Here is a 55,400-nt window from a genome sequence, read left to right on the forward strand (position 1 = left end):
GGCTCGGCAGCGGGGAGCTCCGACAGCTGGTACCCGTCGATCTCCGCCGACGGCAGCCTGGTCGCCTACCAGACCTTCGCCAGCGACATCGTCCCGCGCGGCGACTTCCCGAACGGCAACATCGTCGTCTGGGATCGCGCCGCCGACGTCACCAGGCTGGTCTCACGCGCCGGCTCCGGGCTGGCGGGCGAGTACGCCGACGGCTACAGCAACAGCCCGGCCCTGGCTGGGGACGGGTCCGCGGTCGTCTACCAGTCGTCGTCGACCAACCTGCTCGCCACGACCGCCGGCACCGCGGGGCGCTACGACATCTACCGCCAGCCCCTGTCGGGCGGTGCCCCGAGCGGCCTGCCCAGCCTGGTCAGCCACGTGCCGGGCAGCACGACCGTCGGCGGCAACGCCGGCAGCGTCGAGCCGACCATTTCGGGGGACGGCCGGTTCGTCGCCTACGAGTCGCGCGCCACCGACCTGGTCGCCGACGGCGACACCGACAGCTCCGAGGACATCTTCCTCTGGGACGCCACGGCCCCCGCAGCCACCGCGCGGCTCACCGACGGGTCCGCGGGTCTCGACAGCGGCAACCCGCAGCTCTCCTCGGACGGCAGCACGCTGGTCTTCGAGTCCAACGTGGCCGGCCTTGTCCCCGGAGACTCGACGATCGACTACGACGTCTTCCGGTGGCGGCGTGCGAGCGGCGTGCTGGACCGCGTCTCCCGGCCGAATGCCGGCGGCGAGCCCGACGGCAACAGCCTCGACCCGTGGGTCTCCGCGGACGGCAGCACGGTCGTCTTCGACTCGGCCGCCACGGACCTGGTCGGCACCGACGTCCAGCCCTACCGGGACGTGTTCCTCTTCACGGGCTGAGGACCGGCGACGGTTTCGGCCCGCGGGCGGACATGTGACAGCGTGGACCGCGTGGACCAGAGCCGGCGGGAGCGCTTCGAGACGGTCGCGCCGGAGCTGATCGAGCCGCTGCGGCGGTTCCTCGCCCGGCGTACGGATCCGGCCACGGCCGAGGACGTGCTCGCCGAGACCCTCCTCATCTGCTGGCGCCGCGTGGCCGACCTGCCGCAGGAGCCGCTGCCGTGGGCGTACGGCGTCGCGCGCAACTGCCTGCTCAACGCCGAGCGCTCCGCCCGCCGCCAGCAGCGGGTGGCGGCGAGGATCGCCACCGTCGACCCGCCCGCCGAGGCCGTGCCGACGGCGGTCGAGCCGGACGACGACCTCGCCGCCGCCCTCCTCGCGCTGCGGCCGGCGGAGGCCGAGCTGCTCCGGCTGTGGGCGTGGGAGCAGCTGACGCCGACCGAGATCGCGGCGGTCCTCGGGATCACCCCCAACGCGGCGAGCATCCGGCTGCACCGGGCGCGCGAGAAGCTCAAGGACCAGCTGCGAAAGATCGCGGTGAGGTCCGGACATGAAGGGTCGAGAGAGGGGAGGAAGCCATGACCGACGACGACCAGCTGCAGGCCCGCCTGCAGGCGTCCGACCCGGCTGCCTCCCTCCCGCCGGCCGACCCCGCACGGGTGGCCCGACTGCTGGAGGACGTCATGGCCACCGAGCTCACCACCGAGAACCGTGAGACGGGCACCCGCAACCGCGGTCCCCTGACCTGGCTGCTCGCCGCCGCGGCCGTGCTGGTCATCGCCGGGGTCGGGTTCGCCGGCTTCCGCGCGATCAGCGACGACCCGGCCGTCAGCCCTCCGGCGGCCACGCCGACCGTCACCAGGCTCGAGGTCCCGCCCAGCGCCGGCGCGGCGAAGTGCATGGTGCCCAACGCGGAGGTCCTCGCCACCGCCGACACCGCCTTCGACGGCACCGTCACGAGCATCGTGGGTGACGACGTGACGCTGACGCCGTCGCACTGGTACGCCGGCGACGAGACCGACACGGTCGTCGTCACCGCTCCCAGCGAGCAGATGCAGCAGCTGGTCTCCGGGGTCCGGTTCCAGGCGGGCGAGCGCTACCTGGTCTCGGCGAGCAACGGCCAGGTCAGCCTCTGCGGCTTCTCGGCGGCGTACGGCGACGACCTGGCGAAGGTCTACGCCGAGGCCTTCGAGAGCTGATGCACGGCCTGCTGCTGGCCGCCGGCGCGGGCTCCCGGATGGGGATGCCCAAGGCGCTGGTGCGGGCCGAGGACGGCGAGCCGTGGCTGGTGCGCGGTGTCCGCACGCTGACCGACGGCGGCTGCGACCCGGTGACGGTCGTGCTCGGCGCCTCCGCCGACCAGGCGCTGCCGCTGCTCGACGGCGCCGGGGTGGACGTCGTGGTCGCCGCCGACTGGGCCGAGGGCATGTCGGCCTCCTTGCGCGCCGGGCTGGCCGCCCTCGCCGCCACCGACGCGGTCGCGGCGGTCGTGTCGCTGGTCGACCTGCCGGACGTCGGGCCCGAGGTCGTACGCCGCCTCGTCGCCGAGACCGACGCCGGCACGCTGAGACGGGCGTCGTACGACGGCCGGGTCGGCCATCCCGTGGTGCTCGGTCGTCAGCACTGGGCCGGCGTGCTCGCCGAGACGACCGGGGACCGCGGGGCTCGCGGCTACCTCGGCACCCACGAGGTCCAGCTCGTCGAGTGCGGCGACCTCGCCACCGGCCAGGACGTGGACGCCCGCTAGACCCGCCTGATCCGGACGGGTCCGCGCGCCGAGGCCAGGTCGACGACCTCCCCGCCCTGGGTGATCACGACGTCACCGGTGTCGACGAGCCGCTGGGCGGCGTCCCGGGCCCGGTCCATGAGGGGGCGCCACTCCGCGCCGCCCACGGCACGCGCCGCATCCGACGGGCAGATGGTCGCGCCCGGTCGGCGGGCCCCGAGGAGGTCCAGGATCGACTGCTGCAGTCGCTCGTCGACGTCACTCACCTGTCCAGTGTGACCGGTGTCGGCAACCCGTCGGCCAGTGTTGCGCCGCCGTTCAGCCGGAGGCTCCGCAACCGGGCGGCGGATGCGCTTGCGTGCCCGACGTGGACTTCCTGGCGAGCCTCCTGACGACGCTCCTGCTGGTCGTGCCGACCGGGGCGGCACCGGCCTCGCACGCGGAGCCGGAGCGGGCGGTGCCGGCCGTCATCCGCGTCGGCACCTTCAACGTCGACCGCGGCACTGGGTACGCCGCGTGGCGCCGCTCGGTCCGCTCCTTCCGGCGCCACGTCGACGTGGCGGGGCTGCAGGAGGTGAACACCGCGCGCAAGCGGCACTTCCTGGCCGACGGCGACCGGTGGGGCTACTACGCGAGGACCCCGGGACCTGACGTCAACCCCGTCATCTGGGACCGCCGCGACTTCCGCCGCACCGGTGCCGGGGCGGTGCGCCTGGCCGGGCGGCACGGGTCGTTCGCGCCGGCGTACGCCACCCTCGTGCGGCTGGTCCACCGCCGCACCGGGCAGCGCTACGCCGTCCTCGACGTCCACCTCGCCTGGGGTCACGACGCGGTCCCGCGCCGGGCCCGCCGCGCGCAGCTGGTCGGCCTCGCCCGTGCCGCCCGCCGGGAGGAGGCCGCCGGCCGGCACGTCCTGGTCGTGGGCGACTTCAACGTCAACCACCGGGCCGACCGCCGCGACGGCCGAGCGGGGTCGCCGACGCGACGGCTGCGGGCCGCCGGCCTGGTGTCGGCGTGGGACTCCGGGCGGCTGCGCGCCGGCGGCGGGTCGAGCACCCTCGGTGCCGGCTACATCGACCAGGTGTGGGCGCAGGCTCGCGCTCGAGAGGTGCGCACGGTCCGCAGGCTCTCCGGTGGGCAGCACCACCCCGTGATCGCGAGGTACGCCGTACCGGCCGGTGATCGACCCGCTCCCGGCTAGCCGGAGGCGGCACGTGTCCACCGGCACTGCTCGCATGGGTGCCCGGACCGTGGGTACCTGCGGCCATGGCTGCTGCCCTCGCCACCCTCGTCCGCGTCGTCCTCCTGGCCTCCCTGACCCTGGGTGCCCCGGTCGCGGTGCACACGCCCGCGTCGGCGGCGAGCGGCGGCTCGCGCGACCAGCTGCGGGTCGGCAGCTTCAACATCGACCGCGGCCGGAGCCTCGCGACCTGGCGTCGCACCGTGCGGGAGTTCCGTAGCCACGTCGACGTGGCCGGGCTGCAGGAGGTGACCAGCGCCGACAAGCGCCGCTTCCTGGCCGACAGCGCCGGCTGGGGCGTCTACGCCAGGAGCCCGGGCCGGGACGAGAACCCGGTGATCTGGGATCGCAGCGAGCTCCGCCTGGTCGGTGCCCGGTCGGCCCGGATCGCGCACCGGCACGGGGGGCTGCCGGCGTCGTACGCCACCGTCGTCCGGCTCGTCCACCGCGCCAGCGGCCGGCAGTACGCCGTCCTCAACGTGCACCTGGCCTGGGGCGGCGTGGCCCACGGCCGGAGGGTCCCCGGCCGCCCCGGCCGCTACCACTACTACGTGGCCCAGGTGCGCGGCCTCGCCCGGGCCGTGGAGCGAGAGCAGCGACGGCAGGGCGTGACGGTCCTGGTCGTGGGTGACTTCAACGTCGACCACCGCGACGACCGGCGGATCCGCGCGCGCAACCTGCCGATGGCCCGCCTGCACGACGTCGGCCTGAGATCGGCGTGGGACATCCGGCGGCGGTTGCCGCGCGGAGGGACCAGCACCGTGGGTGCCGGCTACATCGACAACATCTGGTCGGACGAGCGCGCACGCCGGGTCCGGACCGTCGGTCGTCTCTCGGGTGGGCAGCACCACCCGGTGATCGCGCGGTACGTCGTACCAACCGGCGGCCAACACGCCGCTGGGTAGCCTGGGTGGCATGGAGCCGTCGTCCCCCGCCGAGATCGCCGAGCGCCTCGGCGCGACCGGCTACCTGTGCGACGACGCGCTCGCGACCGTCACCTACCTGGCGCTGCGGATGGAGCGCCCGCTGCTGCTCGAGGGCGAGCCCGGGACCGGCAAGACGGCGCTGGCCGAGGCGATCGCCGAGACCCTCGGGCTGCCGCTCGTCCGGCTGCAGTGCTACGAGGGCATCGATGCCACGCAGGCCCTCTACGACTGGGACTTCCCGCGCCAGATCCTGCACCTGCGCGCGCTCGAGGCGGCCAGCAGCGGCGGCGACCAGAGCGTCGAGGAGGCCGAGAAGAGCCTGTACGACGCCCGCTTCCTGCTCGCCCGCCCGGTGCTGCAGGCGCTGCAGCAGAGCCCCGCGGTGCTGCTCGTCGACGAGGTCGACCGCGCCGACGACGAGTTCGAGGCGTTCCTGCTCGAGGTGCTCTCGACCTACCAGGTCTCCATCCCCGAGCTCGGCACCGTGCGCGCCGCGACGCCGCCGATCGTCGTGCTCACCTCCAACCGCACCCGCGAGCTGCACGACGCGCTCAAGCGGCGGTGCCTCTACCACTGGATCGACCACCCGGGCCTGGAGCGCGAGGTCGAGATCGTGCGCTCGCGCGCACCCGAGGTGTCCGCGGAGCTGCGGCGCCAGGTCGTGTCGATCGTGCAGGACCTGCGTGGCCGCGCCGACCTGCAGAAGCCGCCGGGCGTCGCCGAGACGATCGACTGGGCGCGCGCCCTGAGCTACCTCGGCACCGCCGAGATCGACCTGGAGTCGGCGTCCGCGACGCTGGGCGCGCTGGTGAAGTACCGCGAGGACGCCGACCGCGTGCGGCACGCCCTGGACCAGATGCTGCGGGCGTGATGGACCGCGGCGGCGACGAGATCCTGCTCGGGTTCACCCGCGCCCTGCGGGCGGCCGGGGTGCCGGTCACCCACGACCGCGCGCACGGGTTCCTCACGGCCGCGGCCGCCCTGGGCCTCGAGGAGCAGCGGGCGACGTACCTCGCCGGCAGAGCCACCCTCTGCGGCGGTCCCGACGACCTCGAGCGCTACGACCAGGTCTTCACGGCGTACTTCGACGGGCGCGACGGCCTGCCCCGCGCCCGGCCGGCGCAGGCCGGCGTCCCCGGGTTCTCCGGGCTGCCCGACGCCGAGGGCTCCGGCGCCGGCGAGGCCGAGGAGGACGAGGAGGTCGTCCGCGCTCGGGCCAGCGACGCGGAGGTCCTGCGCCAGCGCGACGTCGCGACGCTGTCGGCTGCCGAGCGGCACCGGCTGTCCGGCATGTTCGCCACGTTGCGCCCACACCCGCCGGTGCGCCGTACCGCGCGGCACCAGCGGTGGCACCGCGGCCAGGTCGACGCCGCCCGGACCCTGCGCTCCTCGCTGCGGCGGATGGGCGAGCCCGGCGAGATCGCCTGGCGGCGGCGCAGCCTCCGGCCGCGCCGGGTGGTGCTGCTGGTCGACGTGTCCGGCTCGATGAGCGGGTACGCCGACGCGCTGCTGCGCCTCGCGCACCGCTTCACCCAGGTCGGCCGGTCGGGCGGCGGCGTCGTGGAGACGTTCACCGTCGGCACCCGGCTCACCCACCTCACCCGCGCGATGCGGATCGGCGACCCGGAGCGGGCGCTGGTCGCGGCCGGTGAGACCGTGCCCGACTGGTCGGGAGGCACCCGGCTCGGCGAGACCCTGCGCTTCTTCCTGGACCGCTGGGGCCAGCGCGGTCTGGCCCGTGGCGCCGTCGTGGTCGTGTTCAGCGACGGCTGGGAGCGCGGCGACCCGACCCTGCTCGGTGAGCAGATGGCCCGGCTGCAGCGCGTCGCCCACCGCGTCGTGTGGGTGAACCCGCACCGGGGCAAGGCCGGCTACGAACCCGTCCAGCAGGGCGTGCTCGCGGCCCTGCCGCACTGCGACGACTTCGTCGCCGGCCACTCCCTGGCGACCTTCGCCGAGCTCTCGGAGGTGATCTCACGTGCGTGAGGTGCTGCCCGAGCTGCTGACCTGGTGGCGCGCGGGCGAGACCGTCGGCGTCGGCACGGTGGTCGCCACCTTCCAGTCCGCGCCCCGTCCTCCCGGTGCCTCGATGCTGGTCGGCCCCGACGGCACGGCCGTCGGCTCGGTCTCCGGCGGCTGCGTCGAGGGCGCCGTCTACGACCTCGCCGAGTCGGTCGTCGCGTCGGGCGATCCGGTGCTGGAGCGCTACGGCGTCTCCGACGACGACGCCTTCGCCGTCGGCCTGACCTGCGGCGGCATCCTCGACGTGTACGTCGAGCAGGTCAGCCGCGCCAGCTTCCCCCAGCTCGAGGAGATCGCCGCCGACATCGAGGCCGGTCGCCCGGTCGCCCTCGCCACGGTCATCGAGCACCCGGACCCGGCGTGGCTGGGCCGCCGGCTCGTCGTACGCCCGGACGGCGGTGGGACACCCACGGATCAGGTGCCAACGGCAGCCCCCGGCTCGACCACCGGCACGTCGGTGGGTGCCCCGACGCTCGGCTCGCCCCGCGCCGACGACGCCGTCCACGACGACGCACTCGGCCTGCTGGCCGCCGGCTCGAACGCGACGCTCACCTACGGACCCGACGGCGAGCGCCGGGGCGAGGGGATGCGGGTCTTCGTGTGGGCGTTCGCGCCCAAGCCGCGGATGCTGGTCTTCGGCGCGATCGACTTCGCCGCGGCCGTCGCGAAGGTCGGCAGCTTCCTGGGCTACCACGTGACGGTGTGCGACGCGCGGCCGGTCTTCGCCACGACCAGCCGCTTCCCCGAGGCCGACGAGGTCGTCGTCGACTGGCCGCACCGCTACCTCGCGGCGGAGGCCGAGGCGGGTCGGATCGACAGCCGCACGGTGGTCGCGGTGCTGACCCACGACCCGAAGTTCGACGTCCCGCTGCTCGAGGTCGCCCTGCGCCTGCCCGAGGTGGCGTACGTCGGGGCGATGGGCTCCCGTCGCACCCATGAGGACCGGCTCGACCGGCTGCGCGACGCCGGCGTCGACGACAAGGAGATCGACCGCCTCTCCAGCCCGATCGGGCTCGACCTCGGTGCCCGGACGCCCGAGGAGACCGCGATCAGCATCGCCGCCGAGATCGTGGCCCGGCGCTGGGGCGGCAGCGGGGAGCGGCTCGGCGGTCTCGACGGCCGGATCCACCGCGACCTGACCTGACCCCGGTCACCGGCCGGGCACGTCGGCAGGCCCCCGCAGTGTGACGCAGGTCGCCCCGGCTGTTGACCGCGCTTGGACCGCGCGTGGATCGCTCGTGGCTGGGCGGTGCCTACCGTGAGGTGACGGCCGAACGGATGCGGCTGGCACGTCGGATCCGGGGGGATCAGCAAGATGGGTTCGCACGTTCGAGGGGCGCGGATGACCGCGCTCCGCGCAGTACTGAGTGTCCTGCTCCTGTCGGTCGCGACCGTCGCCGGGGTGGCCGCCGTCCAGGGCGCCGCCGGCGCCGAGGTCGACGACGGCGTCGTGTCGCTCGCCTGGAGCGACGGTGCCTGGACCATCCACCTGGCGGGTCCGGAGGCGTGGGAGGTCAAGCTCATCACGCCCGCGCCGCAGGAGATCGCGTGCGGGCAGAACGCCCGGCCCTGCACCGGCACGAGCTACACGTTCGTCTCGCAGGCCGACTGCATCACGGTGCAGGTGGACTGGCGCGACGGGGCGCACAACTCCTCGGATCCCAGCGCCTGCAAGCCGGACGCCACCGAGTCACCGAGCGAGTCGCCGTCGGAGTCGCCGAGCGAGACGCCCTCGGAGTCGCCGAGCGAGACGCCCTCGGAGTCGCCGTCGGAGTCACCGCCGGTGACGCCCTCGGGCTCGCCGCCGGCGTCGCCGTCCGAGACGCCGTCCGAGACCCCGTCGGAGACCCCGAGCGAGACCCCGTCGGAGACGCCGAGCGAGACCCCGTCGGAGTCGCCGAGCGAGACCCCGTCGGAGTCGCCGAGCGAGACGCCGTCGGAGACGCCGAGCGAGACACCGTCGGAGACGCCGAGCGAGACACCGTCGGAGACGCCGAGCGAGACCCCGTCCGAGACCCCGTCGGAGACCCCGAGCGAGACCCCGTCCGAGACCCCGTCCGAGACCCCGTCCGAGACGCCGACTCAGACGCCGACCTCGGACCCGACCCAGTCGCCGGTGTCGCCGGCGAAGGTGCCGACCTCGGCGCCGCCTGCCTCGGCGGCGGCTCCCGCGGAGCCGCCGACATCCGCTGGTCCGGCGGCCCCGGTCGAGGCGGCTCGGCCGCCCGCCCTCCTGCCCGACACCGGCGGGGTCCGGGTCGGGCTGCTGGCCCTCGCCGGCCTGGCGCTCGCGGTCGGTGCGGCCCTCGTCGTGATCGGGCGTCGACGCAGCTCCTGACCCCCGTGATCGCTGTGTGACCTACGTCACCGGCGCGGTGCTACCTTGGGCCGCGACCGAGCATCGGAGGTGTCCATGGCACGCACTGAGCTGCAGGCGCGGCGGCTGGAAGCAGTCCGCGCCTGGACCTCCTTCGTGGAGCGCGGCGACGAGGCGGTCGACCAGGTCCGCCCCGAGATCCTCACCAGCTGGACCCGCTCCGAGGCCTCCATCCCCGCCGACGTGGCCGAGGCCCCGCTGGCCGACGAGGCCGAGACCGCGGCGTACTGGCAGAGCTCGCCGCTCCAGACCGCCGTCGAGCGGGTCGAGGCGGAGCTGCGTCGTACGGCCGAGGACGGCGACCTCGTCGTCGCGGTCACCGACCCCGACACCCGCATCCTGTGGACGTACGGCGGCCGGGTGATGCGCCGCAAGGCCGAGACGGTCAACTTCGTGGCCGGCGGGAGGTGGGACGACCTGAGCGTCGGCACCAACGCCCTCGACCTGGCCAACCGCAGCGGGGCCGCCGAGATGGTCTTCAGCGCCGAGCACTACGCCTCGATCGTCCACAACTGGGTCTGCTGGGCGGCGCCCGTGCACGACCCGGTGACCGGCACCCAGCTCGGCGTGATCGACCTGTCGACGTCGTGGGACCGCAGCCACCCGATCGGTCTCGCGACCGCGCGCGTGATGGCCCGGCTGATCGAGACCGCGATGCCGCTCTCGCACCAGTACGCCGTCCTCGACCAGCTCGACGAGAGCTCCGAGCCGGGCCTGGTGCTGCGCCTGCTCGGCACCGCGGAGACCTGGCTCGACGGCCAGCGGCTGCTGCTCAACCGGCGCCAGACCGAGGTCCTGGCGCTGCTCGCGATGCACCCGGAGGGGCTGTCGCTCGAGCACCTCCACGCCCTCGTGTACGGCGACCAGGCGGTCACCACCTCGACCCTCAAGGCGGAGGTCTCGCACCTGCGCTCCTCGCTCGGCGGTCAGCTCGCCTCCCGGCCCTACCGGCTCACGATGCCGGTCTCCACCGACGTCGACCTCGTCCTCACCCTCCTGCGCCGCGGTCGCGTCGCGGCCGCCGTCGACGCGTACGGCGGCGACCTGCTGCCCGGCACCAACTCGCCGGCCCTCACCGAGCTCGCCGAGCTCGTCGCCGTCGCCGTCCGTGAGGCGCTGCTCGCCGATCCCGACCCCGACGCGGTGATCCGCTACGGCGAGCGAGCGCCGTACGACACGGAGGTCGTCGAGGTCTGTCTCGCCCGGCTGCCCGACGGGCATCCCGCCATCCCGCTGCTCAAGGGCCGGCTCGCTGCGGCGTCACGCTGACCGATTCCGCCCCGGTCGCCGGGCGTCCGTGGAAGTCTCGACCTCGACGGAGCCGGGGGAGACGATGGACGACGCAGAGCTCGAGCGGGTGCGAGCGCACCTGGGCACGGTCCTCGCGACCCTGGCGGCCCGGATCGGCGCGGTCGCCGATGCCGGACCCGGCTGGTGGATCGGCCTCACCGGCGGCGTCGCGCCGGAGCTCAACCTGGCGCTGCTGACGACCCCCGACGTCGAGACGCTCGACGGCACCCTGGCGATCGTCGAGGACGCCGGCCTGGCAGCGCTGGTGCTGCTGGCCGGTCCGGGGCGTGGGCTGGCCGACCGGCTCGGGTCGCCGTGGGCCACCCTTCCGGCGGTCGCGGTGATGACCCGCGACCTCACGACCGGCCCCCGCGACGCCCCCGACCGCCGCGTCCGGCAGGCCGGACCGGCGGACGCCGAGGTCGTCGCCGACCTGGTCGCCGCGGCGCACTCGCTGACCGCCGACGACACGGCCATCACGGTGGCCGCGGCGCTGCCCGGTGGTGTGGTGCGGGCATGGCTGCTGGAGGAGGACGGGCTGGCCGTCTCGGCGGTCGTCTCCGGACACCTGGACGACGCGGTGTCCCTCTGGGCCCTGTCGACCCCGCCCGCGTTCGCGGGGCGCGGCTACGGCCGGGCACTGCTCGCGGGCGTGCTGGCCCAGTCCCGTGCCGACGGGGCTCGGCTCGGGATGCTTGCTGCCACTCCGGCGGGAGTCCCTCTCTACGAGGCCAGCGGCTGGCGCATCGTGGAGGAGTGGGACCTCGTCACCAACGCCGGCTCAGCTCCGCCCCTGGGCTGACGCCCGCCGGCCTTCGCCGCGCTCGACCCGTCGGTCGCGGCGGCTACCGTCGCTCCGGTGGAGATCCGCTACACCCTCGCGCTGGTGACTGGTGCCGGCGGCGGGCTGGGTCGCGAGCTCGCCGTCGCACTGGCGCGGCTGGGCGCGGCCATCCTGGTCGCCGACCGGGACCTCCCGGCGGCCGAGCAGACCGTCGAGCTGGTGCGGGCGGCTCGGGTGCGGGGCTGGGCGGTGCAGGCCGACCTGGCCGACGAGGCCGACGTACGGATGCTGGCGGCCCGGGCCGCTGACCTCGGTGGCGCCGACATCCTCCTCAACAACGCCGGCGGCTGGACCGAGGGGCCCGCGCAGTACCCCTACGCCCCCGACCTGGCGTGGTCGCGGACCCTCGACCTCAACCTGCGCTCGCCGATGCTCCTCACCCGCCTCTTCCTCGACGCTCTCGGCGAGCGGCGCGGACGGCTGGGAGTGGGTGCTGTCGTCAACGTCGGCTCCAGTGCCGGTCTCGAGCCTGGCGGCTACGGCTCGCCGGAGTACGCCGTGGCGAAGGCCGGCCTGGTCCGGCTGACCACCGCGCTGGGGGACCCGGAGACCGCGGCCCGCGCCCGGGTGATGGCCGTGGTGCCGGGCTGGGTGGGCCTGCCGCGGGCGCAGGAGCAGTGGGCCGAGCTGACGGAGGCCGAGCGGGCCGCCCTCCCGCCGCTCATCGACCCCGGCGAGGTGGTCCGCAGCGTCGTCCACCTGCTCCGTCGCGGTGCGGCGGGGGAGGTGGTCGAGCTCGCCGGCGACCGGGCGGCCCGCGGGCGCTGAACGGGCCTACCTTCCGCCAACCGCAGGATCCCTAGCGTGACCGGCACCACAGCAGGTCTACCCAGCATCGTGTCTGGCAAGGGAGCCTCCATGACCCGGATCAGCCTCACCGTCGACGGCGCCTCGGTGTCCGACGACGTCGAACCCCGCTTGCTGCTCGTGCAGTACCTGCGCGAGCGTCTCGGCAAGACCGGCACCGTCATCGGGTGCGACACCAGCAACTGCGGTGCCTGCACGGTGCACCTCGACGGCACCAGCGTGAAGTCGTGCAACGTGCTCGCCGTCCAGGCCGACGGCGCCGAGGTCACGACGATCGAGGGGCTCGCGCGGACCGTGGGGGGCGACGACGGCCTGCACCCGGTGCAGGAGGCCTTCCGCGAGTGCCACGGTCTGCAGTGCGGCTTCTGCACCCCGGGGATGATCATGCAGAGCGTCGACCTGCTGAAGAACAACCCCAAGCCCACCGAGGAGGAGATCCGGCTCGGGCTCGAGGGCAACCTCTGTCGCTGCACCGGCTACCACAACATCGTCAAGGCCGTGCAGCACGCGTCCGGTCAGGCGGAGGTGACGGCATGACCGCCACGCAGGAGCGCCCGTCCGACGCGATCGAGAAGGAGATCGGCCGCGACCGTCGCCGCAAGGAGGACCAGCGGCTGATCACCGGTCGCACCCGGTGGACCGACAACATCGTGCTGCCCGGGATGCTGCACCTGGCGATGGTGCGCAGCCCCTTCGCGCACGCCACGATCACCAGCATCGAGACCGCGGACGCCAAGGCGTCGACCAACGTCGTCGACGTGCTCACCGGCGCCGACTTCGGCGCCGAGCTGGGCGCGATCATCAACGCCTGGCCGATCACCCCCGACCAGGTCACCCCCGCGCACTCCCCGATGCCCGCCGACCGGGTCGCCTTCGCGGGCGAGATCGTCGCCGTCGTGATCGCCCGTACGGCGGCCGAGGCCCGCGACGCGGCCGAGCTCGTGGAGGTCGAGTACGACGAGCTGCCCGCCGCCCTGGACCTCAAGAGGTCGGCCGCCGACGAGGTGCTCGCGCACCCTGACCTGGGCACCAACAAGTCGGCGCTGTGGGTCTTCGACTCCGCCGAGGCCGGCACCGGCGGCAACGTCGACGAGGCGATCGCCAAGGCGCGCACCGACGGCATCGTGATCGAGCGCGAGTACCGCCAGCAGCGGCTGATCCCGGCCTTCATGGAGCCGCGCAGCGTCGTGGTCGACCCCACCGGTGAGCAGTACACGATGTGGTCGGCCACCCAGATCCCGCACATCGTCCGGTTCGCGCTGGCCGCGACGACCGGTGTGCCCGAGTCCAAGATCCGCGTCATCGCCCCCGACGTCGGTGGTGGCTTCGGCGGCAAGCTGCAGGTGACGCCGGAGGAGTGGATCGCGTGGGCGGTCGGGCGTCGGCTCGGCAAGCCGGTCAAGTACACCGAGACCCGGTCCGAGTCGCTGATGAGCGCCCACCACGGTCGCGACCAGTGGCAGAAGCTCACCCTGGCGGCCGAGAAGGACGGCACCGTCACCGGGCTCAAGGTCGAGCTGCTCGCCGACCTCGGCGCGTACGTCGCCATCGTCGGCGGCGGCGTGCCCGTGCTGGGTGCGTTCATGTTCAACTCGATCTACAAGTTCCCGGCGTACCACTTCGCCGTCCAGACCGTGCTCACCAACAAGGCCTGGACCGACGCCTACCGCGGCGCCGGGCGACCGGAGGCGACGTACGCCATCGAGCGGCTGATGTCGGAGCTCGCCGCGGAGCTGGGCGTCGACCCGCTCGAGGTCCGCGAGAAGAACTGGATCAAGCACGAGGAGTTCCCGTTCACCACGGTCGCGGGGCTGGAGTACGACTCCGGCAACTACGAGGCGGCGACCGCCAAGGCCAAGGAGATGTTCGGGTACGACGAGTTGCGCGCGGAGCAGATGGCGCGCCGCGCCTCCGGTGACACGGTGCAGCTCGGCATCGGCATCTCCACCTTCACCGAGATGTGCGGCCTGGCCCCGAGCCGGGTGCTCGGCCAGCTCGACTACGGCGCCGGCGGCTGGGAGCACGCGGAGGTGCGGATGCTGGCCACCGGCACGGTCGAGGTCATCACCGGAGCGTCGGCGCACGGCCAGGGCCACGAGACGGCGTTCAGCCAGATCGTGGCCGACCGGCTCGGCGTCCCGTTCGAGAGCGTCGAGGTGCTGCACGGCGACACGCAGGTCTCCCACAAGGGGCTGGACACCTACGGATCGAGGTCGCTGGTCGTCGGCGGCGAGGCCCTGGTCAAGGCGGCCGACAAGGTCGTCGAGAAGGCCAAGCCGATCGCCGCGCACCTGCTCGAGGCGTCGGTCGATGACATCGAGTTCTCGCAGGGCCGCTTCTCGGTGCGCGGCACCGACCAGGGTCTGGCGATCACCGACATCGCCGGCGCCGTCTTCGCCGCCCACAACCTCCCGGACGGGGTGGAGCCGAGCATCGACTCCGAGGCGACGTACGACCCGGTGAACTTCAACTACCCGCACGGCACCCACCTCTGCGCGATGGAGGTGGACACCGAGACGGGTGCGGTCAAGATGCGCAAGTACGTCTGCGTCGACGACATCGGCAACATCGTCAACCCGCTCATCGTCTCGGGCCAGGTGCACGGCGGGCTGGTGCAGGGCATCGCGCAGGCGCTGTGGGAGGAGGCCGTGTACGACGACTCCGGCACCCTGGTGTCCGGCTCGTTCGTCGACTACCTGCTGCCGACCGCGGCCGACACGATCAGCTTCGACATCGGGCACACGACGACGCCGTCGCTGACGAACACGCTCGGCACGAAGGGCGTCGGCGAGGCCGGCACCATCGCCTCGACGCCGGCCGTCGTCAACGCGGTCGTCGACGCCGTACGCCACCTCGGGGTCGACGACATCCAGATGCCGTGCACCCCCGAGCGGGTGTGGAAGGCGATCAACGGGCCCGGGTCCGGCGGCTCGACCGAGGGCGCGGCCATGCCGCACTTCGAGTCCGGCGGCGCGGCGGGCAACCAGGAGCAACCCGGCACGGCGAGCACGGATGGAGCTGGATCATGATCCCCGCAGCGTTCGACTACGTCGCGCCGACCACGGTCGAGGACGCCCTCGCGGCGCTCGCGCAGTACGGCGACGAGGCCAAGATCATCGCCGGTGGGCAGAGCCTGCTGCCGGTGCTGCGGATGCGGCTCAACGCGCCCGAGTGGATCATCGACCTGGGTCGGATCGAGTCGCTGCGCGGTGTCCGCGACGACGGCGACGCGATCGTGATCGGTGCGATGACCCCGCACGTCGTGGTCGGCTCCGACCCGCTCGTGGCCGAGCACGCCTCGCTGGTCGCGAAGGCGGTGGAGCATCTCGCCGACGCGCAGGTGCGGCACCGTGGCACCTTCGGCGGCGCGCTCGCGCACGCCGACCCCGCGGGTGACCTCGGGGCGCCTGCGTTGGCGCTGGGTGCGGAGTTCGTCATCGCCGGGTCCGGTGGCACCCGGACCGTGGCGGCCGACGACTTCTTCGTCGACCTCTTCGAGACCGCGATCGGGGAGGACGAGATCCTCACCGAGGTCCGGATCCCGAAGCGCACCGGGTGGGGAGCGACGTACGAGAAGTTCGTGCGGGTGGCCCACCAGTGGCCGATCGTCGCGGTCGCCGCGACCGTGCGGGTCGAGGGCCAGGCCGGCGACCGGGTCTTCGCGGAGGCCCGCATCGGGCTCACCAACATGGGCAGCACGCCGCTGCGCGCCCGGGCCGTCGAGGACGCGCTCGTCGGGCAGCCGGTGACCGACGACGCCGTACGCACGGCCGCCGCGCTGGCCGCCGACGGCACCAATCCGCCCTCCGACCTCAACGGCGACGCGGACTACCGGCGACACCTGGCGACCGTGCTGACTCGGCGCGCGGTGCTCGACGCGGCCGGGGCCTGATCGCCTGTGGACCTGACTCACCGCTTCACCGTCCCCACCTCGGTCGAGGAGACCTGGGCGCACTTCCAGGACATCGCGTCCGTGGCGGAGTGCTTCCCGGGTGCGACCGTGAGCTCGGCCGACGGTGACACCTTCGCCGGCTCGGTGAAGGTCAAGCTCGGGCCGATCGCCCTGGTCTACAACGGATCCGGCACCTTCGTGGAGAAGGACGAGGCGGCGCACCGCTTCCTCGTCGATGCCAAGGGTCGCGACAAGCGCGGCAACGGCACGGCGGGGGCGAAGGTCACGCTGACCATGACCGACGCCGCGGCCGGAGGCACCGACGTCGAGGTCGTCACCGACCTGGCGATCACCGGGAAGCCCGCTCAGTTCGGCCGCGGGGTCATGCAGGACGTCTCGGACAAGCTGCTCGGGCAGTTCGTGGAGTGCCTCGAGCAGCGTCTGAGTGCGGAGCCCACGGGGGCCCCGCAAGCGACGACGCCGACGACCTCGACGCCCCCGACGACCCCCGGGTCCGAGCAGGCGGCGGGGTCGGCACCCGGCGCCGACCCGGTCGCCAGCCTGGTGGAGCCGACCATCGGGGTAGTCCCTGACGATCGCGGGGTCGCACCGGCCGCGGAGGCCCCGAAGCGTCAGGGACTACCCCGCCAACCACCCCACGACGACGCCATCGACCTGGGAGCAGCGGTGATCCCGGTGCTCGCCAAGAGCTACTGGAAGCAGGTCGTCGGCGTGGTGGTCGTCGTCGGCGTCGTCGCCTGGTGGGTCCGCAGACGCTGACGGGCCGGACGCGGGTCAGTCCAGGGCGCTGTCGCGGGTCTTCGGCGTCGGCTCCGGCACGACGTCGGGCTCGCGTACGCCGTTGACGCCCGCAGGCAGCTGGGGCTCGAGGCGCAGGACCGACAGCACACCGAGCAGCACGCAGCCCGCGACCAGGGTGCCGATGTAGACGCTGTCGAGGTGGTGACCGATCAGGAAGCCGGCCACCGGCGGCGCGATGATCTGCGCCAGCTGGAAGGCCGCCGAGCTGGCGGCGTTGTAGCGACCGCGCAGGTGGTCGGGGGCCAGGTCGTTGACCAGCGCCGGGACGGTCGGCTGCAGGAGCGTCTCGCCGAAGGCGAAGACCGAGGCGCACGCCGCGACCAGCATGGTGGCGCCCCAGGTGCCGGACACCAGCCCCGTCGCGCCGAGCAGCAGCCAGGACACCGCCCACACCGCCGCCATCACCGCGATGACCCGGGTGCGTCGACGGCCCTCGATGCGCTGGAGCACCACGAGCTGCAGCAGCACGATCACCAACGTGTTGGCGGCGAAGGCGAAGCCGAGTCCCTGCGTCGAGATCTCCCCGACCGAGCGGGCGTACGCCGGCATGCCGGCGTTGAGCTGCGAGTAGCCGACGTACGACGAGACGAAGCTGATCGCCAGCATCGAGGCGACGGCCGGACGGCGTACGACGTCCAGGTAGCTGACCTTCGCGGGCGGCTCGTCGCCGTGGTGGTCGACCCGACCGGCCACGTGGCGCAGCGGCACGAGCATCAGGAAGAGGGCGGGCAGGTAGCTCAGGGCGTCGCCGAGGTAGATCGCCTGGAACGTCACGACGTGGTCGACCCGCACGACCACGCCCGCCACCAGGCCGCCGATGCCGATGCCGAGGTTGAGCAGCGTGAAGTTGACGCCGAAGTAGCGCTGTCGCAGCTCCGAGGGGATGACCGCGGCGATGAAGGCCTGGAAGCCCGGCCAGGAGACGCCGAAGGCCACCCCGCTCAGCAGCAGCGCGACCGCCGCGGCTGCGGGCGTCGAGGCGAAGGCGAGCACCACGTTGCCGATCACCTGGAGGACGAGCGCGCCGATCAGGATCCGGCGGGCTCCCCACCGGTCGATCGCGGCACCACCCGGCCCGACCACGAGGAAGCCGACCAGCGGGGGCAGGGCGAGCAGGAGCCCGGCGTCGCTGAGCGCGAACCCGCGCACCTCGTGGAGGTAGACGATGTTGAACGGCAGCACGAGTCCGGTGCCGATGAACTCGAACACGACCACGGAGAGCAGGAGCTTGCCCTCGCGTGGCAGGTCGTGCCAGAAGGAGCGGAGCGTGAGAGGACTGGGGCTGGTGGGACTCGACATGTTGCAACGAGTGTTTCAGGCTGCGTGGACAGTCTGCGAATCCTTATTCGCGGACCCTTCGCAGCCCCTAGGCTCCCCACCATGAAGCGTCTGGTGGGCTACACGATCGGCCTGGCCCTGGTGGTCCTGGTGCTTCTCATCCCCGCGGCCATCTACGGCGTCGGGGGCAGCGACGACGGCCCGGCGTCCTCGGACGAGACCACGATCACGTCGTACGTCGGGGACTTCGACGTCGCCGACGACGGCGACCTGAAGGTCGTCGAGAAGCTCACCGTGAACTTCCCGTTCGACGGCAAGCACGGCATCTTCCGGTTCTGGGACACCGAGGACCCGACCGCGCCGGACTCCCGCCGCATCCCGCACGACATCAAGGTCACCATGGACGGTCGTGACGTCGCCGTCGAGCTGTCACGGCAGTCCGGTGGTCGCTACCGCGTCGCGCGGATCGGCGATGCGGACTCGACCGTGGAGCCCGGTGACCACGTCTACCGGATCAGCTACCGGATCGACGGCGTCCTCGAGCCGGGCACCGACGGGTCCCGGACCCAGTTCTACTGGAACCTCATCCCGGCCGGCTGGGCCCAGGCCATCACCGCCGCCGACCTGACCGTCCGGCTGCCGGCCAACGCCCAGGACGTCCAGTGCGCCGTCGGCTCCGACACCAACGGCTGCACCGTCGAGGGCGCCGGGACCACCAAGCTCCACGTCACCGCGGCCAACCTCGCCCCGCGCACGCCCGTGACCCTCAAGACCGGCCTCGACATGGCGACGCCCGCCGCGGGCGGCACCCTCCCGTGGCCGCGCCGCTTCGACGCCGTCTTCGGCCCGACCGTAGCCGGCCTCGGCGCCGTCCTCCTCCTGTCCTTCCTCGTCGCGCTCCTGGGGCTGTACCTCGCCAAGCGCGCGGCCGAGCGGGACCCGCAGTTCCCCCTGATGTACGCGCCACCCGAGGGCGTCGGGCCCGCCCAGGCGGCGTACCTCGTGACGGAGCAGGTCGGCGACGAGCAGTACGTCGCCACCCTGATGTACGCCGCCGAGAAGGGCGCGATCGACCTCGACCGCTCCGACGCGGCGTGGACGATCAAGGACAAGAACGGCGCTGAGGGCTGGGCCGGTCTCGACCCCGTCACCTCCGGCGTCGCGCACCTGCTCGGCGGACCGGGCACGTCGTTCGTGGCCGCACCCAAGGACGTCGAGGCCGGCAAGCGCCTCAAGAGCGAGATGTCGACCTTCGAGTCCAGCACGAAGTCGTGGGCGTCCTCCGCCGGGCTGATGACCACCAGCGGTCTGGGCGGATTCGGCCCGATCGTGATCGGCGCGTGCTTCATCGGCGTCATCGCGATCGCGATCTGGAACCCGCTCGACATGTCCATCGTCGGGCTCGTCCTCGGCGCCTTCGCGATCTTCGCCGCCTCCCTCGCGGCGCCCGGCTCCGGGACCCGGCGCACCAGGACGGGGCGTGACCTGTGGTCGCGCGCCGGCGGGTTCAGGCGGATCCTGTCGACCCCGTCCGCCGTCGACCGCTTCGACTTCTCGGGACGCCAGGAGCTCTACACGGCGTACATCCCCTGGGCGGTCGCCTTCGGGTGCGCCGACGAGTGGGCCGAGAAGTACCGCACCGAGATGGCCACCGAGCCGCCCGTCCCGTCGTACTTCGGCGGGGCGTACGCCGGTGCGTACGCCGGCTCCGCCGTCTCGTCGATGGTCTCCGACTTCAACAGCACCGTCAGCTCCGCCATCTCGTCGTACGAAGCGACCCAAAGCTCCTCCTCGTCCTCCAGCGGCGGCGGGTTCTCGGGTGGCGGCGGAGGCGGCGGTGGTGGCGGCGGCTCCTGGTGACCCCGATACTTTCCAGCACGCCATGAACTGAGGAGTTCACATGCTCATCGCCATCATCGTCATCGTGGTGCTCGTCGCCGTCGTCGGCTTCGTCGTCGTCGGCTTCAACAAGCTGCGCACCACCGACATCGGAGCCCAGGAGGCGCTCGGCGGCATCGACGTCCAGCTGACGCGGCGCGCCGACCTGATCCCCAACCTCGTCGAGACGGTCAAGGGCTACGCCGCGCACGAGAGCGGCGTCTTCGAGGAGGTCACGAAGGCGCGTGCCGCCGTCACCGCCGCCGCGAAGGGCGACGACGTGCCGGCCAAGGCCGCCGCCGACGCCCAGCTGAGCCAGGCCCTGGTCAGGGTCAACGCCGTCGCCGAGGCCTACCCCGACCTCAAGGCGAACACCAACTTCCTCGACCTGCAGCAGCAGCTCGCGGCGACCGAGGACCAGATCTCCTTCGCCCGCCAGTACTACAACGACGCGGTCGCGACGCTCAACAAGCTGACCCAGACCATCCCGTGGATGTTCCTCACCGGCATCGCCAACGTCCACAAGCGCGACTTCTACGAGGCTCCCGCCGGGCAGGACGTCGCGCCGCAGGTCGAGTTCTGAGCCCGCAGGTCTCGAGGCTCGCGACCCGAGCCTCGAGACCACCACACGTCAGCCCAGGGCCGACAGCGCGTCGAACTCCTCGTCGGTCAGCTCGATGCCGGCGGCGGCGGTGTTGGACTCCAGGTGCGCGAGGCTCGACGTGCCCGGGATGGGAAGCACCACCGGTGAGCGACGCAGCAGCCACGCGAGCGCCAGCTGAGACGGCGTCGCGCCGTGGTCGACGGCGGCCTGGGCGAGCGGGCCGTCCTCCTTCGAGAGCTGCCCGGTCGCCAGCGGGAACCACGGGATGAAGCCGATAGCCTCCGCCTCGCAGTAGTCCAGCACGTCCTCGGCGCTGCGGTTGGCGAGGTTGTAGAGGTTCTGCACGGTGGTGATCTCGGCGATCTCGCGCGCCGCCTTGATCTGCTCGACGCTCACCTCGGACAGGCCGATGTGGCGGATCTTCCCCTCGTCCTGCAGCGCCTTGAACTCGCCGACCTGGTCCTCCAGGGGGTACGCCGTGTCGATGCGGTGCAGCTGGTAGAGGTCGATCGTCTCGACGCCGAGGCGGCGCAGGCTCAGCTCGCACTGCTGGCGCAGGTACGGCGGGTAGCCGAGCTGCGTCCAGACGCCGGGTCCCTGCCGGGTCAGGCCCGACTTGGTCGCGATGACCACCTCGTCGGCGTACGGGTGGAGTGCGTCCTTGAGCAGCTGCTCGGCGGTCTCGGGCCCGTAGGAGTCGGCCGTGTCGAAGAAGGTGATCCCGAGCTCGACGGTCCGGCGGAGCACGGCGAGCGCGGCGTCGTGGTCCTTGGCCGGCCCCCACACGCCCTCGCCGGGCAGCTGCATGGTGCCGTAGCCGAGGCGCACGACCGGCAGGTCGCCGCCGATGTCGAAGGTGCCCGAGCTGCTTGCGATGTTGGTCATGCCCCATTCGTACTACCTCGCCCAAGCAGGTGGGAGTGCGTCTCGTCGAGGCGGGTACCTCGCAGGCATGGACCTGCCGACCCCACGCGGAGCCCTGACCGAGACCCTGTTCGGCGCCCTGCGCTCGGGCGACGACTTCTTCGCCGTTCTCTCCTCCCTGCCGGAGGCGACGCCCGACGACGCCGCGCTCGCCCTGTGGACGCTGCACCAGCTGCACTACCGCGACCTGACCGGGGTGCCCGAGGACCTCGAGTGGGACCCGCAGCTGCTCCGCGCGCGTGCCGTCCTCGAGCGCGACCTCGAGCAGCGGCTGCGTGCGCGGTACACCCCGCCGAGCGGCGTCAGCTTCACCGACGACCTCTTCGACTGGGTCGCCGAGCACGACGGCGCGTCGCTCGCGACGCACGTGCACCGCGACGCGACGCGCGAGCAGGTGCTGGAGCTGACCCGGGTCCGCTCGATCTACCACCTCATGGAGTCCGACCCGACCGTGTGGGTGCTGCCGCGGCTCGGCGTACGCGCCAAGGCCGGCCTGATGGAGCTGCTGTACGACGAGTACGGCGCGGGCAACCCGAACCGGCTGCACCACCACCTCTTCGCCCGGGGCATGGAGGCCAGCGGCCTCGACGCGTCGTACGGCACCTACATCGACGAGGCGCCGCTGGAGGTCCTCGAGCAGAACAACGCGATGACCCTCTTCGGGCTCCACCGTCGGCTGCGCGGCGCGGCGCTGGGCCACCTCGCGTCCTTCGAGGCGACCAGCTCGCTGCCGTCGCGCCGGATGGTCCAGGGCCTGGAGCGGCTCGGGCTGCCGCAGGAGCTCGTCGACTACTACGCCGAGCACATCGAGGCGGACGCCGTGCACGAGCAGCTCGCGGTCCACGTGATCTGCCAGGCGCTGCTGGACGAGGACCCCCGGCTCGAGGCCGACCTGTGGTTCGGTGCCTTCACGTGCCTCGACCTCGAGGACCGCTTCGCCCGCTCGATGCTCAGCCGTTGGGAGATCGAGGAGGCCGTGGCATGACGATCGAGCATCCCGAGGCGATCCTCTGTCCCGGCGGCCCGATGCTGCTGCGCGGCAACCACGCCATCGAGGACCCCGACGGGCTGGCGCACGGGACGACGCGCCCGGTCTCGGCGGTCTGCCGCTGCTTGAAGTCGGCGTCGCTGCCGTGGTGCGACGGCACCCACAAGGTGCTGCCGGCCGAGCTGCGACCGAGCTAGAGCCGGTCGATCCGCACCAGGACGCCGCGCTCGTGCCAGCGGACCTCGGTCACGGCGAGGTCGTCGCCGCGCAGGCGCTCGCGCACCGCGTCGACCTGCTCGACGGTGCCGATCTGCAGGAGCAGCGACCCGGCAGGCATCAGGTGCAGCCGGGCCGTGTCGATGCAGTCCCAGGCGATGTCCATGCCGTCGTCGCCGCCGTCGATCGCCAGGAGCGGGTCCTCGGGGTAGCGGCCGGTCTCGGTGCGTCGTACCCACGGCGGGTCGGCGATCACCACCGCGAACCGCTCGCGGTCGCGCACCATCTCGTCGATCCGGCCCTCGCGGATCTCGACGCGCTCGGCCACCCCGGCGGCCGCCGCGTTGCGGCGGGCGTAGTCGCACGCGACCGGGTCGAGGTCGACGCAGACCAGCTCGCGGTCGTTGTCGGCGATCGCCAGCAGCCCGATCTGACCGGCGCCGGAGCACAGCTCCAGGACGCGACCCGCAGGTCCGGCCGCCAGGATCTCGGCGGCCCAGTCGGACTGCGCCGCCGTCCACGGCCGCGGCCGCAGGACCCGGTCGTCGAAGGCGATGGTGAGTCGGCCGAACTCCATGGCCTCGGTGCTGACGGTGCTCATGCGGGGGGCGGTACCCCCCCGACGGCCCGGTCACTCCCCCCGCGCGGATGACCCGGTGGTTGAGGTGTGAGGGCCGTTAGGCCCCGAGCCTCGAAACCACCCTGTCTGGCGAGGGTGGTTTCGAGGCTCGCCGCTAGCGCGGCTCGCACCTCAACCACCGTGGGTGGCTCGCTGTCCCGCCACCGGGGGTGGTCCGGTGGTTGAGGTGTGAGGGCCGCCAGGCCCGAGCCTCGAAACCACCCTGACTGGCGATGGTGGTTTCGAGGCTCGCCGCTAGCGCGGCTCGCACCTCAACCACCGTCCGGCTCGCACCTCAACCACCGTCCGGCTCGCACCTCAACCACCGTTGGGTGGCTCGCCGTCCCACCACCGGGGGGGGTCCGGTGGTTGAGGTGTGAGGGCCGCCAGGCCCGAGCCTCGAAACCACGCTGTCTGGCGATGGTGGTTTCGAGGCTCGCCGCTAGCGCGGCTCGCGCCTCAACCACCGTCCGGCTCGCACCTCAACCACCGTCCGGCTCGCACCTCAACCACCGTTGGGTGGCTCGCCGTCCCACCACCGGGGGTGGTCCGGTGGTTGAGGTGTGAGGGCCGCCAGGCCCGAGCCCCGAAACCACCCTGACTGGCGATGGTGGTTTCGAGGCTCGCCGCTAGCGCGGCTCGCGCCTCAACCACCGTCCGGCTCGCACCTCAACCACTGTCCGGCTCGCGCCTCAACCACTGTCCGGCTCGCGCCTCAACCACCGTCCGGCTCGCAGCTCGACCACCGTCGAGGCGTGCCTCGGGCTCGGGTCAGAAGACGTTCAGGGGCCGGAACTGCACGGAGACCCGTGGACCGGCGTGCGCCACCTTGGGTACGGCGTGCTCCCACGTGCGCTGGCACGAGCCGCCCATCACGAGGAGGTCGCCGTGGCTCATCTCCAGCGAGATCGAGGCACCGCCCACCCGCGGCCGCAGCGCGAGCCGACGCGGGTCGCCGAGGGACACGATCGCGACCATCGTGTCGTGGGTCTTGCCGCGCCCGATGGTGTCGCCGTGCCACGCCACGCTGTCGCGCCCATCGCGGTAGTAGCAGCAGCCGGCCGTCACGAACGGCTCACCGAGCTCGGGGCGGTAGTACGCCGACAGCGCGCCGCGCGCCCGGGCGAGCGCCGGGTGGGGGAGCGGCTCGCCGACGCCGTACGTGTGCAGCAGCCGGGGTACGGCGACCTCGCGGTCGTACATCTGCCGTCGCTCCGCACGCCACGGCACGTCACGCACCATCGACGCGAAGACCTCGTCGGCCTCCGGCAGCCAGGCCGGGACCACGTCGACCCAGGCGCCCCGGGTCAGCTCACGTCGTACGACGCCCTCGAAGGTCGGCGCCTCGACGGTCGGCGCCCCGAACAGCGAACCCTGGAAGTCCATGCCCCCAGGCTAGTCGAACACGTGTTCGATGTCAGGCCCGTTCGGCCAGTGTCCTTCGGAGCTGCTCGACCGTCTCGTCGGCGACCTTGTCGAGCTTGCCGCGCAGCACCAGCGGCGCCACCAGGTTGAGCAGCCGGCCGAAGTCGAAGTCGGCCCGGTAGTGCACCTCGGTGCTCGCACCGCCGGCGGCCGGGGTGAAGGTCATCGTGTCGGTGGCCGTGGCCGTCTTGTTGCGCCCGCGGAACTGCAGCCTCATCGGCCGCTCGAAGACGATCGTCTCGTACTCCAACGAGGTCCGCCGGCCCAGGAACTCCGAGGTGTTCGCGTACGTCGTGCCGACCCCGCCGTCACCGCCGGTCCGGGACGTCTCGACGGTCCCCGGGTCCCACTCGTTGGTGTGGGTGAAGTCGCCCAGGTAGTCGAAGACGGACTCGATCGGGCGAGGGACGGTCAGCGTGCGCTCGACGTGCATGATCCGACCCTACGGAGCCGCTCCACATCGCGATGCCGACGGCGAACGCTGCGACCAGGACCCGTACCCGGGCGATCTCATGGTCATCCCAGGGTGATTCCGGTGGCGCTGCCGGCCCGGGCGCGCCAGGGTTGAGCCATGACCGAGGCCGCCCCCACCTCGCCGCCTGCGGCGCGGGTCCGCAACCTGACCAAGACGTACGGCGCCGGCGCGGCGCAGGTCCGCGCCCTCGACGACGTGACCCTCGACATCGCGGCGGGTGAGTTCACCGCCGTGATGGGTCCCAGCGGCTCGGGCAAGTCCACGTTGATGCACTGCTGCGCGGCCCTCGACACGGCCGACTCCGGCTCCGTCTACATCGGAGAGCAGGATCTGACCACGCTCAAGGACAAGGCCCTCACCCGGCTGCGCCGCGACGAGATCGGCTTCGTCTTCCAGTCCTTCAACCTGGTGCCGACGCTGTCCGCGGAGGAGAACATCACCCTTCCGATGTCGATCGCCGGCCGCAAGCCCGACCGGGCCTGGTACGACTCCGTCATCGCCACCGTCGGCCTCGGTGGCCGGCTCAAGCACAAGCCCAACGAGCTCTCCGGTGGCCAGCAGCAGCGGGTCGCGGTGGCCCGGGCGCTCGCCAGCCGACCGCGGATCGTCTTCGCCGACGAGCCGACCGGCAACCTCGACTCACGCTCGGGCGCCGAGGTGCTCGAGCTGCTGCGTCGCAGCGCCGACGAGCACGGGCAGACGGTCGTGATGGTCACCCACGACCCGGTCGCGGCGGCGTACACCGACCGCGTGGTCTTCCTGGCCGACGGCCGCGTCGTCGACGAGCTGCGCGCCCCGACGCGCGAGCAGGTCCTCGACGTCATGAACCGGATGGCCGAGCCGACCCCATGATCCGGGCCGCCATCAAGAGCCTCCTCGGGCGCAAGGTGCGCCTGCTGCTGAGCACCTTCGCCATCGTGCTCGGCGTCGCGTTCGTCGCGGGCTCGTTGATCTTCTCCGACACCCTGAGCCGCAGCTTCACCGCGCTCTTCGCGTCCACCGTCGGCGACGTGGTGGTGCGCCCCGAGGGCGGCACGACCGCCGATGGCGCACCCTCGACGGTCACCCTCCCGGGCAGCCTCGTCGAGCAGCTCCGCGACACTCCCGGCGCCGCCCGCGTCGACGGCAACGTCAGCGCGATCGGCGTCTTCGTGGTGAGCAGGACCGGCAAGGTCGTCAGCGGCTTCGGGCCTCCCGCGATCGGCAGCAACTGGTCCGACGCTCCCGCCGGGCACGGCCTCGAGGGCCTGCGCATCGTGCAGGGCAAGGAGCCGCACGGTGCCGACGAGGTCGTCCTGGACGAGCGCACGGCCGAGCGGGCGGGCTACGTCGTCGGCGACAAGGTCACCATCATCCCGTCGACCATGCTCGCCGATCCGAAGAGCGGCGCGCCGGTCGCGCCGACCCGGATCCAGCCCGAGCTCGTCGGCATCGCCGGCTTCCCCAACGGTGGCTCACTCAACGGCGCGACGTACGCCGCCTTCGACACCCCGACCGCCCAGGAGCTCTTCCTCGGCGGCCAGGACGTCTACACCGACATCTGGGTGACGGCGGACGACGGGGTCTCCCAGGAGCAGCTGCGCGACGCGGTGCGGCCGGACCTGCCCGACAAGGTCGAGGCGGTCACCGGTGACGACGCGGCCGACGAGTCGGCCTCCGACCTGGTCGACGCCATCTCCTTCCTGACGACCTTTTTGCTGATCTTCGCCGGCATCTCCCTGGTCGTCGGCGCCTTCCTGATCGTCAACACCTTCTCGATCCTGGTCGCCCAGCGCAGCCGCGAGCTGGCCCTGCTGCGCGCCCTCGGCGCCTCCAAGCGCCAGGTGATGTGGTCGGTGCAGCTCGAGGCGTTCGTCCTCGGCGTCCTCGGCGCGACCATCGGCCTCGGCCTGGGCGTCCTGCTGGCGATGGGCATCCGAGCGCTCTTCGCCAACTTCGGCCTCGACCTCTCCGGCCAGCCGCTGATCTTCGCGCCACGCACCTTCATCGCGTCGTACGCCGTGGGGATCCTGGTCACCATGGCCGCGGCCTGGCTGCCGGCACGGCGGACCGGGCGGATCTCGCCGGTCCAGGCGATGCGGGACGACATCGCCCTGCCGGAGTCGTCGCTGCGGCGTCGGTTCGTGTGGGGGCTCGCGCTGACGGTGGCCGGCCTGGTGGTGCTGGCGCTCGGCCTCTTCGTCGACCTCCCGCACAGCGGCTGGCAGGTCGGCGGCGGCGTGCTCGCGATCCTGCTCGGCGTCGCGGCGATGAGCCCGGTGATCAGCAAGCCGTTCCTGGCGCTGGCCCGCTCGGCGTACGCCCAGGTGTTCGGCAGCGTCGGCAACCTCGCCGGCCAGAACTCGCTGCGCAACCCGCGTCGTACGACGGCGACCGCCTCGGCGCTGATGATCGGCCTGGCGCTCGCCTGCACGATGGCGATCGTCGGCGACTCCGCGAAGGCGAGCATCGACCAGTCCGTCTCGCAGAACTTCGTCGGCGACTTCGTCGTCAGCAACGTGATCGGGACCGGCTTCTCGCCCGCGATCGGCGAGCAGATGTCGAAGGTCGACGGTGTCGACCAGGTGGTGCGCGAGCGGTTCGGCAACGCGGAGCGCAAGGGCGACAATCAGTTCGTGGCCGCGGTCGACCCCGCCTACGTCGACGCGCTCGAGCTCGACCTCGACACGTCCGGCGCGCCGGGCGGCGGTGCGGTGCTGCTGCAGCGCAGCTGGGCCGACGACCACGACCTCGCGACCGGTGACGACGTGACCCTCGACATGCCGGTCGGCTCTCGCACGTACTCCGTCAGCGGCGTCTTCGAGGACAACCCGGTGGTGGCCGCCCCGATCGTGCTGAGCCTCGACGACTTCGCGGAGGCGGGCTTCCCCGCGAGCGACAACGTGCTGATCCTCTTCACCGACGACTCCGCGGGCATCCAGGACCGCCTGGACGCCGTCGTCGCGGACCTCCCGGTCGTCACCGTCAAGGACCAGACGGCCTTCGCGAAGGAGCAGCGCGAGCCCATCGACCAGTTCGTGCTGATGATCTTCGCGCTGCTCGGCCTGGCGCTGGTCATCGCCGTCCTCGGGATCGTCAACACGCTGGCCCTGTCGGTGATCGAGCGGACCCGGGAGGTCGGGCTGCTGCGCGCGATCGGGCTGAGCCGCGCCCAGCTGCGGCTGATGATCACCCTGGAGTCGGTGGTGATCGCGGTCCTCGGCGCGGTGCTGGGCGTCGTGCTCGGCCTCGGTTTCGGCGTCGCGCTGATGTACGCCGTCCGCGACCAGGGCCTCGAGGTGATCAGCGTCCCGGTGGGGCAGCTCGCCGTGTTCCTGGTGCTGTCGGTGGTGATCGGCGTGCTGGCGGCGGTCCTCCCGGCACGACGCGCGGCGCGTCTCGACGTGCTCCGCGCAATTGCGACGGACTAGGGCCGTAATTGAGCCCGTCCTCCGGGCCGCGCCGGTTAGTGCCGATCGCGGGACGGGGAGCCTCTTCACTGCCTACAGTTCAGCCGTGGACGAGTTGCTGGAGACCGATGGACGGGCTCTCAAGCACGTCCAGGTGCGTGAGTACGTGCGCACGCTCGTCACGGGGGCGGCACCCGGATCACCGGCTCCGTCCGAGCGCGAGCTCGTGCATCGCTTCGGCGTCGCCCGCATGACCGTACGACAGGCCATGGACGCCCTGGTGGTCGAGGGACTGCTCGAGCGCATCCCCGGACGCGGCACGTTCGTGGCCCGCCCGCGTCGTACGGCGAGCCGGCTGACCAGCTACACCGAGGAGATGGCGCGTCGGGGACTGCTGGCCGAGTCGCAGACCATCCTCGCGCGGCGCGAGCAGGCCGGGCCCGGCGTGGCCCGCGCTCTCAACGTCAGTGAGGGCGACGCCGTGATCCACTGGCGCCGGCTGCGACGGGCCGACGCGCAGCCGATGTGCATCGAGGACGCCTACCTCAACGAGGTGCTGATCCCCGGCTTCCTGCAGAGCGGCATGCCGACCAGCCTGTACGACGCCCTCGAGAACCGCGGGCTGCGTCCGACCTGGGCCGAGGACTCGATCAACGCCGACGTCGCCAGCGACGAGGAGGCCGAGCTCCTCGAGATCGAGACCGGTGCCTCGGTGCTGCGGCACTCGCGACGCGCGTCGTTGAGCGACAAGGTCATCGAGGTCTCGCGCACGGTCTACCGCGCCGACCGCTTCACCATGTGGCTGCAGGTCGGGTCGGAGAGCTAGAGCCCCCCGAGCGGCGCGACCACGTCGCCGCTCTCCTCGCAGACCCAGACCGGATCCGGTCCGCCGAGGTCGGGCTGGATGTAGAGCACGTGCACCGGCGCATCGTCGCTGCACTCGCGGCACACCGGCCAGCGACCGATCTGCTCGAAGAGCGCGTCCTGCACGTCCTGGGCGACCAGGCCGGCGACGTACTGCGCCCCCTCCGGCCACTGCTCGGCCCACCACTTGCGCTGCTCGACCGCATCCTCGAGAGCCGAGACGGCGTCCGCGGTCGCATGGTTGCGAGCCGCCAGGTCTGCCAGGACCCGGGCTCGCGCATCGAACAGCAGCGCGTTGTCCATCACTCCATCATGCACCGGGCCTCCACATCCCCTCCACGGCGTCGGTAGGTCGAGTCCACGCTGGCTCGACGCCGTCGCAGCGCTGCCGAGGCGCTGTCGAGGCGGTCCCCGAGCGCGGCTCCGCCGTCCGGCGTACGCCGCGCCCTACAGTGGCGGCATGGGCGACGGCCTCCTGGAGGTGACCGTCCTCGACCCGCGCGACGTCCCCGGCGCGGAGGAGGGCGGCGCGGACCGTCTGCACCTGGCCGCGGCGGGTGCAGACGTAGCGCTGTCCCCGGAGCCGTCCGTCGTCACCGCCGTCTGCCGCGAGACGTCGCTCCCGGTGTTCGTGCTGCTGCGGCTCAACGACTCCTGGACGACGACCGGTGGCGAGCTGACCCGGCTGGTCGGGCTGGCCGAGGACTACCTGGCGCGCGGCGCGAGCGGCGTCGGCTTCGGGTTCCTCGACGCCGACCTCGAGGTCGACACCCAGGTCTGCACGCACCTGGCCTCGGCGCTGCCCGGCGTGCCGTGGGTCTTCGGCCGGGCGATCGACGACACCCTCGACCCGCGACGCTCCTGGCGCCGGCTGCTCGACCTGCCGGGGCTCGCTGCCGTCCGCTCCGCCGGCTCGCCGCGTGGTCTCGGCGTCGGCTTCGACGACCTCATCGAGACCGCAGCCGATCCCCTCGTCGCCCGGACGCTGATGCCCGGCGGCGGTCTGCTCGCCGAGCAGGTGCCGTGGTTCGCGCGCGCCGACGTCAGCCAGTTCCACCTCGGTCGCCAGGTGCGTCCGGGTGGCTCCGCCAAGGCGTACGTCGACGCGGGGCTGGTCCGGTCCTGGCGGCTGCTCGTCGACGACGCGATGGAGCGGGCCGTCCGCTCCGCGGGGTGAGCACTCCTCGATGATCCTGATCGACCCGCCCAACGCGGCCGGGCACGGACGCCTGTGGTCGCACCTCGCCAGCGACGAGTCCTACGAGGAGCTGCACGTCTTCGCCGCGAGCGTCGGCATCCCGGCTCGAGGCTTCGACCGCGACCACTACGACGTGCCGTCCGAGTGGTACGACGAGATGCTGGCCGCCGGCGCCGTACCCATCTCCTCCCGGGATCTCGTCGCCCGCCTCAACGCGGTGGGCCTGCGGCGGCGCAAGGGCCGCCCGGCGGGATAGCCGCGGACGACCCGGCCCTGGCTGTGTCCGTGGCTGTGCCCGTGGCTATGGCCGTGGCCACAACCGCTGCGCCCGGCGAGCCAGGTCCCGGCGCAGCTCGGTGAGGTCGGCCCCGACCAGGTGCCCGTCGCGCACGACGTGCTCGCCCCCGACGAGCACGTGCCGCGCCGAGCGCTCGGGTCCGAGGACCAGGGCCGCGAGCGGGTCGAGCACGTCGGCGACGTCGTCGCCGGGCCAGACGACGATGTCCGCCCTGAGCCCGGGAGCCAGCGAGCCGATGTCCGAGCGGCCCAGGCACGCGGCCCCGCCGGTCGTGGCCAGCGCCAAGGCGTCGGCAGGTGAGAACGCGCCCGGATCCAGATCGCGCTGGCGTGCGAGGTAGAGCGCCTGTCGCAGCTCGGGCTGCAGCGTGCCGACCTCGTTGGACGCGACGCCGTCGACGCCGAGCCCGACGGGTGCGCCGGCCGCCACGAGGTCGCGGACCCGGGCGGTGCCGGATCCCAGCCGGCAGTTGGACGACGGGCAGTGGGCGATGCCGGTGCGCGTCGCCCCCAGGCGCAGCACCTCGGCGTCGGAGAAGTGGATGCCGTGCGCGACCCACACGTCCGGCGCGATCCAGCCGAGCTCGTCAAGCAGCTCCATCGGCCGACGCCCGAAGCGCGCGATGCTGTCACGCTCCTCGTCGAGCGTCTCGGCCAGGTGGGTGTGCAGCCGCAGCCCCAGGGACCGCGCCAGCGCCGCCGACTCCGTCATCAGCCGCGTGGTGACGCTGAACGGGCTGCACGGCGCCACCGTCACCACGACGCGGTCACCGTCGTGCAGCCGGTCGTGGACGGCGACGGTCGAGGCGAGGATCGAGTCGACGTCCTCGACGACCGAGTCCGGAGGCAGCCCGCCGTCGCTCTCGCCGAGGTCCATCGATCCGCGCGCGAGGTGGACGCGTACGCCGATCCGCCGCGCCGCCGCCGCGATGGCGTCGAACACCGAGTCGTCGCCGCCCGGCACCAGGTAGTGGTGGTCGGCCGCCGTGGTGCAGCCCGACAGCGCCAGCTCCGCGAGCGCCACGGCGCTGGCCGCCTCGACGTCCTCCGGGCTCAGCCGCGCCCACACCGGGTAGAGCGTCGTCAGCCAGCCGAACAGCCCCTGGTCGACGGCCCAGCCCCGCGTCAGCCACTGGTAGAAGTGGTGGTGGGTGTTGATGAGGCCGGCCGTCAGGATGTCGCCGGAGCAGTCCACGACCTCGTCGCCGTCCAGCGGCGGCACCTCGCCGACGGCCACGACCAGGCCGTCCCGGATCGCCACGTCGCCCGGCCATCGCGCGCCCCTGAAGACAGTCCTCATGGGGCCGGACGCTAGCGCCCGGCCGTGACGCCGGCGTTACGGCGCGAGCGTCTCCAGCTCCCGCTGGACGTTGGCCCGGGCCGCGTCCTCCCAGGTCTCGCGGGCGTACGCCGTGTGGAAGAGATGAGGCTTCGCCAGCAGCTCGCGCAGGATCGCGCTGCGTCCGGCCGCGAAGGCCTCGTCGGGCACGTGGGCGTACTCCTCGCGGACGGCGGCGACGTACTCGGCGTACCGCTGCGCCGGTGCGGCCAGGATCGCCAGGTCGGCGTCGGACAGGGCGCAGCCGTTGGCGTCGTCGTCGGTGGGCTGGTGGTGCTCGGTGAGCAGCACCAGCCGGACGACCTCGTCGACGACCGCCGGGTCGACCAGGGGCGGCAGCGCCTCGGCGGCCCAGGCGGCCGAGCGCCGCTCCGCGTCGGGCTGGGCGTCGTACACGCTGTCGTGGAACCACGCGGCCAGCAGCACGGCCATCCGGTCGAACTCCACGCCCTGGCCGGAGAGCTCGTGCACCCGCTCGAGGACCTCGGCGAGGTGCTGGCCGTCGTGGTAGCGGCGGTCCGGGTGGTCGTACGACGCGATGAGCTGGGCGCCCAGGGGGCGGGCTCCCGGCAGCGGCCAGGCGAGCAGGAGGTCCACGTCGCCCATTCAAGACGTCGGAGGCCGCGCGCGCTACGGTGACCGACACAAGAACGGCACAAGAACCTGTTCTAGCGCGACGAGGAGATCAGATGGCAGCCAGCTCGGACCGCATCCGCCAGGTCGTCGACGACTACGTGCGGCTGGTGGGCTCCGGCACGGCCGACGAGATCGTCGCGCTGTACGCCGAGGACGCCACCGTCGAGGACCCGGTCGGGACCGACGTCCGCACCGGGCACGCCTCGATCAGGGAGTTCTACGCCGGCCTCGAGGGGCTCCAGCAGGAGACCCGCGTGATCGCCGCGCGGATCGCCGGCGGCGAGGCGAGCTTCCTCTTCGAGATCATCACGCGGGCCGGCGAGAAGACGTACACGCTGTCGCCGATCGACGCGATGACCTTCGACGAGGACGGCCTGATCACCACGATGCGCGCCTACTGGGGCGACGCCGACATGGTGGTCAGCTGACTCAGGGTCCGCAGACCTCGGCGCTGTCCTGCTGGCTCGCGGCGAGGTGGGGCAGTGCGACCTTCCCGATCGTGGTGTTGCGACCGGTGTGGACCACGAAGGTCGGCGACTTCTTCTTGCCGTACTTGCAGTAGTGCGTGCCCTTGCCGAGGTAGGCCGAGTACTGGCCGGGCTGGGCGACGACCGTCATCCCGTTCTGCGTGGTCAGCTGGCCGCCGAAGGAGAAGACGCCCCTGCTGTTGGTGGTGGCCGTGCCGAGCTTGGCCCCGGCCTTGTCGAAGAGCAGGACCTGGGCGCCGGAGAGCGGGTACGACGGGTCCTTCGCGTCGACCACGGTGCCCGACACGGTCGCGCCGCGCTTGGTGAGGCGGTAGCTGCCGAACGCGACCCGGCCGCCCTTGACCGTGCCGCCCCTGACCTTGCCGGTCGCGGGCAGGTAGTTGCCGACGCCCGGGACGACGATCTTGTACTTGCCCGGGTAGAGACCGGAGAACGACGCCGAGCCGTGGCGCACCTTGGCGCTCCAGAACTGGCCGTTGGAGCGGCTCACGACCGTCACCGTGGGCGTGCCGGTGGCGGGGTTGGGGCCGGCGTACACGTCGACCAGCAGGCGACCGGCCTTGCGGTTGAGGTGGATGCTGACGTTCTTGGCCTGGCCCGACTTCATCCTGGGCACCCACAGGCTCTTGGCGACGTAGCGCTTCTTGCGGTCGTAGGTGAAGACGGAGTAGCTGCCGGCCGGCAGGCCGCCCAGCGCGAACTGGCCCTTGCTGTTGGCCTTGACCTCGAAGGACTGCTCCGAGGTGTTGGCTGCCACGACCTTGGCGCCCCGGGCGACCTTGCCGCCGGCCTTGACCGTGCCGGTGACCGCGGCGCCGCGACGCATGTGGACGTTCCTGGTCTTCGTGCCCCCGGCGCCGATGGTGACCTTGATGTCCTTGGGCGCGGCCTTGGTGACGTCGTACGCCGGGCGCTGGTCGACGAACTGGATCCGGTAGGTGCCGGGCTTCAGGCGCAGCGTGTAGATGCCGTCATGGACGGTGCGCCTGCCGAGGTAGGTCCAGTCCTTGGTGAACCACAGCATCGTCACCTTGCTGATGCCGCCGCCGTAGACGGCGCCACGCACGCGACCGGTGCCCGAGGCCGCCTCGGCGCCACCCGCCGGCGCCACGAGGAGCAGCAGGGAGCCGACCATCGCGAGGACGGCGAGGAGGGCGGTGCGGGAACGACCGGAGGTGAACATGCGTCCAGCCTAGGTCCAGCCCCTCTAGACCACCCAAAGATCACCTCAGGCTTGGCTCAAGACTTCCTGGGCCCGCTCACGCGGTGTCATCGCCCACCGGATCGTCCCGGTCGCGACCCCACCGAGCGCGCGCACCACCGTGCGCTCCGACACCGGGAGCCACGGGAGCCGCAGCGGCCCCCGGGTCCAGGCCGGCATCAGTCCGACGGCCGCGGCCGCGATCACGGCGTACGGCACCCGGGCCACCAGCGGCAGCGGCGGGTGCAGCAGCAGGTAGGCGACCGTCGCGCGGGCCTCGGGGGTGCCGCGCAGCTCGGGGCGGTACGCCGCGAGCGCCTCGACCAGCTCGGCCTCGGTGGTCGGCGGGTCGGTGACGCCGAGGCGGCGTACGACCTCGGCGGTCTGCGCGACGTAGGTGTCGCGGTCGGCCCCGGTCAGCGGCTCCCGGCCGTAGACGGTGTGCGCGCGCAGGAAGCTGCCGACCTCGGCGACGTGGACCCACCTGAGCAGGCGCGGGTCGGACGCGGCGTACGGCGTCCCGTCGGGCATGGTGCCGACGATGTGCTCGTGGATGCGGCGGACCGCGGCGACGGCCTGCTCGGCGTCCTCTGCGGTGCCGAAGGTCGTGACCGCGAGGTAGCGGCTGGTCCGCGCGAGCCGTCCCCACGCGTCGTGGCGGAAGTCGGAGTGCTCAGCGACCCCGCGCATCGCTGCGGGGTGCAGCGTCTGCAGCAGCAGCGCCCGCATGCCGCCGATGAACATCGACGCGTCGCCGTGCACCCGGACGATCGGGCTGTCCGGCTCGAACCACCGCGGTCCCGGCCGGGTGTGGATCCGGGCGGCGTGCTTGGCGCCGTCCGGGCCCGCGACGCGCAGGAAGAGCTGCTGACCGATCCGATCGCGCACGTTGGGCATGCTGCGAGCGTACGTTCGAGGTGGGGACCGTCAGCGGTCGAGCATTCAGGCGTCCCAGGTCCGGAGCCAGATGGTGTGCTCCGACTCGGTCAGCTTGGCCAGCGCGTCGGCCGGGAGCGGGTCCAGGGTGTCGGTGACGACGTACCCCTGCTCGGCGCGGGTGGAGAGGTACTGGCCGGTGACGTTGGCGCCGGCGTCGGCGAGGACGCCGTTGACGCCGGCCAGCACGCCCGGCACGTTGATGTGCAGGAATCCGATCCGGTGGCCCGCCACGTGGGCGGGCGCCAGCACGGCAGGCAGGTTGACCGAGAGCTCGGTGCGGCCCTCCAGGGAGAAGCCCGCGAGCTTGCCGGCCACGAAGTAGCCGATCTCCTCCTGCGCCTCCTGGGTGGACCCGCCGACGTGCGGGGTGAGGATCACGTTGGGGAGCCCGCGGAGCACCGACTGGAACTCGTCGCCCTGCGCCTTCGGCTCGACCGGGAAGACGTCCAGTGCCGCCCCGGCGATGTGGCCGGAGAGGATGTGGTCGCGCAGCGACTCGTTGTCGACGACCATGCCGCGCGCGGCGTTGATGAAGATGCTGCGCGGCTTCATCTTGGCGAACTGCTCCTCGCCGAAGAAGCCGGCGTTGCCCGGCCGCCCGTCGACGTGCAGGCTGACGACGTCGGCCTTGGCGAGCAGCTCGTCGAGGGTGCGCATCCGCTGCGCGTTGCCGTGGGCCAGCCGGTCGGCGGTGTCGAAGAAGATGACGCGCAGGCCGAGGGCCTCGGCCAGGTTGGACAGCTGGGTGCCGATGTTGCCGTAGCCGACGATGCCGAGCGTGCGACCGCGGACCTCGTGGCTGCCGTTGGCCGACTTGTCCCAGACGCCGTCGTGCATCTTGTGGGTCTTCTCCGTGAGCCGCCGCGCCAGCGCGATGATCTCGCCGATGACGAGCTCGACGACGCTGCGGGTGTTGGAGAAGGGCGCGTTGAAGACAGCGATCCCACGGTCGGCCGCGGAGACGAGGTCGACCTGGTTGGTGCCGATGCAGAAGCAGCCGATCGCCAGCAGGTCCGGAGCGCCGTCCAGCACCGCCCGGGTGATGTGCGTGTTGGAGCGGATCCCGAGCAGCTGGACACCGGGGAGCGCCTCGAGCAGCTCCTCCTCCGACAGCGAGCCGGCCCGCAGCTCGACCTCGAAGCCGCGCGCCTCGAGGACCTCGACGGCGACGGGATGGATGTTCTCGAGCAGCAGCACCTTCACGATCGACCAGACTAGGTCGGCGCGTCCCGCCCCACCGAAACGTCGCCGATCCGTGGACTCCGTCCTCCGGCTGCATCCAATGGGGGTAGCCCGCGGCCCTGCGCGGCGTACGACGCAGTGCCCGGGGCCCTGGGGCTGCCGCTGGTGATGTGCTCGCGGTCGGTGAATCGCTTGCCATCGGGACCGGACCACCAGGCAAGATGCTCACCATGCCCCGCCGCCTCCGCTCGATCGCCCTCTCGGTCGCCTTCGTGCTCGCCACCGCCGTCCTCGTGAGCACGACCGGGACGGCCACCGCGACCACGCCCGCCGACGGGTCGTCGACCGGCCGCGGGGTCTGGGAGGTGCGCGCGCTCGGCTCCGGTCGGTACGTCGTCTCCTGGACCTCGCCGACCCGGCTGCCGATCACCTCCGACCGCCCCACCGTGGTGGCGCCGGACGGTGCGCAGGTCGGCACCTCCACGGTCGCCGCGGATGGCCGGACCGTGCGGGCCCGGATCGACGCGCCGACCCGGCCGGACCCGGCCCGGCTCGACGTCCTGCTCTCGGGTGACCGGCTCGACGAGACCGGGGCCGACCTGTTCGGCCGCCGTGGTCTCGGCACCGATGCCGACGGACCGCTCGACCTGCCGGGCACCCAGACGCTGGCCGACGACCCGGCGGCGACCGGACCGTACGCCGTGGTGAGCAGCGACTACACGCTCGCGCCCGTCAAGGTGCCCCTGCTGCGGACGCCGATCGAGATGGTCGGCCACGTCGTCGAGCCGGCCGCCGACGCGGCCACCGGCCCGCGGCCGCTGGTCCTCTTCCTCCACGGTCGGCACGGGGTCTGCTACCACCCGAGCGACCCGGATGCGTGGGCCGACACCTGGCCCTGCGTGGCGCCGTTCAAGGAGATCCCGAGCCAGCTCGGCTACGACTACATCCAGCGGGTGCTCGCGTCGCAGGGCTACGCGACCGTGTCGATCCGGGCCAACGGCATCAACGCCCAGGACGACGCGGCGCCAGACGGCGGCGCCGACGCCCGCGCCCGGCTGGTGCAGGCCCACCTCGACCACTGGGTCGACCTCGCCAGCGCGCACCAGGTCGACCTCGACCGGGTCGTGCTGGTCGGCCACAGCCGCGGCGGCGAGGGAGTGGACCGGGCCGCGATCCGCATCCCGCTGACCGCGCCGTACCGCATCGCCGGGCAGGTCCTGATCGCGCCGACCGACTTCGCCGCGCAGACCGCGCCGTACGTCCCGACGGTCACGATGCTGCCCTTCTGCGACGGGGACGTCAGCGACCTGCAGGGCCAGAAGTACACCGACACCGCACGCGACCTCACCCGCGGGGACACCTCGCTCAAGAGCAGCGTCCTGGTGATGGGCGCCAACCACAACTTCTTCAACACCGAGTGGACCCCCGACGTCGCCCAGGCGCCGTCGTTCGACGACTGGTCGGGCGAGCCCACCTCCACCTGCGGCACCTCCGACCCGCAGCGGCTCACCGCGCCCGAGCAGCGGGCCGTCGGCACGGCGTACGTCGCCGGCGCGGTGCACGTCTTCGCCTCCGCCGACCAGAGCGCGCTGCCGCTCTTCGACGGCACCCGCGCGCGGGTCGCCTCCCAGGGCGATGCGCAGACGGTCAGCCACGCCATCGGCGGTGGCCGGGTGCTGCGCACGCCGTCGGCGAGCGCCGGGCTCGCCCTCCCGGTGGGCGCGACCACGCGCTTCTGCACCGGTGTCGCGGACGACGAGCGCGTCGGGTCGTGCAGCAGCGGCGGCCCCGGCTACGGCATGGTGGCGCCGCACTGGACCCAGCCGGGGGAGCGGCTGGCGACCCGGACCTTCTTCGAGATGGCGTGGTCGGCGAGCGGCCAGTCCGGCGGCCTGGCCCTCACCAGCCCGCTCGACCTCGCCGGTCGCCGGCTCGAGCTGCGCACCATCGTCGGCACCCGCACCGACGTGGCCGTGCGGGTGCGGATCACCGACGCCGACGGCGCCAGCGCCCTCCTCGTCCCGGAGGGTGGCGGCGGCCTGCCGGCCCTCGGCACGACGGACGACGTGCGCAAGCTCTGGGCGCAGACGCTGGTCGTCGACCCGACCGGTGCGGCCGTCGACCTGACCCGAGTCGCGCGGGTCGAGCTGGTGAGCGCCAGCACCCGCGGGAAGATCTGGGTGGCCGACCTGGCCTCGGCGCCGGCGGCGCTGCCCGCCGTACCGGCCGTCCGGCTGCCGACCGTGAACATCTCGCGGCTGCGGGTCGTCGAGGGCACGGGCGGCACCAAGGTCGCCCGCATCCCGTTCAACGTCAGCGGCACCCTCACCCAGCCGGCCCGCTTCGTGGTGCTGACCGTGGGCCAGGCCCGCGGCGAGGTGCAGCGCTTCGCCGTCGACCTGGCGCCCGGGCAGACCAGCGGCACGATCCCGGTCGCCTACGAGGCCGACAACCGGGCCGACTACCCGACCCTGGTCACCCAGGTCACGGGCTGGGCGTCGCGCAACGTGATGACCGACCGCTACCTCGGCGACCTCACGGTCGTGGACGACGACCCGCGTCCGACGTTCACCGTGCGCACCGTGGCCCGTCGGATCAAGGAGGGCCGGTCCGCGCGGTGGGAGATCCGCCTCAACCGGTCCGCCGACTACGACGTCTACGTCACCGGCGAGGTCGTGCGCGGGTCCGGGAAGCCGGTGCAGGTCCGCGACATCGCGACGTCCTGGACCGACGTCCACGTCGGTCCGGTGCCCGGTCGACGACCCCTGTGGGCCACCCATGCGATGACGTACGACCTCATCCCTCCCGGCCGCCGGACCTTCGTGGTGTCCGTGCCGACCCGCCGGGACCACCTCAGGGAGCGGTCGGAGACCCTGACCGTGCGCTTCGACATCGAGGGCCACAAGTACCTGCGCAAGGTGCGGATCCTGGATCGGCGCTAGACGACGGCAGGGGCAGGTCCGGTGCGCCGGACCTGCCCCCTCCCTCTGTGCTGGCGGCGTCAGTCGCCCTTGACGTTCACGATCTGGCGCAGCGTGTGCCGGACCTCGACCAGGTCGGCGGCGTCGGCCATCACCTGGTCGATGTCCTTGTACGCCGCCGGGATCTCGTCGATGAACGCGTCGGTGTCGCGGTACTCGATCCCGACCATCGCCTCGCGCAGCTGCTCCCGGGTGAACGTCCGGCGCGCCCGCGACCGTGAGTACTCGCGCCCCGCGCCGTGCGGGGCGGAGTTCAGCGCGAGCACGTTGCCGCGACCGGAGACGACGTACGACGCCGTGCCCATCGAGCCGGGGATCAGCCCGGGTCGACCCTCCTCGGCGTTGATGGCGCCCTTGCGGGAGAGCCAGACGTCCTTGCCGAAGTGGCGCTCCTGCTCGGTGTAGTTGTGGTGGCAGTTGATCTCCTCCTGCCGCTCCACGTCCGAGCCGACCCACTCCGCGAACTGCCGGACCACCCGGTCCATCATCTCCTCCCGGTTGAGCAGCGCGTAGTGCTGCGCCCACCGCATCTGGCCGATGTAGGCGTCGAACTCGTCGGTGCCCTCCGGCAGGTAGGCGAGGTCGCGGTCGCGGTCGGGCAGCGTCACCCACCACGTGTCGCACAGCTCGCGGGCGACGCGGATGTGCTGCTGGGCGATCCGGTTGCCGACGCCGCGGGAGACCGAGTGCAGGAACAGCCAGACCCTCGACTGCTCGTCGACGGTGACCTCGATGAAGTGGTTGCCGGAGCCGAGCGTGCCCAGCTGCAGCTCCCACCTCCGGGCGTACGCCGTGGGGTCGAACCCGGTCTGCTCGGCCTGGCGCGTCAGCTGCTCGAGCCGCTCCCCCGGGTGTGGTCGCGGCTGACCGTGCGGTTGCTCGCACCGGCCGAGAGCGGGACCGCCCGCTCGATGGCCTCGCGCAGCGGCCGACGATCGGTCGGCAGCTGGTCACTGGTGTACTGCGTGCGCACGGCGATCATGCCGCAGCCGATGTCGACGCCGACGGCGGCGGGCATGATCGCGCCGAGGGTCGGGATGACCGACCCGACGGTCGCTCCCAGACCCAGGTGGGCGTCGGGCATCAGCGCGAGGTGCGGGAAGATGAACGGCATCGTTGCCGCCGTCTCCGCCTGCGCGCGGGTGCCCTGCTCGAGGATCGAAGCCCAGTTCATGAGCTTCTTGCTGATCTGCTCCATGGTCCTTCCCTGACTGTGTCCTCGCCGACCGGTCGACCGGCGACGCGTCACGGTAGGTAGCCCGAAATCCCTTGCACACCTGGTTTGTGGCGTGCCTGTGAGCATCGGGGCGCGCTGCGGGTGCGTGAGCCGGACGCGCCGGGGGCGAGCCGGGCGCGAGGCTGGTCCGTCGGGGTGCGAGCCGGATCCGCCGGTGTGCGAGCCGGATCTGCTGCGGCGCGAGCCGGATCCGCCGGCGAGGGCGCCGACTCCTCAGGCACTTCGTGAACTTCTGGGTCTCTGCAGAGGCCCAGAAGTTCAGGGATCCCCGGTTAACCGGGTATCCCTGACCGGCCGGCATCACCGACCCGTCACGCCGAGGCGATGTCCTCCGCGTCCACGATCCGGTAGGCGTACCCCTGCTCGGCGAGGAAGCGCTGCCGGTTCTGGGCGAACTCCGCGTCGACGGTGTCGCGCGAGACGATCGTGTAGAAGTGCGCGGTCTTGCCCTCCGACTTGGGCCGCAGCAGCCGGCCGAGTCGCTGGGCCTCCTCCTGCCGCGAGCCGAAGGAGCCCGAGACCTGGATGGCGACCTCGGCGGAGGGCAGGTCGATCGAGAAGTTCGCGACCTTGGAGACCACCAGCAGCCCGACCTCGCCGGAGCGGAAGGCGTCGAAGAGCCGCTGCCGCTCCTTCACCGGGGTCTCGCCCTTGATCACCGGCGCGTCGAGCGCGGCGGCGAGCTCGTCGAGCTGGTCGATGTACTGCCCGATCACCAGCGTCGGCTGGCCCGGGTGCGCGGCCACGAGGTCGCGGACGACGTCGATCTTGTGGTGCGTGCACGACGCGAGCCGATAGCGCTCCTCGGGCTCGGCGACGGCGTACGCGAGCCGCTCGGCCGACGGCAGCGTCACCCGCACCTCGACGCAGTCGGCGGGCGCGATCCAGCCCTGGGACTCGATGTCCTTCCAGGGGGCGTCGTACCTCTTGGGCCCGATCAGCGAGAAGACGTCACCCTCGCGGCCGTCCTCGCGCACCAGGGTGGCGGTCAGGCCGAGCCGTCGGCGCGCCTGCAGGTTGGCGGTCATCCGGAAGATCGGCGCCGGCAGCAGGTGCACCTCGTCGTACACGATCAGGCCCCAGTCGCGGGCGTCGAGCAGCTCGAGGTGCGAGTAGACGCCCTTCCGCTTCGTCGTGAGCACCTGGTACGTCGCGATCGTGACGGGCCGGACCTCCTTGACCGCGCCGGAGTACTCCCCGATCTCGTCCTCGGTCAGCGACGTACGGCGCAGCAGCTCGTCCTTCCACTGGCGCGCGGAGACGGTGTTGGTGACGAGGATCAGCGTGGTCGCCTTCGCCTCGGCCATCGCGGCCGCTCCGACCAGCGTCTTGCCGGCGCCGCAGGGGAGCACGACCACCCCGGACCCACCGTGCCAGAAGGACTCCGCGGCCTCGCGCTGGTAGTTGCGCAGCTGCCACTCGGTCTCGTCGAGGAAGATCGGGTGCTCCTCGCCGTCGACGTACCCGGCGAAGTCCTCGGCCGGCCAGCCCAGCTTGAGGAGCGCCTGCTTGAGGTTGCCGCGCTCGGAGGCGTGCACGACCACGGTGTCGTCGTCGACCCGCTCGCCGAGCATCCCGGCGATCTTCTTGGCGCGCAGCACCTCCTCGAGCACCGGCCGGTCGTTGGAGACCAGGACGAGCCCGTGGATCGGGTTCTTCTCCAGTCGCAGGCGCCCGTAGCGCGCCATCGTCTCGGCGACGTCGACGAGCAGGGCGTGGGGTACGGCGTACCGGCTGAACTCGAGCAGCGTGTCGACGACCTGCTCGGCGTCGTGGCCGGCGGCGCGGGCGTTCCAGAGCCCCAGCGGCGTCAGGCGGTAGGTGTGCACGTGCTCGGGCGAGCGCTCGAGCTCGGCGAACGGCGCGATCGCCTTGCGGCAGTCCGCGGCGCGCTCGTGGTCAATCTCGAGCAGCAGCGTCTTGTCGGACTGGACGATCAGGGGGCCGTCATTCACCGACCCAGCCTACGGACCCGGCCTAGCCGGTGTAGCTCTCCGCGTGCCCGGTGTCCACCACGGCGTCGACCACGGCGGCCCGTCGGCGGGCGCGGTAGGCCGCGACGTTGACCCGCGAGGCGCAGCGGTCGGAGCAGTAGCGACGTGACCGGTTCGGGGAGGCGTCGACGAAGGCGTTGGTGCACGGCGCCGACTGGCACACCCCGAGCCGGTCGGCGCCGAGGTCGCAGACGAGGGTCGACAGCCCGAGCAGGGACTCGCCGGTCAGCTGCTCGGCGACGCTGGACGAACCGGTCCCGACGTGCAGGTGCAGGCGCGCGTCGTGGTCCGAGATCTGCGGGACCATCGGGTGCCGGGCGAGCAGCCCGTTGAGCCCGTCGACGACGGCCGCGACGTCACCCACCTCGCCGTCCTCGAAGACCGGGCGCAGCTCGCGCTGCAGCTTGCGCAGCAGCATGCAGTCGCGGTCGGAGGCGCGCTCGCGGAGCCGGGGCCGGTCGTCGAGGTACGCCGCGAGGCCGTCGACCTCGGCGAGGTCGGCGTTCAGCAGCGCAGCAGCCGCCTCGGCGTACCGGATGAAGTCCACGATTCAATCTTACGGAGCGTCGGGTAGCGGCCGGACCGTGGTGATCCGGTGCACCGCGAAGGTGCGTACGTCGTCGCTGCGGTGGTCGTGGGCCGTCAGGCTGCCGCCGTCGAGCGACACCGGGTCGACCACCCGGTCCGAGCTGACGCCCTGGTTGTCGACGTACCCGATCACCACGGTCTCCTCGGCCTCGATCGCCTCGCGCAGCGCCGCCATCGACCCGGTCGGGCTGAGCCGGCCGGTCGGGGTGGCCGGCCGCGTGGACTCGACCCGGTCGCCGGCCCGGATCGCGCTGACGACCTGGCTCGTGTGCGCGGACTCGCGCACGGAGCGCTGCGCGCGCCCGCGGTGCTCCTTGGGCGTGCGTGCCCGGAGCACGTCGGGCCGGGCGACGTGCACGGTGCCGTCCGGGGACTCGACGACGGGGGAGACCCCGAGCTCGCGCAGGCGGGGGAGCAGCACGTCGATCGGGGTCGTGCTGATCACGATCGTGGGCGCGAGGCGGCGCAGGCCCAGCGTGGCCGCCTTCGGGTGGTGGAGCAGCTCCGCGAGGGCCGCCTCGTCGTCGGCGCGCAGGAACGCCTCCGCGTGCCCGACCCGCACCGAGCCGAAGGTGCGCGCGGTGTCGTCCACCAGGTAGGTCAGCGGCTGCGGGACCGGCGTCCGCGAGACCGACGCCACGAACTCGTGCACCTCGCCCGCGGACCAGCCCATGTCGAGGGCCCGGCGCACCGACGCCGGCGTGAAGCGGTAGACGGTCGCGCCTCCGCGCGACTCCACGTCGGCCACCAGCTGCAGCCGGCGGGCCAGCTGCGACTCCAGCGGTCCGGGCGCGACGGCGGTGAGGTCGGCCTGGAGCAGCACGTGGTCGACCGGCTCGGGGAGCAGCTCGGTGACCCCACCGACCGCCGACCGGTGGTCACCGGCCAGCAGCAGCCGGGCGTACGACGCCAGACCGCCGAGGGCCGCGAGGCCCAGCGCCGTGGCCTCGTCGACCGCCCACACCACCTGGTCGGCCCGGGTGCGCGGCCGCCGCGGGCGCAGCCACTCGACCCGCTGCCGCAGCGACGGGACGCCGGTGCCGGTGGCGAGCACGGTCCCCGGGGCGAGCTCGTCCATCACGCCCAGGGTCAGCATCCGGGTCTCGACCTGGTGGAGACCGGAGAGCTCCGGCGCGAGGGCGTTCCACGTCTTGCCGGCCGGGTCCCGGGAGCCGACGAGCCCCGGCAGGCGCGGGCTCTCGAGCCACGCGCCCACCAGCGTCAGCCAGCGCTCGGCGGTCGGGCGGGCGGTCCAGGCGTCGAAGGCGTCGGTGGGGATCCAGCGCGGGCTGCCGTCGGGAGCGGCGGCGGTCGACAGGAGCCCGGCGGCCGAGGCCACCTCGACCAGCAGCGCCGCGGTCGCCTCGTCGACGTGCAGCTCCGCCGTGAGGGCGCGGAGGTCGCGGACCCCGAGCCCGCCGCTGCGCAGGGCCGACGGCGGGTGCAGGCTCCACCCGTCGAGCATCAGCTCGACCCGCCGTACGGCCTCGAAGGCGGCGCCCGCAGCAGCCCGGTCGACGATCGCCTGGGCCCGCTCGGAGGTCACCAGCTCGGGCGGCACGTCCACGGCGTACGTCGTGGTGTGGCCGCCGCGCAGGGCTATGCCGACCTCGCCCGGGAGCATCACGGCGCCGCCGGTCCGGGGCACCAGCAGCCGGCGGGCCAGCAGCTCCTCGGCGGGGGTTCTCGCCTCCTCGGGCAGCACCGTCTGCCGCGCCGCGCCCGGCGTGGCCGCGCCGCCGGAGTCGAGGACGTGCTCGAGCAGGGCCCGGGCCGCCGGGGAGAGAGCCGCCAGCCGCGTCTCGATCTCGGCGCGCGACAGCGGCTCGGGCGAGATCGGTCGCAGGCCGCTCACGCCGGGGGTGCCGGGAGTGAGCGCCTCGGCGACGGGGCTCAGCGCGCGCAGTCCGAGAGGGCTCTCCCACACGAGAGCCAGGTCCAGCAGCCGCTCCAACGCCGCACGCACCGCCGCCGCCTCACCGTGCACCACGTCCACCAGGTCGTCGGGGCTGGTTTGGCCCACGACGACCAGGGCATCAAGGACACAGAGCTCGCACCGGTTCAGCCGGTCGAGCGCGCGCAGCACAGAAGAGCGGGTGGCCGCCCGCGATGCGAGCTGGCCGGAGTCGTGAGGGGCAGGAGTGGCGAGATCGGGGCGTTCGTGGAGGAGACGGGTCAGCCGTTCGACCGGCCAGGCACGGAGCTGGTCGGCGAGCGTGCGGTACGCCGTCGTGGACATCCCTCCCACGCTACCCGGCCGGGCACAGGAGGCACGGCGATGACGCCCGACCCCGGACTCGCCTGGTCCTTCCGCAGCGGCGGCTGGTTCGGCATCTTCGGCCCGCGCGCGACCGTCGTGTTGCCGCCGTCGGAGAAGGCGAGGGTCGCTGCGCTGTGGGAGCTGGTCGATGACGGCGCCGGCTTCGACGAGACGCTCGACGCGCTGATCTCGGCGGGCCTGCGCGAGCTGCCGGGCTTCGTGCTGGTCAGCGAGGAGGGTGACGAGACGAAGGTCGTGATCCGCGGGGCCGCCCGGGTGCACCTGGCCGCCGGCGACGAGGTCGTCCACGTCGAGGGCGACGACGCGACCACCTGGGTCGAGCGCAGCGTGGCAGGGGTGACCCGGGTGCGGATCGAGGTGGACGACGACACGGCCGAGGACTCCGTCGACGGCGTCCTCGACGGAGGCCTCGTGCGGCTCGCCTGCGCCGAGCACCCGCCTGCGGTCGACGAGCACGCACGCCCGGCCGAGCAGGACCCACGCGCGGTCGGCGACGTGCCCGACCATGCGCCCGACGACGTGCCCGACCACGACGGACTCACCCGCGGACCCCAGACCGAGCCGGTGCCGCTCCTGGGACCACCGCCGCCCGGCATCCCCGGGCAGCCGCCCGCCCCGCCCGTGACCGTGCGGCCGGTGGCACGCCTGCTGCTGCCCGGCGGCGAGACCGTCGCCGTCGACCGCTCCGTCCTTCTGGGCCGCGCGCCCGAGGCGAGCCGGATCGTCACCGACGGCGAGCCACGGCTCGTCACCGTCCCGAGCCCGCACCAGGAGGTGTCCTCGACCCACCTCGAGGTGCGCCCGGGGTCCGGGGCCGACCACGGCAGCGCGGTCGTCACCGACCTCGGCTCGACCAACGGCTCGGTGATCGTGCAGCCCGGACTGCCCCCGGAGGACCTGCGCCCCGGAGTCACCGTCCAACTCGTCCCCGGAGCGGTGGTCGACCTCGGTGACGGCGTGACGATCGAGGTCGTCGACGCGTGAGCCGCCCGATCGCCCCGCTCACGCCGGTCGCCGACCTCGACCGACGCTTCTACGCCTTCGCCATCGACCGCGCGATCGCGTGGAGCATCGACGCCGCCGCGGCCGTCGTGCTCGTGCAGGTCCTGATCGAGCCCGGTCACCTGGCAGCCGGGCTCGCCGCGATCGCCGGCGTCGTGGTGGTGGTCGCTGCCGTGTTCGCCGTCGTGCTGGGACTGACCGGCTCGTCACCGGGCATGGCGGTCGGCACGATCCGCGTCGTGCGCGAGGGCAGCGGTACGCCGATCGGGGTCGGCCTGGCGCTGCGGCGCCAGCTCATCCTCGGGATCGCCGCGCTGCCGACGCTCGGGCTCGGCGTGGCCACCCTGGCCTGGACCGCGGTGATGGATCCGGGTGCGCGCCGCCGTGGCTGGCACGACCACGTCGCGCACTCGGTCGTGGTCGACGTGCGCCCGGTGCCGGAGGAGCTGCCCGAGCCCGACGAGGGCCCCCGCCACGTGGTCAACCTGACCGCGCTCCGGCTGATCCCGGCGCCGGCGCCCGCGAAGGCCCCGGCCCGAGCCCGCCGCCCCTCCTCACCCCCGCCGGTGGGACCGCCCGCGATCGCGACGGCGACCGCCGCCGCACCGGCGACGGTCGCCGTACCTGCGGCCGCCTCCGCGACCGCCGCCGCATCCGCACCTGCGACCGCTCCACCCGAGCGGACGCCCGCGCCGGTGTCGGCCGCAGCGCCGGCGCCGGTCCCGGTGCCTGCCGCGGACGCGCCACCGGCGACGCCCCGCAAGCAGCTGGGCTACCCGTTGGTGCCCGAGCCGCGGCCCGACGAGGCTCCGCCCGCACGTCGGGCCGGCGGAGCGCACGCGGCTCGCGTCACGCCGTCCCAGTGGCGCGTCAGCTTCGACACCGGGGAGTCGTTCCTCGTCGAGGGCCTCGCCCTGGTCGGTCGTCGGCCCGAGGCCCGCAACGGAGAGCCGGTCCGCCACCTGGTGGAGCTGACCTCGAGCGACATGTCGCTGTCCAAGACGCACGCCCAGTTCCAGATCGCCACCGACGGCGCCCTCGTGGTGATGGACCGCGGGTCGACCAACGGATCCTTCCTGGTCCGCCAGGGCGTCCCGCGCGGGCTGCCCGCAGGCAAGGCGGCGACGTTGGTCCACGGCGACCACGTCCGCTTCGGCGATCGGGAGATGACCGTCGTACGCGAGGGCTAGAGGTAGTTAGATGGCGCGCATGACCTTCGAGTACGAGCGGACCGTGTCCACCACCGCCAGCCCTGCCGAGGTGTGGGCCCTCTGGAGCGACGTCGGCAGCTGGCACGCCTGGGACCCGGCCGTCGAGCGGGTTGCTCTCGAGGGCCACTTCGCCGAGGGTGCCGCGGGCGTGATGTCCCTCGCCGGCGGCGTCGAGGCGCCGTTCGTCCTCGAGATCGTCGAGCCCGGCGCGCGCTTCCTGGACCGTCTCGCCATCGGCGAGCTGGTGATCCGCATCGACCACCAGGTGAGCCCGACCGCTGGGGGCGCCGAGGTGCTCGTGCGCACGACCGTCGAGGGGCCGGGCGCCGACGACGTCGGGCCGATGGTCACCGGCGACACTCCCAAGGCGCTCGAGGCGCTCACCGGCCTGGCCGAGGGGCGCAGCTGATGCGGTCGCTGATCACCACCCACTTCGTCTCGCTCGACGGCGTCGCCGAGGCCCCCGGTGGTGAGGAGGGCTACCGCCACACCGGCTGGACGATGGACGTGGAGCCCGACCCGGCGCAGTACGAGCGCAAGGGCGGCGAGCAGGAGGAGGCCGGGGCCTTCCTCATGGGCGGTCGCTCCTACGAGGCCTTCTCCCAGGTCTGGCCGACGATGGACTACTTCGCGAAGTGGAACGCGATGCCCAAGTACGTCGTCTCCAGCACCGTCACCGACCCGCAGTGGGAGAACACGACCGTCATCTCCTTCGACGACGTCGCCGGGCTGAAGCAGGGCGACGGCGGCCCCATCTACGTGCAGGGCAGCATGCTGCTCACCCAGGGTCTGCTCAAGGCCGGGCTGGTCGACGAGATGCGGCTGATGGTCTTCCCGGTCATCCTCGGCAGCGGTCGCGGCCCTTTCCCCGACGACGCCGTGGACAAGGTGCGGCTCGAGCTCGTCGAGTCGACGACGTACGCGAACGGCGTCCAGTACCAGGTGCTCCGCACCGTCGGTGGCTGACGAGCGGGTCGAGATCCTCGCCGGGTTCCCGCGCGCAACGTGGAGCCAACGTCGACGGGCGTAGGTTCGCGGGCATGGAGTCCTACGCGAAGGGCGTGACCGAGCCGAGCCTGCTCGAGGAGACCATCGGCGCCAACCTCGAGCGCACGGTCGCCGCGCACCGCGACCGGGAGGCGCTCGTCGAGTTCGCCACCGGCCGACGCTGGACCTGGGGCGAGCTCGACCGCGACGTCGACGCCGTCGCGCGCGGCCTCCTCGCCGCGGGTCTCGTCAAGGGCGACCGCGTGGGCATCTGGGCGCCCAACTGCGCCGAGTGGACGCTCACCCAGTACGCCGCCGCCAAGGCCGGCCTGGTGCTGGTCAACGTCAACCCGGCGTACCGCACCCACGAGCTGGCCTACGCGGTCAACCAGTCGGGGATGCGGCTGATCGTGGCGGCGACCCGGTTCAAGACCAGTGAGTACCGGCAGATGATCGAGGCCACCGCCGCGGAGTGCCCCCTGCTCGAGCGTGCGGTCTACCTCGACACCGACGACTGGGCCGACCTGGTCGCGAGCGGCGAGCAGCTGCCCGACGGCGCGCTCGCCGAGCGGATGGCGACGCTGGCGCCGGAGGACCCGATCAACATCCAGTACACGTCGGGCACGACCGGTCGGCCCAAGGGCGCGACGCTGAGCCACCGCAACATCCTCAACAACGGCTACCTCGTCACCGAGCTGATCACCCTCACCGAGGAGGACCGGCTGTGCATCCCGGTGCCCTTCTACCACTGCTTCGGGATGGTGATGGCCAACCTCGGCTGCACCGCCCACGGCACCACGATGGTCATCCCGGCGCCCGGCTTCGACCCCGAGATCACGCTGCGCGCCGTCGCCGAGGAGCGCTGCACGGCCGTGTACGGCGTGCCGACGATGTTCATCGCGATGCAGCACCACCCCACCTTCGCCGAGCACGACCTGTCCAGCCTGCGCACCGGGATCATGGCCGGCTCGATCTGCCCGGTCGAGGTGATGAGGCGCTGCATCAACGACATGCACATGGCCGAGGTGTCGATCGCGTACGGCATGACCGAGACCAGCCCGGTGTCCTGCCAGACCCGCGTCGACGACGACCTCGAGCGTCGTACGTCCACCATCGGCCAGGTCCACCCGCACGTCGAGGTCAAGGTCGTCGACCCGGTGAGCGGGCGCAGCGTCGAGCGCGGCGAGCCGGGCGAGCTGTGCACCCGGGGCTACTCGGTGATGCTCGGCTACTGGGAGGACCCCGACAAGACCGCCGAGGCGATCGACGCGGACGGCTGGATGCACACCGGCGACCTCGCCGTGATGCGCGAGGACGGCTACTGCAACATCGTCGGGCGGATCAAGGACATGGTCATCCGCGGCGGCGAGAACATCTACCCCCGCGAGATCGAGGAGTTCCTCTACGAGCACCCCGACATCGAGGACGTCCAGGTGATCGGGGTCCCCGACGAGAAGTACGGCGAGGAGCTCTGCGCCTGGATCAAGATGCGCTCCGGTGCTCTGCCTCTCGATGCCGCCGCCGTTCGCGCGTACGCCGACGGCCGGCTCTCGCACTACAAGATCCCGCGCTACGTCCTGGTCGTCGAGGAGTTCCCGATGACCGTCACCGGCAAGATCCGCAAGGTGCAGATGCGCGAGGAGACGGCGAAGACGCTCGGGCTCGGCTGACGTCGGCACCGTCGAGACACCCGGAACGGCTGCGACCTCGACCCGGACGCAGCCACCTGGGGTGTCTCGACGCGATCAGCCCCACCACCCCCCGCTCGCGCCGACCTCCTAGGCTGGGCACATGGTGGATCAGCTGGTCGTCGGGTTCGACCTCGACATGACCCTGATCGACACCGCGCCCGGCTTCCGCGACGTGCTGGGGGCGCTCGGCGCCGAGCTCGGTGTCGAGTTCCCCGTCGAGGAGATGACGGCCAAGCTCGGCCCGCCCCTCGACCTGCTGCTCGAGCCCTACCTCGCGGCGGACGCGATCCCGCACGCCGGTGACCTCTTCCGGGCGCTCTACCCCGACCACGCGATCGTGGGCACGCCGGCCTTCGCCGGTGCGCACGACGCCATCGCCGCCGTACGCCGGCACGCCGGCCGGGTCGTGGTCGTCACCGGCAAGTTCCCCGCCAACGCGCAGCTCCACCTCGACCACCTGGCCTTCGACGTCGACCACCTCGAGGGCTGGGTGTGGGGCGTCGGCAAGGCTGACGCGCTGCGGCGCGAGGGTGCCTCGATCTACGTCGGCGACCACGTGCACGACGTCGAGGGAGCGCTCGCCGCCGGTGCCGTCAGCGTCTCGGTGCTCACCGGCGGCTGCAGCCGCGAGGAGCTGGAGGCCGCCGGCACCCACGTCATCCTCGACAGCCTGAGCGACTTCCCGGCGTGGCTCGACGACCACCTGCTCGACGTACGTCTCGCCGCCCTCGAGGCCGACCTGCGGGCGCGCGGCTCGGTGCTCGTCGCCTACAGCGGGGGCGCCGACAGCGCCTTCCTGCTCGCGGCCGCGGTCCGGGCGCTCGGACCCGACAAGGTCGCCGCTGCCACCGGCTACTCCGACTCGCTGCCGATGGCCGAGCGCGACCCCGCGCGCGAGTTCGCGCAGGGCCTCGGGGTCGCCGTGCTCACCCCCGAGACCCACGAGATGGAGCGCGAGGGCTATCGCGCCAACGGCGCCGACCGGTGCTACTTCTGCAAGGCCGAGCTGCTCGACGTCCTCGTCCCGATCGCGACCGACGGCGGGTTCGCCCACGTCGCGACCGGCACCAACGCCGACGACGCCGTGGCCGGCTTCCGCCCCGGCATCCGCGCGGCCAGCGAGCGCGGCGCGATCGCCCCGCTGCGCGACGCCGGCCTCACCAAGGACCAGATCCGGGCCGCCTCGCACCGCTGGGGGCTCCCGACCTGGGACAAGCCCGCGGCCGCCTGCCTCTCCTCGCGCATCGCGTACGGCGTCGAGGTCACCCCCACCCGGCTCGGCCGGGTCGAGCGGGCAGAGGTCGCCGCCCGGTCGGTCCTCGCCGATGCCGGCCTGGTCCATCTCCGGGTCCGCGACCTGGGCCAGGGGGCCTCGGTCGAGATCGACGCGGCCCTGCTCCCGCTCGACCGGGCGCTCGAGGCCGACCTGCTCGACGCCGTACGCGCGTCCGGCTTCGACGCGGCCGTCGTCGATGCCCGCGGATTCCGTTCGGGATCGATGAACGAGTCGCTATAGGCTGTGCCGTCCGGCACAGCCGGACCGAGCAGCCCCGCAAGCAAGAAGAGGTCAGACCCGTGCCCACTGGCAAGGTGAAGTGGTTCGACAGCGACAAGGGATTCGGCTTCCTGTCCCAGGAGGACGGTCCCGACGTCCACGTGCGCGCCGAGGCGCTGCCCGAGGGCACCGAGTCGCTCAAGGCCGGCACCCGCGTCGAGTTCGGGATCGCCCAGGGCCGCAAGGGCGACCAGGCGCTCCAGGTCAAGATCCTCGACCGCCCGGCATCGGTCTCGCGCAACCAGCGCGACGCCAAGCGCAAGAAGCCCGACGAGATGGCCACCATCGTCGAGGACCTGATCCGGCTGCTCGACGGCGTCGGCGAGGCCTACCGTCACGGTCGTCGTCCCGACGGCAAGGCCGCCAAGCCGGTCGCCAGCCTGCTGCGCGCCGTCGCCGACGAGCTCGAGGCCTAGGCCCGGCTCGTACGCCGGACCAGCACGAACCCCGCCCACGCCACGAGCACCGCGGTGGCGACGCCGAGCCCCAGGCGCGGCGGGTCGATCGGCATCACGATCCCGATGAACCCGCCGATCACCCACGCCAGCTGCAGCGTCGTGTCGCTGCGGGCGAAGGCGCTGGCCTGCACCCGGTGGGGCACGTCGCGCTGGATGGTCGCGTCGAGGGAGAACTTCGCCAACGCCTGACCGAGCCCGGCCACCAGGCCGAGCAGCGCCAGCGCGAGGACGCCGTAGAACGCCAGGCCGAAGGTGACGACCGCGACGTCCGCGACCAGGACGGCCGACACGGTGACCGACGGGTTGATCCTCTTGAGCATCGACGCGGCGATCACCCCGAGGAAGTTGCCGGTCGCCGCGGCGCCGACCACGATCGCAGTCAGCACCTCCGGCGACCAGTCACCGATCGGGTTCTCGCGCAGCTGGAAGGCCATGAACATGATCAGGAAGCCCGACAGCCAGCGCGGACCGCAGTTGGCGCGCAGGGCGTACGCGACGGCCGGCGGGATCCGCACGCTGCCCTTGCGGGCCCGGCCCTCGTCCTGGCCCCGCAGCAGCAGGTCGCCCTCGCCCTCGCTGGAGTCGACGCGCGCAGGCAGCCGGACCGCGGCGATGGTCGCGGCGACGAAGAGCAGGAACGCGTAGCGCAGCACCCACTCCGGCCCCGCCAGCGACGCGACTCCGGCGAGCGGCGCCGACACCGCGACGCCGACGATGCCGGACATCGACACCCGACCGTTGGCCTTGACCAGCGTGAAGTCGCGGGGGAGCAGCCGGGGTACGGCGGCGGCCCGCGTGACGCCGTACGCCTTGGACGCGACGAGTACGCCGAGCGCGGCCGGGAAGAGCCAGGGGGAGTCGGTGACGACGGCCCCCGCGAGCACCCACACCAGGAAGGCCCGGATCGCCATCGTCGCCCCGATCGCCCAGCGGCGTCCGTGGGCGAAGCGGTCGAGGAACGGTCCGATGAGCGGAGCCACGATCGCGAACGGCAGCATCGTGAGCCCCAGGAAGAGCGCCACCTGGCCGCGCGCCTCGCCCGAGGGCACCGTGAAGAAGAGGGTGCCGGCCAGCGAGATCGCCACCGCCGCGTCGCCGGCGGTGTTGAAGAAGTGCATCTGGATCAGCCGCGACAGGCCCGACTCGCCGGCGCCCTGGGCCTCGGCCGCCCGTCGCGCCTGGCGCACCGTGAAGCGGCCGGCTCGGCCGGCACCGCGAGCCGTGGCGCCCAGGCCGCGGGCCACCTTCGCCGCGGGACGCGGAGCGGTCCGCTCGGCGCCGGGATCGCCCTGCGGGTGCGGGTCGCGCCAGCGCTGCTCATCGGTCGACGAGTCCGAGGGCGGCGTGCTCATGACCCCATCCTGCCCGGTCGACCCGGCCCCGACCTGACATCCCCGGGCCCGATGCGTCATGATTTCACCTGTGATGACGATCGCGCGCCCCAAGTCCGACTCCGCCAGCGTGGCGGCGGTCGATCTGGCCCGCGCTGCCCTCGTCGAGGAGGTCGGCGCCGGTGACGTCGGTGACCACCTCGGCCACGTGGTCGAGGGCGAGCGGGTCGTCACCCATCTCTTCGCCTGCCTCCGCGCCGGCTACGTCGGCTGGCAGTGGTCGGTGACCGTCGCCCGCGCCAGCCGCACGAAGGACGTCACGGTCGACGAGATCGTGCTCGTGCCCGGCGACGGCGCGATCGTCGCCCCCGAGTGGGTGCCCTACCGCGAGCGGATCAAGCCCGGCGACCTCTCGCCCGGCGACCTGCTGCCCGTCGACGACGACGACCCGCGGCTCGTCCCGACGTACTCCTTCGGCGACGACCCGCTCCACACCGACGACAAGGCGCAGATCCGCGCGGTCGCCCAGGACCTCGGCCTCGGCCGGGTCCGCACGCTCGCCCCCGAGGGCCGCGAGCTCGCCGCCCAGCGGTGGTACGACGGCGACGGCGGCCCCGAGTCCCCGATCGCGCGCTCGGCTCCCGACCAGTGCACGTCCTGCGGCTTCCTGGTCCGCATCGCCGGACCGCTCTCGGAGCTCTTCGGAGTGTGCGCCAACGGCGACGCCAACGACGACGGCCGGATCGTCTCGTTCGACCACGGCTGCGGAGCGCACTCCGAGGTGCGCCTGGCGAAGAAGCACGAGCCGCCGCCCCCGCCGGTCCCGGTCTTCGACACCCTGACCGTCGACGAGGTCGAGATCCTCTAGGCCTCGGGGGCGTAGCCCTCCAGCTCGGCGGCCAGCTCGGTGCGCGCACGCCGCCGGCGACGGCAGTACTCGAGACCGATCAGGCCCAGGCCGAAGCCGGCCATGCAGGTCCACAGCCACCACAACCGACCCGAGTCCTCGAGGCGGCCGTAGAACGGCAGCAGCCCGAGGAACGCGAGGAACCAGATCGCCGACCCCACCTCGACGGTGCGTACCCCGTCGACGTCGAGGGGCTCGACATCGGCCACGAAGTACGTGCGGTTGCCGATCTCGTGCTGCAGCGGCTGGCCCTCGTCGTACTCCACGGGAGCCACGCTACTCGTTGCCGCGGCGGGTCTGGAATGGTGTACGCCGTGAACAACCAGACCTCGGGCGGCCTCGACCGCTACTTCAAGATCACCGAGCGCGGATCGACGGTGGGCCGCGAGGTCCGCGGCGGCCTCGTCACCTTCTTCACGATGGCCTA

56 protein-coding genes (2 of these 56 cut by a window edge) are annotated in these 55,400 nt (G+C 72.8%); 37 read left to right on the top strand and 19 right to left on the bottom strand.

Annotated features, from left to right (window positions below; translation table 11 throughout):
• The 4 genes in view from N542_RS0115620 to N542_RS0115635 are tightly spaced (at most 51 nt apart) and all read left to right on the top strand, a layout consistent with a single transcriptional unit that may run on beyond the window.
• On the top strand, positions 1-864 hold the final stretch of the coding sequence (locus tag N542_RS0115620; RefSeq protein WP_155993133.1) for a TolB family protein. Its footprint begins 1,077 nt before the window's first position; the window shows 864 of its 1,941 coding nt (coding positions 1,078-1,941); the start codon falls outside the window, past its left edge; the stop codon is at positions 862-864.
• A gap of 51 nt (positions 865-915) precedes the next feature.
• Positions 916-1,446: an RNA polymerase sigma factor gene (locus N542_RS0115625; RefSeq protein ID WP_036508153.1), complete on the top strand. Its 531-nt coding sequence runs from the start codon at positions 916-918 to the stop codon at positions 1,444-1,446.
• Positions 1,443-2,063, top strand: a complete 621-nt coding sequence (locus N542_RS0115630) for a hypothetical protein (protein WP_028644733.1) — start codon at positions 1,443-1,445, stop codon at positions 2,061-2,063. Before N542_RS0115625 ends, N542_RS0115630 begins: the two co-directional genes overlap by 4 nt.
• Positions 2,063-2,611, top strand: coding sequence for a nucleotidyltransferase family protein (locus N542_RS0115635; protein WP_036508155.1), 549 nt, complete (start codon positions 2,063-2,065; stop codon positions 2,609-2,611). Before N542_RS0115630 ends, N542_RS0115635 begins: the two co-directional genes overlap by 1 nt.
• Here the strand turns inward: N542_RS0115635 and N542_RS0115640 are convergent.
• Positions 2,608-2,856: a DUF3253 domain-containing protein gene (locus tag N542_RS0115640; protein ID WP_028644735.1), complete on the bottom strand. Its 249-nt coding sequence runs from the start codon at positions 2,854-2,856 to the stop codon at positions 2,608-2,610. The genes N542_RS0115635 and N542_RS0115640 overlap by 4 nt on opposite strands.
• Positions 2,857-2,948: 92 nt before the next feature.
• On the opposite strand from N542_RS0115640, the gene N542_RS0115645 reads away from it, so the two are divergent.
• The 13 genes from N542_RS0115645 (at position 2,949) to N542_RS0115705 (ending at position 16,768) form a co-directional block, all read left to right on the top strand.
• A complete protein-coding gene (locus tag N542_RS0115645) occupies positions 2,949-3,791 on the top strand; it encodes an endonuclease/exonuclease/phosphatase family protein (RefSeq protein ID WP_028644736.1) in 843 nt (280 codons plus the stop codon).
• 65 nt (positions 3,792-3,856) lie between these two features.
• Entirely contained in the window at positions 3,857-4,735 is an 879-nt protein-coding gene (locus N542_RS0115650) for an endonuclease/exonuclease/phosphatase family protein (protein ID WP_028644737.1), read from the top strand.
• Between the two features lie 10 nt (positions 4,736-4,745).
• Positions 4,746-5,627, top strand: coding sequence for an AAA family ATPase (locus N542_RS0115655; protein WP_028644738.1), 882 nt, complete (start codon positions 4,746-4,748; stop codon positions 5,625-5,627).
• A complete protein-coding gene (locus N542_RS0115660; RefSeq protein ID WP_036508157.1) occupies positions 5,627-6,742 on the top strand; it encodes a vWA domain-containing protein in 1,116 nt (371 codons plus the stop codon). Before N542_RS0115655 ends, N542_RS0115660 begins: the two co-directional genes overlap by 1 nt.
• Entirely contained in the window at positions 6,735-7,922 is a 1,188-nt protein-coding gene (locus N542_RS0115665) for an XdhC family protein (RefSeq protein WP_028644740.1), read from the top strand. The genes N542_RS0115660 and N542_RS0115665 overlap by 8 nt, the downstream gene beginning before the upstream one ends.
• Positions 7,923-8,120: 198 nt before the next feature.
• Positions 8,121-9,116: an LPXTG cell wall anchor domain-containing protein gene (locus N542_RS25120; RefSeq protein WP_051551874.1), complete on the top strand. Its 996-nt coding sequence runs from the start codon at positions 8,121-8,123 to the stop codon at positions 9,114-9,116.
• A gap of 75 nt (positions 9,117-9,191) precedes the next feature.
• Positions 9,192-10,424, top strand: coding sequence for a transcriptional regulator (locus tag N542_RS0115675; protein WP_028644741.1), 1,233 nt, complete (start codon positions 9,192-9,194; stop codon positions 10,422-10,424).
• Positions 10,425-10,488: 64 nt separating this feature from the next.
• On the top strand, positions 10,489-11,247 hold the full coding sequence (locus N542_RS26735; protein ID WP_051551876.1) for a GNAT family N-acetyltransferase: 759 nt from the start codon (positions 10,489-10,491) through the stop codon (positions 11,245-11,247).
• A 57-nt stretch (positions 11,248-11,304) separates the two neighbouring features.
• On the top strand, positions 11,305-12,057 hold the full coding sequence (locus N542_RS25130; protein ID WP_051551878.1) for an SDR family NAD(P)-dependent oxidoreductase: 753 nt from the start codon (positions 11,305-11,307) through the stop codon (positions 12,055-12,057).
• Between the two features lie 90 nt (positions 12,058-12,147).
• The gene (locus N542_RS25135; RefSeq protein ID WP_036508160.1) at positions 12,148-12,633 is read left to right on the top strand and encodes a (2Fe-2S)-binding protein; all 486 of its coding nucleotides are present in this window, start codon (positions 12,148-12,150) and stop codon (positions 12,631-12,633) included.
• Positions 12,630-15,125 (top strand): xanthine dehydrogenase family protein molybdopterin-binding subunit, encoded by a 2,496-nt coding sequence (locus tag N542_RS0115695; RefSeq protein ID WP_028644742.1) that lies wholly within the window; start codon positions 12,630-12,632, stop codon positions 15,123-15,125. The genes N542_RS25135 and N542_RS0115695 overlap by 4 nt, the downstream gene beginning before the upstream one ends.
• Positions 15,122-15,988 carry an FAD binding domain-containing protein gene (locus N542_RS0115700; RefSeq protein ID WP_028644743.1) on the top strand — a complete coding sequence of 289 codons (867 nt, stop codon included), beginning with the start codon at positions 15,122-15,124 and terminating at the stop codon, positions 15,986-15,988. Before N542_RS0115695 ends, N542_RS0115700 begins: the two co-directional genes overlap by 4 nt.
• A gap of 6 nt (positions 15,989-15,994) precedes the next feature.
• Positions 15,995-16,768, top strand: coding sequence for an SRPBCC family protein (locus tag N542_RS0115705; RefSeq protein WP_028644744.1), 774 nt, complete (start codon positions 15,995-15,997; stop codon positions 16,766-16,768).
• A 15-nt stretch (positions 16,769-16,783) separates the two neighbouring features.
• On the opposite strand, the gene N542_RS0115710 is transcribed toward N542_RS0115705, so the two are convergent.
• The gene (locus N542_RS0115710) at positions 16,784-18,109 is read right to left on the bottom strand and encodes an MFS transporter (RefSeq protein ID WP_028644745.1); all 1,326 of its coding nucleotides are present in this window, start codon (positions 18,107-18,109) and stop codon (positions 16,784-16,786) included.
• Positions 18,110-18,190: 81 nt separating this feature from the next.
• On the opposite strand from N542_RS0115710, the gene N542_RS0115715 reads away from it, so the two are divergent.
• On the top strand, positions 18,191-19,948 hold the full coding sequence (locus N542_RS0115715; RefSeq protein ID WP_036508163.1) for a DUF2207 domain-containing protein: 1,758 nt from the start codon (positions 18,191-18,193) through the stop codon (positions 19,946-19,948).
• Positions 19,949-19,988: 40 nt separating this feature from the next.
• Positions 19,989-20,549, top strand: coding sequence for a LemA family protein (locus N542_RS0115720; RefSeq protein WP_028644747.1), 561 nt, complete (start codon positions 19,989-19,991; stop codon positions 20,547-20,549).
• A 48-nt stretch (positions 20,550-20,597) separates the two neighbouring features.
• On the opposite strand, the gene N542_RS0115725 is transcribed toward N542_RS0115720, so the two are convergent.
• A complete protein-coding gene (locus N542_RS0115725; RefSeq protein WP_028644748.1) occupies positions 20,598-21,455 on the bottom strand; it encodes an aldo/keto reductase in 858 nt (285 codons plus the stop codon).
• Between the two features lie 67 nt (positions 21,456-21,522).
• On the opposite strand from N542_RS0115725, the gene N542_RS0115730 reads away from it, so the two are divergent.
• Together N542_RS0115730 and N542_RS0115735 are read left to right on the top strand one after the other, a co-directional pair.
• A complete protein-coding gene (locus tag N542_RS0115730; protein WP_028644749.1) occupies positions 21,523-22,479 on the top strand; it encodes an iron-containing redox enzyme family protein in 957 nt (318 codons plus the stop codon).
• Positions 22,476-22,679 (top strand): CDGSH iron-sulfur domain-containing protein, encoded by a 204-nt coding sequence (locus N542_RS0115735; protein ID WP_028644750.1) that lies wholly within the window; start codon positions 22,476-22,478, stop codon positions 22,677-22,679. Before N542_RS0115730 ends, N542_RS0115735 begins: the two co-directional genes overlap by 4 nt.
• Here N542_RS0115735 and N542_RS0115740 read toward each other — a convergent pair.
• From N542_RS0115740 to N542_RS0115750, 3 genes are all read right to left on the bottom strand, one after another.
• Entirely contained in the window at positions 22,676-23,299 is a 624-nt protein-coding gene (locus tag N542_RS0115740) for a methyltransferase (RefSeq protein WP_028644751.1), read from the bottom strand. The genes N542_RS0115735 and N542_RS0115740 overlap by 4 nt on opposite strands.
• Before the next feature lie 789 nt (positions 23,300-24,088).
• Positions 24,089-24,703, bottom strand: coding sequence for an alpha-ketoglutarate-dependent dioxygenase AlkB (locus N542_RS0115745; RefSeq protein ID WP_028644752.1), 615 nt, complete (start codon positions 24,701-24,703; stop codon positions 24,089-24,091).
• A gap of 31 nt (positions 24,704-24,734) precedes the next feature.
• Positions 24,735-25,175 carry an SRPBCC family protein gene (locus N542_RS0115750; RefSeq protein WP_051551880.1) on the bottom strand — a complete coding sequence of 147 codons (441 nt, stop codon included), beginning with the start codon at positions 25,173-25,175 and terminating at the stop codon, positions 24,735-24,737.
• A gap of 138 nt (positions 25,176-25,313) precedes the next feature.
• Here N542_RS0115750 and N542_RS0115755 point away from each other — a divergent pair, with 138 nt between their 5' ends.
• From N542_RS0115755 to N542_RS0115765, 3 genes are all read left to right on the top strand, one after another.
• Positions 25,314-26,069: an ABC transporter ATP-binding protein gene (locus N542_RS0115755; protein WP_028644754.1), complete on the top strand. Its 756-nt coding sequence runs from the start codon at positions 25,314-25,316 to the stop codon at positions 26,067-26,069.
• A complete protein-coding gene (locus tag N542_RS0115760) occupies positions 26,066-28,627 on the top strand; it encodes an ABC transporter permease (RefSeq protein ID WP_028644755.1) in 2,562 nt (853 codons plus the stop codon). Before N542_RS0115755 ends, N542_RS0115760 begins: the two co-directional genes overlap by 4 nt.
• An 85-nt stretch (positions 28,628-28,712) precedes the next feature.
• Positions 28,713-29,432 (top strand): GntR family transcriptional regulator, encoded by a 720-nt coding sequence (locus N542_RS0115765; RefSeq protein ID WP_051551881.1) that lies wholly within the window; start codon positions 28,713-28,715, stop codon positions 29,430-29,432.
• Here N542_RS0115765 and N542_RS0115770 read toward each other — a convergent pair.
• Entirely contained in the window at positions 29,429-29,773 is a 345-nt protein-coding gene (locus N542_RS0115770; protein ID WP_028644757.1) for a hypothetical protein, read from the bottom strand. The two genes, N542_RS0115765 and N542_RS0115770, sit on opposite strands and share 4 nt — an antisense overlap.
• 157 nt (positions 29,774-29,930) lie before the next feature.
• Between N542_RS0115770 and N542_RS0115775 the strand changes: the two genes are divergently transcribed.
• Entirely contained in the window at positions 29,931-30,647 is a 717-nt protein-coding gene (locus N542_RS0115775; RefSeq protein ID WP_028644758.1) for a copper homeostasis protein CutC, read from the top strand.
• A 10-nt stretch (positions 30,648-30,657) separates the two neighbouring features.
• The gene (locus N542_RS0115780; RefSeq protein WP_028644759.1) at positions 30,658-30,924 is read left to right on the top strand and encodes a DUF4031 domain-containing protein; all 267 of its coding nucleotides are present in this window, start codon (positions 30,658-30,660) and stop codon (positions 30,922-30,924) included.
• A gap of 45 nt (positions 30,925-30,969) precedes the next feature.
• Here N542_RS0115780 and N542_RS25140 read toward each other — a convergent pair whose 3' ends face one another.
• Complete coding sequence (locus N542_RS25140) at positions 30,970-32,265, bottom strand: 8-oxoguanine deaminase (protein WP_036508166.1); 1,296 nt, start codon at positions 32,263-32,265, stop codon at positions 30,970-30,972.
• A gap of 36 nt (positions 32,266-32,301) precedes the next feature.
• Positions 32,302-32,901: a hypothetical protein gene (locus tag N542_RS0115790; protein WP_036508373.1), complete on the bottom strand. Its 600-nt coding sequence runs from the start codon at positions 32,899-32,901 to the stop codon at positions 32,302-32,304.
• 92 nt (positions 32,902-32,993) lie between these two features.
• On the opposite strand from N542_RS0115790, the gene N542_RS0115795 reads away from it, so the two are divergent.
• Positions 32,994-33,368: a nuclear transport factor 2 family protein gene (locus N542_RS0115795; protein WP_028644761.1), complete on the top strand. Its 375-nt coding sequence runs from the start codon at positions 32,994-32,996 to the stop codon at positions 33,366-33,368.
• A gap of 1 nt (position 33,369) precedes the next feature.
• Here N542_RS0115795 and N542_RS0115800 read toward each other — a convergent pair whose 3' ends face one another.
• From N542_RS0115800 to serA, 3 genes are read right to left on the bottom strand one after another with little or no spacing between them, the layout of a single operon-like run.
• The gene (locus N542_RS0115800; RefSeq protein WP_028644762.1) at positions 33,370-34,611 is read right to left on the bottom strand and encodes an MSCRAMM family protein; all 1,242 of its coding nucleotides are present in this window, start codon (positions 34,609-34,611) and stop codon (positions 33,370-33,372) included.
• A gap of 45 nt (positions 34,612-34,656) precedes the next feature.
• Complete coding sequence (locus N542_RS0115805) at positions 34,657-35,526, bottom strand: oxygenase MpaB family protein (protein WP_028644763.1); 870 nt, start codon at positions 35,524-35,526, stop codon at positions 34,657-34,659.
• A 45-nt stretch (positions 35,527-35,571) separates the two neighbouring features.
• Positions 35,572-36,771 (bottom strand): phosphoglycerate dehydrogenase, encoded by a 1,200-nt coding sequence (gene serA / locus N542_RS0115810; protein WP_028644764.1) that lies wholly within the window; start codon positions 36,769-36,771, stop codon positions 35,572-35,574.
• 209 nt (positions 36,772-36,980) lie between these two features.
• Between serA and N542_RS25145 the strand changes: the two genes are divergently transcribed.
• Positions 36,981-39,692: a hypothetical protein gene (locus N542_RS25145; RefSeq protein ID WP_155993137.1), complete on the top strand. Its 2,712-nt coding sequence runs from the start codon at positions 36,981-36,983 to the stop codon at positions 39,690-39,692.
• Positions 39,693-39,751: 59 nt separating this feature from the next.
• Here N542_RS25145 and N542_RS28310 read toward each other — a convergent pair whose 3' ends face one another.
• From N542_RS28310 to N542_RS0115835, 5 genes are all read right to left on the bottom strand, one after another.
• Positions 39,752-40,561: an RtcB family protein gene (locus N542_RS28310; RefSeq protein ID WP_331279596.1), complete on the bottom strand. Its 810-nt coding sequence runs from the start codon at positions 40,559-40,561 to the stop codon at positions 39,752-39,754.
• Positions 40,558-40,929, bottom strand: coding sequence for an RtcB family protein (locus N542_RS28315; RefSeq protein WP_269319775.1), 372 nt, complete (start codon positions 40,927-40,929; stop codon positions 40,558-40,560). The genes N542_RS28310 and N542_RS28315 overlap by 4 nt, the downstream gene beginning before the upstream one ends.
• A gap of 350 nt (positions 40,930-41,279) precedes the next feature.
• Positions 41,280-42,923 carry a DNA repair helicase XPB gene (locus N542_RS0115825; protein WP_028644765.1) on the bottom strand — a complete coding sequence of 548 codons (1,644 nt, stop codon included), beginning with the start codon at positions 42,921-42,923 and terminating at the stop codon, positions 41,280-41,282.
• Between the two features lie 22 nt (positions 42,924-42,945).
• Positions 42,946-43,509 (bottom strand): CGNR zinc finger domain-containing protein, encoded by a 564-nt coding sequence (locus N542_RS25155; RefSeq protein WP_231482695.1) that lies wholly within the window; start codon positions 43,507-43,509, stop codon positions 42,946-42,948.
• Positions 43,510-43,518: 9 nt separating this feature from the next.
• Positions 43,519-45,789, bottom strand: coding sequence for a helicase C-terminal domain-containing protein (locus N542_RS0115835; protein ID WP_028644766.1), 2,271 nt, complete (start codon positions 45,787-45,789; stop codon positions 43,519-43,521).
• Between the two features lie 39 nt (positions 45,790-45,828).
• Here N542_RS0115835 and N542_RS0115840 point away from each other — a divergent pair, with 39 nt between their 5' ends.
• The 7 genes from N542_RS0115840 (at position 45,829) to N542_RS0115870 (ending at position 52,693) form a co-directional block, all read left to right on the top strand.
• The gene (locus N542_RS0115840; RefSeq protein ID WP_028644767.1) at positions 45,829-46,815 is read left to right on the top strand and encodes an FHA domain-containing protein; all 987 of its coding nucleotides are present in this window, start codon (positions 45,829-45,831) and stop codon (positions 46,813-46,815) included.
• Complete coding sequence (locus N542_RS0115845; protein WP_028644768.1) at positions 46,812-48,023, top strand: RDD family protein; 1,212 nt, start codon at positions 46,812-46,814, stop codon at positions 48,021-48,023. The genes N542_RS0115840 and N542_RS0115845 overlap by 4 nt, the downstream gene beginning before the upstream one ends.
• 19 nt (positions 48,024-48,042) lie before the next feature.
• Positions 48,043-48,453, top strand: coding sequence for an SRPBCC family protein (locus N542_RS0115850; RefSeq protein WP_036508380.1), 411 nt, complete (start codon positions 48,043-48,045; stop codon positions 48,451-48,453).
• Positions 48,453-49,010 (top strand): dihydrofolate reductase family protein, encoded by a 558-nt coding sequence (locus N542_RS0115855; RefSeq protein WP_028644770.1) that lies wholly within the window; start codon positions 48,453-48,455, stop codon positions 49,008-49,010. Before N542_RS0115850 ends, N542_RS0115855 begins: the two co-directional genes overlap by 1 nt.
• A gap of 74 nt (positions 49,011-49,084) precedes the next feature.
• Positions 49,085-50,701, top strand: a complete 1,617-nt coding sequence (locus tag N542_RS0115860; protein WP_028644771.1) for an AMP-binding protein — start codon at positions 49,085-49,087, stop codon at positions 50,699-50,701.
• Between the two features lie 121 nt (positions 50,702-50,822).
• On the top strand, positions 50,823-52,238 hold the full coding sequence (locus N542_RS0115865) for an HAD family hydrolase (protein WP_197025987.1): 1,416 nt from the start codon (positions 50,823-50,825) through the stop codon (positions 52,236-52,238).
• Between the two features lie 59 nt (positions 52,239-52,297).
• Positions 52,298-52,693: a cold-shock protein gene (locus tag N542_RS0115870; protein ID WP_028644773.1), complete on the top strand. Its 396-nt coding sequence runs from the start codon at positions 52,298-52,300 to the stop codon at positions 52,691-52,693.
• Here the strand turns inward: N542_RS0115870 and N542_RS25160 are convergent.
• Positions 52,690-54,087, bottom strand: coding sequence for an MFS transporter (locus tag N542_RS25160; protein ID WP_036508173.1), 1,398 nt, complete (start codon positions 54,085-54,087; stop codon positions 52,690-52,692). The two genes, N542_RS0115870 and N542_RS25160, sit on opposite strands and share 4 nt — an antisense overlap.
• A 73-nt stretch (positions 54,088-54,160) precedes the next feature.
• On the opposite strand from N542_RS25160, the gene N542_RS25165 reads away from it, so the two are divergent.
• Positions 54,161-54,934: a DUF3027 domain-containing protein gene (locus tag N542_RS25165; protein ID WP_036508176.1), complete on the top strand. Its 774-nt coding sequence runs from the start codon at positions 54,161-54,163 to the stop codon at positions 54,932-54,934.
• Here N542_RS25165 and N542_RS0115885 read toward each other — a convergent pair.
• Entirely contained in the window at positions 54,931-55,239 is a 309-nt protein-coding gene (locus tag N542_RS0115885; RefSeq protein ID WP_231482697.1) for a DUF2530 domain-containing protein, read from the bottom strand. The genes N542_RS25165 and N542_RS0115885 overlap by 4 nt on opposite strands.
• Positions 55,240-55,275: 36 nt before the next feature.
• On the opposite strand from N542_RS0115885, the gene N542_RS0115890 reads away from it, so the two are divergent.
• Positions 55,276-55,400 carry the 5' end (the start) of an NCS2 family permease gene (locus tag N542_RS0115890; protein WP_051551887.1) on the top strand. Its footprint extends 1,330 nt past the window's final position, so the window shows 125 of its 1,455 coding nt (coding positions 1-125); it begins with the start codon at positions 55,276-55,278; its stop codon lies beyond the right edge, outside the window.

The organism is Nocardioides sp. URHA0020 (assembly GCF_000620705.1).
Classification (GTDB): Bacteria; Actinomycetota; Actinomycetes; order Propionibacteriales; family Nocardioidaceae; genus Nocardioides.

Coding starts and splice junctions, on each gene's coding strand:
- N542_RS0115655 (WP_028644738.1), top strand. CDS start 4,746: ATGGAGCCGTCGTCCCCCGCCGAGATCGCCGAGCGCCTCGGCGCGACC.
- N542_RS25135 (WP_036508160.1), top strand. CDS start 12,148: ATGACCCGGATCAGCCTCACCGTCGACGGCGCCTCGGTGTCCGACGAC.
- N542_RS0115630 (WP_028644733.1), top strand. CDS start 1,443: ATGACCGACGACGACCAGCTGCAGGCCCGCCTGCAGGCGTCCGACCCG.
- N542_RS0115700 (WP_028644743.1), top strand. CDS start 15,122: ATGATCCCCGCAGCGTTCGACTACGTCGCGCCGACCACGGTCGAGGAC.
- N542_RS0115835 (WP_028644766.1), bottom strand. CDS start 45,789: ATGTCCACGACGGCGTACCGCACGCTCGCCGACCAGCTCCGTGCCTGG.
- N542_RS0115635 (WP_036508155.1), top strand. CDS start 2,063: ATGCACGGCCTGCTGCTGGCCGCCGGCGCGGGCTCCCGGATGGGGATG.
- N542_RS0115780 (WP_028644759.1), top strand. CDS start 30,658: ATGATCCTGATCGACCCGCCCAACGCGGCCGGGCACGGACGCCTGTGG.
- N542_RS28315 (WP_269319775.1), bottom strand. CDS start 40,929: ATGGAGCAGATCAGCAAGAAGCTCATGAACTGGGCTTCGATCCTCGAG.
- N542_RS0115675 (WP_028644741.1), top strand. CDS start 9,192: ATGGCACGCACTGAGCTGCAGGCGCGGCGGCTGGAAGCAGTCCGCGCC.
- N542_RS0115715 (WP_036508163.1), top strand. CDS start 18,191: ATGAAGCGTCTGGTGGGCTACACGATCGGCCTGGCCCTGGTGGTCCTG.
- N542_RS0115735 (WP_028644750.1), top strand. CDS start 22,476: ATGACGATCGAGCATCCCGAGGCGATCCTCTGTCCCGGCGGCCCGATG.
- N542_RS0115745 (WP_028644752.1), bottom strand. CDS start 24,703: ATGGACTTCCAGGGTTCGCTGTTCGGGGCGCCGACCGTCGAGGCGCCG.
- N542_RS0115720 (WP_028644747.1), top strand. CDS start 19,989: ATGCTCATCGCCATCATCGTCATCGTGGTGCTCGTCGCCGTCGTCGGC.
- N542_RS0115730 (WP_028644749.1), top strand. CDS start 21,523: ATGGACCTGCCGACCCCACGCGGAGCCCTGACCGAGACCCTGTTCGGC.
- N542_RS0115760 (WP_028644755.1), top strand. CDS start 26,066: ATGATCCGGGCCGCCATCAAGAGCCTCCTCGGGCGCAAGGTGCGCCTG.
- N542_RS0115795 (WP_028644761.1), top strand. CDS start 32,994: ATGGCAGCCAGCTCGGACCGCATCCGCCAGGTCGTCGACGACTACGTG.
- N542_RS25165 (WP_036508176.1), top strand. CDS start 54,161: ATGACGATCGCGCGCCCCAAGTCCGACTCCGCCAGCGTGGCGGCGGTC.
- N542_RS0115775 (WP_028644758.1), top strand. CDS start 29,931: ATGGGCGACGGCCTCCTGGAGGTGACCGTCCTCGACCCGCGCGACGTC.
- N542_RS0115840 (WP_028644767.1), top strand. CDS start 45,829: ATGACGCCCGACCCCGGACTCGCCTGGTCCTTCCGCAGCGGCGGCTGG.
- N542_RS0115755 (WP_028644754.1), top strand. CDS start 25,314: ATGACCGAGGCCGCCCCCACCTCGCCGCCTGCGGCGCGGGTCCGCAAC.
- N542_RS26735 (WP_051551876.1), top strand. CDS start 10,489: ATGGACGACGCAGAGCTCGAGCGGGTGCGAGCGCACCTGGGCACGGTC.
- N542_RS0115695 (WP_028644742.1), top strand. CDS start 12,630: ATGACCGCCACGCAGGAGCGCCCGTCCGACGCGATCGAGAAGGAGATC.
- N542_RS0115800 (WP_028644762.1), bottom strand. CDS start 34,611: ATGTTCACCTCCGGTCGTTCCCGCACCGCCCTCCTCGCCGTCCTCGCG.
- N542_RS0115725 (WP_028644748.1), bottom strand. CDS start 21,455: ATGACCAACATCGCAAGCAGCTCGGGCACCTTCGACATCGGCGGCGAC.
- N542_RS0115770 (WP_028644757.1), bottom strand. CDS start 29,773: ATGGACAACGCGCTGCTGTTCGATGCGCGAGCCCGGGTCCTGGCAGAC.
- N542_RS0115805 (WP_028644763.1), bottom strand. CDS start 35,526: ATGCCCAACGTGCGCGATCGGATCGGTCAGCAGCTCTTCCTGCGCGTC.
- N542_RS25140 (WP_036508166.1), bottom strand. CDS start 32,265: ATGAGGACTGTCTTCAGGGGCGCGCGATGGCCGGGCGACGTGGCGATC.
- N542_RS0115865 (WP_197025987.1), top strand. CDS start 50,823: ATGGTGGATCAGCTGGTCGTCGGGTTCGACCTCGACATGACCCTGATC.
- N542_RS0115860 (WP_028644771.1), top strand. CDS start 49,085: ATGGAGTCCTACGCGAAGGGCGTGACCGAGCCGAGCCTGCTCGAGGAG.
- N542_RS0115850 (WP_036508380.1), top strand. CDS start 48,043: ATGACCTTCGAGTACGAGCGGACCGTGTCCACCACCGCCAGCCCTGCC.
- N542_RS0115750 (WP_051551880.1), bottom strand. CDS start 25,175: ATGCACGTCGAGCGCACGCTGACCGTCCCTCGCCCGATCGAGTCCGTC.
- N542_RS0115855 (WP_028644770.1), top strand. CDS start 48,453: ATGCGGTCGCTGATCACCACCCACTTCGTCTCGCTCGACGGCGTCGCC.
- N542_RS25160 (WP_036508173.1), bottom strand. CDS start 54,087: ATGAGCACGCCGCCCTCGGACTCGTCGACCGATGAGCAGCGCTGGCGC.
- N542_RS0115650 (WP_028644737.1), top strand. CDS start 3,857: ATGGCTGCTGCCCTCGCCACCCTCGTCCGCGTCGTCCTCCTGGCCTCC.
- N542_RS0115740 (WP_028644751.1), bottom strand. CDS start 23,299: ATGAGCACCGTCAGCACCGAGGCCATGGAGTTCGGCCGACTCACCATC.
- N542_RS25120 (WP_051551874.1), top strand. CDS start 8,121: ATGACCGCGCTCCGCGCAGTACTGAGTGTCCTGCTCCTGTCGGTCGCG.
- N542_RS25145 (WP_155993137.1), top strand. CDS start 36,981: ATGCCCCGCCGCCTCCGCTCGATCGCCCTCTCGGTCGCCTTCGTGCTC.
- N542_RS0115660 (WP_036508157.1), top strand. CDS start 5,627: ATGGACCGCGGCGGCGACGAGATCCTGCTCGGGTTCACCCGCGCCCTG.
- N542_RS0115710 (WP_028644745.1), bottom strand. CDS start 18,109: ATGTCGAGTCCCACCAGCCCCAGTCCTCTCACGCTCCGCTCCTTCTGG.